This window comes from Pseudomonas cremoricolorata DSM 17059 = NBRC 16634 (assembly GCF_000425745.1).
Classification (GTDB): Bacteria; Pseudomonadota; Gammaproteobacteria; order Pseudomonadales; family Pseudomonadaceae; genus Aquipseudomonas; species Aquipseudomonas cremoricolorata.
In genome coordinates this window covers 225,248-282,682 of sequence record NZ_AUEA01000003.1, presented here as the reverse complement: position 1 = coordinate 282,682, position 57,435 = coordinate 225,248, and the positions used below count along the sequence as shown (strand labels likewise).

Below are 57,435 nucleotides of genomic sequence, written 5' to 3'. Positions count from 1 at the left end.
CCACGGCTACCTGCCGATTGCCTTGTACCTGCGCGGGGTGATCGAGGCCGGGGTCGCCGGCGAAGCGGCGCTGGCGCCGTTTCACTCGGCCCAGGGCAAAGTGCGCAAGAACGGCCTGCAGGCGCACATCGCCGTGCGTCACGCCAATGGTCTGGCGGCCATCGAGCCGGACGATCGCATTACCACCATCAGCCTGTGCGGCATGGGCGGCGAGACCATCCGCGACATTCTCGAAGCCGGGCGCGAGCGTTTGCGCGGTGATGAACTGCTGGTGCTGCAACCGAATGTGCGCGAGTGGGTGACTCGCGCCTGGCTGGCGGCCAACGGTTATCGAATCCTCCACGAAGAGCTGCTGGAGGAAAATCAGTTCACCTACGAAATCATCGTCGCCAGGCGCGAAGAGGGCGTGAGCTACAGCGCTGAACAGCTGTACTTCGGCCCCTTGCTGATGGCCGAGCGCAGCCCGCTGTTCCTCGCCAAGTGGCAACTGAACCGCCAGCGCAAAGAGCGTGTGGTGGCGCGTTTCGAGCGTGCCCGGGAGGTGCCCGAGGCCAAGCGCGAGGAAGTCGGCGAGCAGCTGCGCATGATCTGCGAGCTGCTCGGCTGATCTCAGCTCCGGGCGCGGGCGTCGCGCTGCTGGCGCATGGACTTGGCGCGCTTTTCCAGTACCAGGTAGGTGAGCACCGCAGCCACCAGGGGGATCAGGTAGTACAGCGTGCGATAGCCCAGCAGCGCCGCCACCAGGCTGCCCTGGCTGAGCTGGCCGCTGAGCAGGGCCAGGAACACCGTTTCGAGTACGCCGAGCCCTGCCGGAATGTGCGCAACGACCCCGGCCACGCAGCTGATCATCAGCACGCCGAACACCGACGGGTAGAACACATCCCCAGGCATCAGCCACCAGATCAACGCCGCCATCAACAGCCAGTTGCTGCCGCCGAGCGCCACCTGGCACAGCGCCAGGCGCAGCGATGGCAGGGTCAGCTCATGGCCACGCAGTGACCACGTGCGCCGGGTCGCCAGGCCGCAGGCCAGCAAATACCCCGCGACCACCACCAGCATCAGCACGCCGATCAACTGCAGCCCGCTTTCGCCCACCGCCCAATCATTGGGCAGCTTGACCTGACGCAACGCGAACACGCTGCCTGCCACCAGCAGGTAGCCCATCCAGTTGGTCAGTAGGCCTAGGGTCAGGATGCGCGTGATGGTGCCGTTGTCCAGGCCCAGCCGGCCGTATAGCCGGTAACGCAGCGCCACACCGCCAACCCAGGTAGTGAAGTTGAGGTTGAAGGCGTAGCAGACGAAAGCAATCGGCAGTACCTGCCGCGCCGGCAACGTATGCCCGGTGTAAGCGCGGGCAAGCAGGTCGTAGCTGGCGAACACCGCGTAGCTGCACGCGGCGATACCCAGGCCTATCAGTAGCGTACTGAGCTTGTAGGCCTGCAACGACTCGCGCACCTCGTTCCAGTCCAGGTTGCGCGCCAGCGAATACAGCAGCGCCGGAATCAGCACGATGAACAACACGGTCAGCAGGCGCTTGCCCCATTTCATCCAGTTTTGCTTGGCTGGCATCAGGCTTGCCCCTCATGGATATCGGCCGTGGCGGGAACGTCGGGTTGCAGCGATTGCAGGCGCTGGCGGTGCGCCGGCAACCAGCCGGCGACGCGGGGGAACAAGCGGGTGATGTGAAAGCCCAGGAAGATCAGCGGCGCACGCCACCAGTAGCCGCGGATCATGCGCTCCAGGGTAACGGACTTGCAGTGCTGTTCGGCCAGGCCGATGAGGTGCTCGTAAAGCTGTTGATTGAACGCTCGATCACGGATCAGCAGGTTGGCTTCCAGGTTCAGCGACAGGCTCAGCGGGTCGAGGTTGCTCGAACCCACGGTCGACCACAGGTCGTCGATCAGCGCCACCTTGCCGTGCAGAGGCCGCTGGCAATATTCGTAGATGCGCACGTTGTCGCGCAGCAGGTAGTTGTACAGCAGCCGCGAAACGGCGCGGACCCAGCGCATGTCGGGCTGGCCTTGCAGAATCAGCGTCACCTCGACGCCGCGGCGGGCGGCATTGCGCAGTTCGCGCAGCAGTCGATAGCCGGGGAAGAAATAGGCGTTGGCCACCACGATACGCTCGCGGGCCATGCGAAAACCTTCCAGGTAGTAGGCCTCGATGTCGGTGCTGTGGCGGCCGTTGTCGCGCTCGGCCAGCAGCGCAGTGATGCTGCCGGTCGGCTCGCTCGGCGGACGTACCTGGCTGGCAGGTTCGAGCACGCCGCTCATCAGCCGTTTGCTCGAGGCATGCAGCTGCGCCACCACGGGCCCGGTGACCTCCACGGCGTAATCCTGCTTGGCCATCGGGCCGAAATCGCCCAGGTGATCGGCGCTGTAGTTGATGCCGCCGATGAACGCGCGCTCACCATCGACTACCACGATCTTGCGGTGCAGGCGGCGGAACAAATTTGTACGCATGCCCGCCAGGCGCGGCTGCGGGTCGAACACATGAAAGCCCACGCCAACCTGGGTCATCGAGGAGACGAACTCATCGCTCAGTGATGCGGTGCCGTAGCCATCCACCGCCACCTCGACCCGCACGCCGCGGCTGGCGGCCTCGATCAGCACCTGGCGCAGTTGCTGGCCGACCTTATCGTCGAAAATGATGAAGGTTTCCAGCAGCACTTCTTCGCGGGCCTGGGCGATGGCCTCGAACACCCGCGGGTAATATTCCTCGCCATTGATCAGCAACTCGACTTGGTTGCCTTCAACCCACGGGCGCTTCACAGGCTCACCTGCGCTACCAGCGGCGCGTGATCGGACAGGTGCGACCACGGGTACTTGGACAACACCTGGGCGCCGCTGGGCATGGCGTTGCGCAGGTAGATGCGGTCGAGGCGCAGCAGCGGCAGGCGCGCCGGGAAGCTGCGCGCCGGTGTGCCGAAACGCTCGCCGAAGGCTTCCACCAGGTGCTGCGAGAGCACTGCATCGGCCTTGAGCCGCCAGTCGTTGAAGTCGCCGGCGATGATCACCGGCGCCTTGGGCGGCAGGCGCTCGAGCAGGTCCAGCAGCAACCGCACCTGGCTCTGCCGGTGCGCTTCCTTGAGCCCAAGGTGCACGCAGATCGCATGCACTTCTGCATGCCCGGGCACCTCCAGGCGGCAGTGCAGCAGGCCGCGCTGCTCGTTGCCTTCGACGCTGACATCGAGGTTGTTGTACTCGGCGATGGCGAATTTCGACAGCAAGGCGTTGCCATGATCGCCATGGGGGTAGACCGCGTTGCGGCCGTAGGCGAACTGCGGCCACATGCTGTCGGCGAGAAATTCGTACTGCGAGGTCTCGGGCCACAGCGGATGGCGCTCGGCGTGCTCGCGGTGGCTGCCGTGCACTTCTTGCAGGAACACCAGATCCGCTCCGGTGGCGCGCACCGCATCACGCAGCTCGGGCAGGATGAAACGCCGGTTCAGCGCAGTGAAGCCTTTATGCACGTTGAGCGTCAGCACATTGAGGCGCCCGACCTGCACGGCGCTGCTGGTGACGACACTGGGCTGGGCGAAGATCGACGTCATGCGCGCTCCCCAGCGCCCAGCACAGGCAGCGATGGCAAGGCTGGCAGGGCGCAAGGCCGGCCGGTCGGGTCGAGGCAGGTAGGGCTCACGCGCGAAGTCTCCGAAAGTCGTTATGGAATCGACCTGCGCGGGCCTGACGAGGTTCACCAGCCCGGCGCAATCAATGCGCCATGCCCGCCTACCGCCGCAGCGGCGGTGCCGGGAACTTTGCCCGCCAGCGCGTCTCCACCGAAGAACCTGCACCTGCCCCTGACGGAGGACACATGGCCAGGCACATCATTCATTACACCGGGCCGATCAACTCATCGACCTGCGGCAACCTCATCAATACCTGCGCCAAGGCCATCAACCAGGGGGCCAGCGCGTTGCAGCTGAATGTCGCGACCATGGGCGGGGAGTGCAGCTACGGCTTCACCCTGTACAACTTCCTGCGCGCGTTGCCGGTACCGCTGCACACTCACAACCTCGGCACTGTCGAATCCATGGGCAACGTGCTGTTTCTGGCCGGCGAGCAACGCACGGCGTGTCGCTACAGCAAGTTTCTGTTCCATCCGTTTCACTGGACCCTGCACGGCTCGGTCGACCACGCGCGCATGGCCGAGTACGCCATGAGCCTTGACTACGACCTCAAGCTGTACGCGCAGATCGTCGCCGAACGCACCGCAGGCGCCGCCGAGGTGCTCGACGTGCCGCGTTACCTGATGGCCTACCCAAGGATTCTCGGCCCGCAAGAGGCACTGGACTGCGGCCTGATCACCGCCATCGACGAGTGCCCCATCGACACCGAGGCCGTGCAGTGGAGCGTGCATGCCTGAGCCGCGGGCATGCAGCGCCCGCACGTCTCAGCAGGGCTGCCTCAGTAGGGTTGCCTCAGCAAGGTTGGGTGCCGCTCAACGCCTCGATCGCATCGATCAGGTCGTCGTAGCCAACCGGCTTGTTCAAATGGCGATCGAAGCCCGACTGCCTGGACTTGTGCTGATCGGCGCTGGCGCCGTAGCCGGTCAGGGCGATGGCCGGCGTATATCGCAGGTGCTCGAGGCCGCGCAGGGCCTTGATCAACTCGTGGCCATCCATGCCGGGCATGCCGATGTCGGAAAGAATCACGTCATAACGGCCTTCGCCGGCCGCAGCCAGTGCCCGCCGCGGGTCGCTGAAGGCGGTCACCTCGGCGCTCTCCATCTCCAGCAGTTGCTGCATGACATCCAGCACATCGGGTGAGTCGTCCACCAGCAGCACGTGAATCCCGGCAAGACGCCCTTGCACGCCGAACTCGGCCCCTTCGGAGGCCATCGGCTGGCCACCGTCGCAGCGCGGCAGGCGCACGGTGAAGGTGCAACCCTGACCCAGCCCAGGCGAACTGGCACGTACGCTGCCGCCATGGGCTTCGACCAGCTGGCGTACCAGCGACAGGCCGATGCCCAGGCCTTCGCGGTTCGGTGACGCCTGGGTCGGCGCGGCCTGGCTGAACAGCTCGAAGATGTTCTCCAGGCTCTCTGCGTCCAGTCCCACGCCCTGGTCGATGACCTGCAATTGCGCCCAGCCATCCTCGCTGCTCAGTTCCAGGCGAATCTCGCTGTCGGCCGGGCTGAATTTCAATGCGTTGTTCAGCAGGTTCCAGACGATCTGCTCGAGCCGGGTGCTGTCGCCCTCGATGTACAGCGCCGCCTCGTCCTGCGGCAGGTTCAGGCTCACCGTACAGCCGCGTTGCTCGCTGACCACCACGTTGTGAATACCGCGCAGGGCGGCCGCCAGATCCACCGGCTGGGTCTTGAGCTTGAGCTTGCCGGTGCGGATGCGCGCCACATCGAGCAGGTCGTCGATGATCCGCGCCTGGCTGCCCACCGCATCACAGATGATGCTCACCGCCTTGTTCGCCGCGCTGCTGCCCTTGACCAGCGGCGAGCGGCGCAGCATCTCGGCGTTGAGCTGAATCAGGTTGAGCGGGTGCTTGAGCTCGTGGGACATGATGGCGAAGAACTCGTCCTTCATGTGGCTGGTGCTCTGCGATTCGGCCAGTTGCTTGGTCTGCTCATCGTGCAGGCGCTTGTGCCCGGTGAGGTCACGGGCAATCTTGACGAAGCCGCGCAGGCTACCGGCCAGACGGGTGACTTCGCCACTGCAATAGAAGCGGCTGCCGTCCTTGCGCACGTGCCAGCGCTCGTCCAGGCCTCGACCATGCAACTGGGCGTCGTGCAGTTCCTGTTCCGGCACCCCCGCGCGGCGGTCGTCCTGGGTGAAGATCAGCCCGTAATGGCGGCCGATCACTTCCTCCTTCGCATGGCCGAAAATCAGCCCGGCGCCAGTGTTCCAGTCGGTGATGGTGCCGTTTTCATCGAGCAGGATGATGGCGAAATCATGGGTGCTCTCGGCCACCAGGCGCATGCGTTCTTCGCCCAGGCGCAGGCTTTCTTCGGCAGCGCGGCTCTGGCTGATGTCGATGAAGGTGAGCACGGTGCCGTCGATGTGCTGCTCGCTGGAGCGGTACGGCAGCAGCCGCGCCAGGTACCAGCGCTGATTGCGTCCGCCGACCTCGCGCTCGATGGTGGCTTCGCGCTCGACCACGGCGCGGGCGTCGTCGGCAAGCTCGGGGTAGTCGAGGCGGTGGGTGATGTCCAGCAGCGAGCGGCCGGTGTCGACCGGCAGCATGCTGAAGATGTCGGTGGCGCGGGGGGTGAACCAGCGGATGTGCAGATTGCGATCGACGAACACCGTGGCGATGTCGGTCGAGGCGATCAGGTTGCTCAGGTAGTCGTTGACCTTGTCGGTTTCCTCGACCTTGGTCTTGAGCTCGTAGTTGACCGTGAGCAGCTCTTCGTTGATCGACTGCAGCTCTTCCTTGCTGGTTTCCAGCTCTTCACTGGCCGAGCGCAGCTCCTCGTTGATGGCCTGCATTTCCTCGTTGGAGGCGGTGAGCTCTTCGCTGGAGATTTCCGACTGCTCGATGGTTTCCTGCAATTGCAGGCGGGTGCGTTGCAGCTCGCTTTCCAGGTTGGCGAGGATCATGTCATCGGTTTGCTGGATGCCGGTGGCCACCGGCACCGGGCGATCCGGTTCGCGCTCCTCGAACACCACCAGCAGGCATTCGCTGCCACTGGGCTCGTCGAGGTGCGGCTGGGCGAGGATGTCGATCTGGCTGCTGCCCAGGGTCACCGAACGCGAGGTGATCGCCTGGCCGCTGTGCTGGGCATGCAGCAAGGTGCTACGCAGTGCCGGGCGCAGCGGCGGCAGGACCAGGTTGAGCAGGTTGCGGCTCAGTTCGCCGCCCATGTGCCGCAGGAAGCGCCCGACACCCTCGCTCATGTGCAGGATGTTGCCGTCGACGTCGACGATCAGGCTCGGCGGGGTGCGGCGGGCGAGGGCGCGGTGGTGGATTTCCGCGTACGACAGTTTGCGCCCCGGGCGAGCCTTGGCCTTGGCCGGCTCTGCCGTGGGCAGGTTATCGCTGGGGCTTTGCAGTTGGCTGGAACGCCGACCGCGGCTTTCCACCTGCAAGGCGCGGAAAATCCGGTTGCGTTTGTCGACCGGGGTGAACAGCTCGCTGGCGACGTCGGCCGACTCGGAGCTGCCGAGAAACAGATAGCCGCCAGGCCGCAAGGCGAAGTGGAACATGCGCAGGATCTCGCGCTGCACGTCGCGGTCGAGGTAGATCAGCAGGTTGCGGCACACCACCAGATCGAGCTGCGAGAACGGCGGGTCGGAGAGCAGGTTGTGGCGGGCGAACAGCACCTTCTCGCGCACCTCCTTGCGCACCCGCAGGTGCTGGTCTTCCTTGACGAAGAACTGCCGCACCCGCGCCGGGGCCACGTCGGTGACGATCGCCTCCTGGTACAGGCCGGCGCGGCCCATGGCGATGGCGCGTTCGTCCAGGTCGGTGGCGAACACTTGCAGCTTGGCACTGCGCTGCTCCAGGGCCAGTTGCTCGATCATCAGCATGGCCAGGCTGTAGGCTTCCTCGCCCGATGAACAGCCCGCCGACCAGATGCGCACCTCACGCTGGGTGCGCTCGTCACCGGTATCGTTGACCAGCGCCGGCAGCACATGGCGTTCCAGCGCCTCGAAGGCGTCGCGGTCACGGAAGAAGTTGGTCACACCGATGAGCATGTCGGCCAGCAGTGCCTGGGATTCCTCCGGGTGGCTCTCCAGGTAGCCCAGGTAGGCGCTCAGGTCGATCTGCCCGGTGACGTGCAGGCGCCGCTCGAGGCGGCGCAATACCGTGGCGCGCTTGTAATGCTGGAAGTCGTGGCCGGTGCTGTTGTGCAACTGCGCCAGAATCGCGTCGAGCTTCGGCTCGGCGCGTTCCGGGTCGCCCGCTTCGTGGCCCAGCGGCGGCGGGCGCAGGTCGTCGTCGATTTCCGGCAGGCGTACCTTGCGTGCGGTGTCCCAGATCTGTACCAGGCGCGCCGGCAACTGCGCCACCGGCAGCACGGCATCGACCATGCCGGTTTCAAGTGCTGCGCGGGGCATGGCGTCGTACTGGGCATCGTCCGGGGCCTGCACGAAGGTCACACCGCCTTGCTCCTTGACCCGGGTCAGGCCGACTGCACCATCGCCGCCGGTGCCCGACAGCACCACGCAGAAGGCGTGCTCCTGGTGTACATCGGCCAACTCGCGGAAGAACAGGTCGATGGCCACCCGCTCGCCATTGCGCCGCTGGGCAGGGCGCACGCGCAGGTAGCCATCGTTGGTCGACAGGCGGTTGGCCGGTGAAATGACATAGACGTGGTTGGCCTGGATCGGCACCGACTCGCTGACCTGCAGCACCTTCATCGAGGTGTGCGCCTGGATCAGTCGGTCCGCCTCGCTTTCATGGGTGGGCGAGAGGTGCAGGACGACGACGAAGGCCATGCCGGTGTTGTCGGGCATGTGCTTGAAGAACGTGCTCAACGCTTCCAGGCCACCGGCCGAGGCGCCAATGCCGACCACGGGGAAATCCAGGTGACTGGGGCTCAGGTGAGGGTTCTTGGGGCCCGCGACAGCCGGTTTCGAAGTGGATGTCATGTACTGCGCCTTGTGCAAACCAGAGTGGCCCTTGGAAACGTTGCCGGGCGATGGGATCGAGATTATAGGCCTGTGCAGCTTCAGCGACGAGGGGTAGCGACAGGTGTCGACAACTATTGTTCAGTTGCATATGACGCCAACCCGTTGGTCGGTTCAGCGCAGGCTGCAGGGAATCGCGCGGCACATGCCGTGCTCAGACCTTATGCAGGGCAGCGCTCAGCCCTCGACCTTTCACACTTACCAGGCAAGGAGACTGCACATGGCACGTGATCCAGAACAGGTCAGCCAGCGTGGCGGCAGCAAGGCCAACAACGCCGGCAACTTCGCCAACGACCCGCAGCGCGCTGCGCGGGCCGGACAGAAGGGTGGTCAGGCCTCGGGCGGCAATTTCGCCAACGACCCCGCGCGCGCCTCCGAAGCCGGGCGCAAAGGGGGCCTGAACAGCCACCGCCGCGAACCCGAACAGTAGCCACCCACGCAATGCCCAGGCCTTTGCTAGGCTGGGTTCAGGCCCCGTGAGCAATCAGCTGGCAAGGGGTCTTTTCTTTTTCGCCTGAAGGAGAAGCACCATGCTTGCATTGACGTATCAGGGGGCTGGAGAGGTCAAAGTGCTGTCGGTGCCCGACCCGGTCATCGAGCACGACGATGACGTGCTGGTGCGGGTCAGCCTCAGTGGCATCTGCGGCTCGGATCTACACCTGTACCACGACAAGATTCCCAGCGTGCGCAAGGGCGACATTCTCGGTCACGAGTTCATGGGCACGGTGGTCAAGGTCGGCAGCGCGGTGACGGCGGTGGCCGAGGGCGACCGCGTGGTGGTGCCGTTCATCATCGCCTGCGGCGAATGCTATTTCTGTCAGCAGCAGCAATACGCCGCCTGCGAAACCACCAACCCCAACTCCACGGTGATCTCCGGCGAACACGCCACCCACAGCGGCGCTGCGCTGTTCGGCTACGGCCACCTGTACGGCGGCGTGCCAGGCGGGCAGGCCGAGTACGTGCGCGTTCCCAAGGGCAATATCAATGCCTTCAAGGTGCCCGATGGCATCAGCGATGAAGCAGCGCTGCTGCTCTCCGACACCTTGCCCACCGCCTGGCAGGCGATCAGCAACGCCAAGGTGGGCGAGGGCAGTTCCGTGGCGATCTTCGGTGCCGGCCCGGTAGGCCTGCTGGCTGCGGAGATGGCGCGCATGCTTGGCGCAGAACAGATCTTCCTGGTCGATGAATACAGCTATCGCCTGAAGTTTGCCGCCGACACCTACGGGGTGATTCCGGTCAACTTCTACCATGACCACGACCCGGCGCGGACCATCGTCAACGCGACCCGCGGCCAGCGTGGCGTGGACGCGGTGATCGACGCCGTCGGCTTCGAAGCCAGCGGCACCACGGTCGAAGCGGTGATGAACATGTTCGGCTTCGAAGGCAGCAGCGGCAAAGCCCTGCGCCAGTGCATCGAGGCGGTGCGCCGCGGCGGTGTGGTCAGCGTGGCAGGCATGTACTCAGGCCTGATGCACAGCCTGCAACTGGGCGCAGCGTTCGACAAAGGCTTGTCGTTCCACATGGGCAAGACCCACGTGCACGCCTACCTGGCCGAGCTGTGTGAGCACTTGCAGGCAGGGCGGTTGCGTCCGGAACGGCTGATCACCCATCGGCTACCGCTGAGCGATGCCGTGCTCGGCTATGAGATGTACGACGAAAAACGCCCCGGCTGCTGCAAGGTCATCCTCAAGCTCGACGCCTGACGGCTTGCGCCTGCGACTCGCCAGCGTGCCTTGCCAGCGGCCGACGAGCCGCTCGGCCAGGCAGGGCGATAATGTTTTGAATTTTCCCGAACCCGATCAATCAACCCTAAGTCATCCATGGAGAAGAGGAGGGCCGTTCGATGCCAGCTCCACAGCTTTACATCATCGATTACCGCCTGCACGACCAACTGCGCAGCTTCATCATCCGTCTTGAACGCATGGACAATGCCGAAGCCTGGCATTGGGCCAGTTGCGATGCCGGCATCGGCATCATCCCCAAGTTCGGACGCGAGAAGATCAGGAAGGTCAGTCGGCCCATGGCCGAGCGCTACGGCATCACCGATGTACGCTGGCGGCTATCTGGCACCCGGGAAAACCCAGCCGCCCCGACAGGGCAGGCCCAGCACGGACGCAGCGGTGGTGAAGACGTGTCGAATGCCGGTGAAACAGCGGTGATCGCCTGAGCCTGAAGCCTGCGCAACAACCCGTAGCAGCACCCCGATTCAGATGATCTGCCAGCAACCCCTAAGTTAACTCGACTAAATATTCATTTAGTCGAGTTAACTTATTGTTTTAATTGAGGTTTTAGAAGTAGGGCGCTGAAGTCCCGATTCTGACCAGACCTCTATCACGAATCAACCTGCTGACTTGTCGCCGATAGAACCGTTCGGCCACTATGGGCACCTCACTCAGCGCAAGGAACCTCCCCATGCCCATCTACCTGGCCGCCGAAAGTGAATGGCTCCCCGGCACCGAACTGGTCAGCGAAGGCCCCGCAGCCCAAGGCCCGTACGCAGCCGTATTCGAAGATGACGGTGAAACCGGCTACTTCTACGCCTTGGACAGCAGCAAAGACGACAACCCCATTCAGGACGCCTTGCACATCTATAACGTGCAAGACATCTCCGACCGCGAAAAACCCTCGACGGTACGCATCGGCTGGTCCCAGGACCACCTCAAAGCCGTCCTGCTGATCAACGACTATCCCCACGCCGTATTCGATTTCCACAGCAAACGCGGCTACTGCCGCAGCGGCTTCCCGCCGGCGACCGGCAATGGGTGGTCTGAAGACGGCCATGACTGGAACGACGACGCCCTGCAATTGTTCGCCTGAACCCCCGTCAAACAGCGCCGGGCGTCACCAGCCCAACGCCCGGCGCACTGATTTCAAGGCAATCCACGTATGGATACGGACATCAAACGCCAGCTCCTGAACCTGGAGCGCCAACTGCTTCAACCACAAACCCGCCGCGACCCCCGCAAACTCAACCAACTCCTGGCCGACACCTTCATCGAGTTCACCGCCAGCGGATCGACCTGCAACAAACCCCAAGCCATCGCCGCGCTACACAGCGAAACCCCCAACGAACGCATTCTCGAAAACTTCCACCTGCAAGTGCTTACGTCTGACGTTGCCGTGGCGACGTACCGCTGTGTACAACGCGATGAGCACGGCGCGATGGTGACGTCGCTGCGCAGTTCGGTTTGGCGGTTGGGGGTGGTTGGGTGGCAGATGGTGTTTCATCAGGGGACGCGGGTTGAGGGGTGATGGTTTGTTTGAGTGGGAGGTGGAGACTCGCTGGTTGGGGTTATGGATTGGGGGTGTTTCGGTGGTTGGGGAGATTGGGTGTGTTGGGTTTATGCGAAAGTTCGCATAATGTGTATTATGTTAAATGCAGTGCATGTGGCAGCCTCTTAGGTTCTGTCGGTAACCGACTTCTGCCATGCACATAATGATTTCATCAGATCGGTCTGATGAACCGATCTGCGTACAAGCTACACCAAAGTCCTATTTCACCCACTTGAGGCAGGCAAATCCAGTTTCGATTCGCAGCGGCTGAACAGGCTCAACGCTTTCCTGATCGCCAACTTTTTTGATGACATTCACGCCACAAAAGTACTGGTCTGGACTGATCGCGGAGAGAAAGCCTTTCCGGTCCTCGCTCCAAGAGCCGTTAACGACGGTATACGTAGCCCCTTTCTCAGGCGTGAAAGAGAACGGAACCTTGCATTCCATACCTCCGACTGCGCTCTGATACGTCATGATCAGTTCTTTATCAACAGCCACTGGAGACTCGACAAAACCACCGCTACCCAGCAGCGTGGTGTAACCCGCGTAGCACCCCTTGTCATTGAAAGTCATGATATCCAGCCTAGCGTCGCGGTCGTACTTCATACGCACGGTCGCTGAAGGCTCACCCGGCTGAGGAACAGCGTATTGCTTGCCGTACAGGATCGAATTGCAGCCAGTCATGGCAACGATGCCTGCCAGCGCTACGCACCAACCATACCTTTGGAACTTGTACATTGATCACTCCCTGATTTCCTGGCGGCCCTTGGGTTCGAGGGACTGCCGAACGGCTATCTGATGCCTTTGTGCGGGGTGAAGTTCCGACATGGCATGTCTGCATTGAAGCTCTGAAGCAATGCGGCAGACAGCCCGAGATCTTGTAAGGTATCCGGGGTTAGTAGACAACTACACTTGGGTTGAACTGTACCCACTTCATACCACTGCGCGAATCTTATGTATCAACTGCCAGAACCAGAAGAGGCTGCAAAGAAGACAATTCGCCGGCTGCTGACGGCGGGCTCGATTTACCCTGTGATGAACAACACCAAGTGGGCTGAGCTGATCCAGGCAATGCTTGATGCCCCGCACATGAACCCTGCGTTCAGATTGCGGGGTATCTTGGCTCCGAGGGATCACTGCACTGGCTGGGATCGAGAATGGCATTACCACATTCACCCAGTAGCAGAAATTGAGTGGCTCGAAATTCAGGCGGGATCACTCGATTGGCTGCTTTCAACGCTACGAAAACACCACATTCCTTTCTCGTTAGAGGCCGGGATACCACGCGTTTGGGGCTATACCAAACCTGGCATGCAGCCTCTTTGGCAGTAAGCTCCTGAACACTTACATCGCCCACTAGCATAGTTCGCGACAATCCTTTCAGGTCGTCCGTGAACGGATAATGTTCCCGGGCGTGCACGCCTTCGCCCAAGCGCCCTTCCCCAATCTGCAACCCTTCATCCTCACCAGCACGACGCGCTCGGCCAAACTTCATCCAGGGGCGATCAACGATCAAGCCTCACTCCCCCGCTCCACCCACCAAACCAGCGGCAACGTCACCAATAAAACCCCCGCCAACCCCACCACCGCCCAAGCAACCCCAAGAACATCCCCAAGTTCACCAAACACCACCGGCGCCAACGCCCCGCCGCCAATGGTGCCTGTGTAGAACAGCGCAAAAGCTCGCTCGCGCTTGCCCGTCCCGGCGAGGTCGGGCACGGCGCCGTAGAGCACCGACGAGGTGCCGTTCAGCACCAGTCCCAGAAGGGGCAGCATCAGCATCAATCCTGCATAGGGTAGGAACACTGCCAGCACGATCAGGCTGGCGGTGGTGAGTTCGGTGATCCAGACAGTTTTCATCATGCCGATGCGGGCGCCGGCGGTCATGACCTTCAGGCCACCGATGGCCTGGCCGTTGCCCGGCGCGTGGCTGAGGATCTGCTCGATCGGCTCACCGGCAAGCTCGGTGGAGGTCACCTGCTCGGGCGCCAGCTTGCTCAGCAGGCCCTTCTGACGCGCGTCGGCCTTGGCCTCGACGCGGGTGGCGAAGGGCTTGCCCAAGGCTTGGGTCAGGTCGTTGTAGGCCTGGCTCGGAGTGCGGCCGGTGCGCGCGGTCATCTCGGCCGCGAGCAGCGCCGGAATCAGCCCGTCCTTGTCGGTGGCCCACACCGAACCGTCCCGGCGCAGGAACGACGCCCCGGCGCTTTCTTCGCCGCCAAAACCGAGGCTGCCGTCGAACAGCCCCTGGGCGAAGTACTTGAAGCCCACCGGCACCTCGTACAGCTCGCGACCCAGGCGCGCGGTGACGCGGTCGATCAGGCCGCTGGACACCACGGTCTTGCCAACTGCGGCGTCCTGGCGCCATTCAGGGCGGTGGCGGTACAGGTAATCGATGGCCACGGCCAGGTAGTTGTTCGGCGCCAACAGGCCCTCGGCGGTGACAATGCCGTGGCGGTCGTGGTCCGGGTCGCAGGCGAACGCCACGTCAAAGCGCTCGCGCAGGCCGATCAGGCCCTGCATGGCGTAGGGCGAGGACGGGTCCATGCGAATCTGCCCGTCCCAGTCGACGGTCATGAAGCGGAAGGTCGGGTCGACCTCGCTGTTCACCACCTCCAGATCGAGCTGATAGCGCTCGGCGATGGCCGCCCAGTAGCGCACCCCTGCCCCGCCCAGCGGATCGACGCCCAGGCGCAGCTTGGCGTTGCGGATCACCTCGAAGTCGATGACGTTTTCCAGATCGGCCACATAGCTGCTGACGTAGTCATGGCGCTGGGTAGTGGCGGCCTGCAAGGCGTCGGCATGGGCCAGGCGCTTGACCCCGGCAAGGCCGGCGGCGAGCAGTTCGTTGGCCTTGGCTTCGATCCACTTGGTGACGTCGCTGTCGGCGGGGCCGCCGTTGGGCGGGTTGTACTTGAAGCCACCGCTTTGCGGCGGGTTGTGCGAGGGGGTGATGACGATGCCGTCGGCCAGGCCGCTGGCACGTCCACGGTTGTAGCAGAGGATGGCGTGCGACACCGCCGGCGTCGGGGTGTATTCGTCGTCCTTGGACAGCATGACCTGCACGCCATTAGCGGCAAGCACCTGCAGCGCACTGGCGGCGGCCGGCGCCGACAGCGCGTGGGTGTCGGCGCCGATGAACAGTGGGCCATCGATGCCATTGGCGGCGCGGTACAGGCAGATGGCCTGGGTGATCGCCAGCACGTGGTCTTCGTTGAAGCTCAGCTCCAGCGAGGTGCCACGGTGGCCCGAGGTGCCGAAGGCGACGCGCTGCCCGGCGATGGCAGGATCAGGGCGGCCGGTGTAGTAAGCAGTCAGCAGGCGCGGGATATCGACCAGCACGCTGGCCGGAGCCGGTTTGCCTGCCAAAGGACTGAGCGTCATGCAAGAACCTCGAGTTCAACGAATGTAGGGGGTAAGAGCGCACAGTGTACGAAGAGTTGCAGTGCGGCGCGATGGCCGGCCGTGATTATTGCGCCGCGTGCCGCCACCAGCCGGGAAACATCTGCTGCACCCGGGGCTCGGCGAAGCGCTCGTCGATCAGCAGCAGCACGCCGCGGTCATCATCGCCGCGAATCACCCGTCCGGCCGCCTGGATCACCTTGCGCACGCCAGGGTAGAGATAGGCGTAGTCGAACCCGGCCCCGTACTGGCGGCCCAGGCGCTGCTTGAACTGCTCATTGACCGGGTTGACCTGGGGCAAGCCGAGGGTGGCGACGAACGCGCCGATCAGCCGCGTGCCGGGCAAATCCACGCCTTCGGCGAAGGCGCCGCCGAGCACCGCGAAGCCCACCCCACAGCCGTCGGCGACAAAACGCGCCAGAAAGGCCTCACGCGCCCCTTCATCCATGCCGGCGGCCTGCGACCAACTGGGAATCTGCCCATGGCAACGGCCGAGTTCGGCGGCCACCTGTTGCAGGTATTCGAAGCTGCTGAAGAACGCCAAATAGTTGCCCGGCTGGCGTTGATACTGCTCGGCGATCAGCGCCACGATCGGCGCCACCGACGCCTGGCGCTGGTGATAGCGGGTGGATACATCGCTGACGATACGCACCTGCAACTGCTCGGCCCGAAACGGCGCCTGCACTTCCAGCCATGCGGTGTCGCTGGGCATGCCCAGCAGGTCGCGGTAGAACTGCTGCGGGCCCAGGGTCGCGGAAAACAGCGTGACACTGCGCGCCGCCTGCATGCGCGGCCCGAGCAGGCGCGCCGGCACCACGTTGCGCAGGCACAGCGTGGCCAGGCGGCGCTTGCGCGGGCCTTGGCGCTGGGTGATGTCGAACAGGTAGTGCTCGTCGAACAGCTCGGCCACGCGGCTGAACTGCAGGGCCTGGAAGTAGAACTGCAGCAGTGGCCCATCCACCTGGGCCGGGCTTTGCTCGAGGCGCTCCTGCATTTGGCCGATGAACTGCTGCACCGCGCCGACGAACGCCTCCGGCACCCGGTCGCTGGCCTGATACGGTGCCACCTGCGCCTTGTACAGCGCGTTCCACTGCCGGTTGAGGCGATCGAGCACGCTGCCCAGGCCTTCGAGCTTGCGCTGACGCAGGGCCTGCAACTGACCCTGATCGAAGCTTGCGCTGTACATCTGCCGGCCACGCTCGACCAGGTTGTGCGCTTCGTCCACCAGCACTGCTACCCGCCACTGATTGACCTGGGCCAGGCCGAACAACAGCGCGTGGGCGTCGAAGTAGTAGTTGTAGTCGGCCACCACCACATCGACCCAACGGGCCATTTCCTGGCCCAGGTAATACGGGCACACCTGGTGCGCCAGCGCCACCTCGCGCAACCCGGCCTGGTCGAGCGACTGACGTTGCCCGGCGGCCTGGCGCGCGGCGGGCAGGCGATCGTAGAAGCCCTTGGCCAGCGGGCAGGATTCGCCGTGGCAGGCGCTGTCTGGGTGTTCGCAGGCCTTGTCGCGGGCGATCAGCTCGAGGGTACGCAGCGCCGGCTGGGCACTACCCTGCTCGATCTGGCGCAAGGCGTCGAGGGCCAGCTTGCGTCCTGGGGTCTTGGCGGTAAGGAAGAACACTTTGTCTAGGCGCTGCGGGACCATCGCCTTGAGCAGCGGAAATAGCGTGCCGAGGGTCTTGCCGATGCCGGTGCTGGCCTGGGCAAGAAGACAGCGGCCGGTGCTGACTGCCTTGTACAAGGTTTCGGCCAACTGGCGTTGACCCTGGCGAAACGCTGGGTAGGGAAAGCTCAGCGCCTGCAATCCTTCATCGCGTGCGGCCAGGCGCTGTTCCTGGGCCTGTGCCCAGGCGAGGAAGCGCTGGCATTGCAGCTCGAAGAAGCCCTGCAAGGCATCAGCCGAGTACGGCTCGCTGATCAGCGTCTCGCGCTGGCTGTCGATGTCCAAGTAGACCAGCGTCACCTCGATGCTGGACAACCCGCGGCTCTGGCACAGCAGCCAGGCATAGACCTTGGCCTGCGCCCAGTGCAGTTGTCGGTGGTTGTCTGGCTGACGGGCAAGATCGCCGCGGTGGGTCTTGATCTCTTCCAGGCGATTGCGCGCCGGGTCATAACCATCGGCACGGCCACGCACCTTGAGCCCCTGGTACTCTCCCGACAGCGTCACCTCGGCCTCATAGCCTGCGGCGCGCCCGGAAACCACCCGGCGATGGCCTTCGATGCCTTGCTCGGCGGTGGGCGATGGGGTGAAGCGCAGGTCGAGATCACCGACCTTGGCGCTGAACTCGCACAGCGCCCGCACGGCCACGCTGTAGCTCATGCCGCCTCGCGCCAGCGCACGTGACACACCTGCACCGGCAGGCCGTGTTGCTCGCAGAAGGCCAGCCAGCGCAGTTGGTTGTCCTGCAGGCGGTCGCCGGGGCCTTTGACTTCGATCATGCGGTAGCCACCCTGCTGCGGCCAGAACTGGATCAGGTCGGGCATGCCGGTGCGGTTGTTGCGGATGTCCTGCAACAGGCGCAGGAAACACGCCTGCAGGTGCGCCGGCGGCAGGCAGTGCAGCGCCTGTTCGAGCAAGGCCGGCGTCAGCACCTGCCAGATTACGAAGGGCGACTGCAGGCCGAATTTGCTCTGGAAGCGCTCGTTGATCACCTGGCGATAACTGCCATCGGCCAGTTGCGCCAGACAGCGATCGAACTGCGCTTGGCGACGGCTCATGAAATCGACATCGTGCAGATCTTGCGGCGCACTCTGGAACGGGTGGAAGAACGCCCCTGGAATCGGCGCGAACACCGCCTCCCAGCACAACAGGCCGAACAGGCTGTTGAGCAGGGTGTTTTCCACGTAATGCACCTCGCCGCCCTCTTGCAGCAGGTGCTCACGCACGGCGCGCTCGACCCCAAGGCTGGCCAGCTCACGGGGCAATTCAAGTTCCAGGGTTTGCACCGCACGGGCGCGTCGGCGTGCTTGCGGCGGCCCGCCCAGCTTGCGCGCAAGGCGCGGCAGCATGCGCTCGCAAGCCTGCACTTCCAAAGCATTGCGCGGCGCCGCGGCGATCTGCTGGGCCAGTGTATGGGCCGCCTGCCACTGCTCGCTGCGTTCGTGCACGCGCACCTGGCGAATACGCGCCTCGGCGTGGGCGCAATCCTGGTAGACGGCCAGCGCCAGCGCCCAGTCAGCCTGCCGTTCGCACTGCTGACCAACCTGGTACAGCAGCCGCGAACGGCGTCGTTCCAGCCAGGGGTTGTCGGCATGCAGGCCGTCGAGGGTGGCAAGAATCTCCGCAGGCGGCTGGCCCTGCTCGAGCTGCTCGGCGCACTGATGCAAGGCCATCGCCAACGCCACTTCGCTACGCTGACGCAATGCCCGCGATTCAGCGCAGAACGCCACCTGTTCGAAACGCAGCAGGCCGAGGTCGGCGAGGACGAATTCAGACCAGTCCTGGTACAGATTGCCGAAGAACAGCAAACGCAAGCGGTCGCACAAGGGTTGCAGACGCCAGTGCACGATGCTGATCGGACACTGCGGCCACCACTGCGCCAACGGCCGCGGCGCCAGCTGCAACTCGCTCAATTGCGCGAGCAGCTGCGACTTGGCCAGCCTGGGCTGGCGCAGCATGGCTCGAAAGCCTTCGGCCAACTCTTCCTTGCGCAGCACCGCCGCCACCTGCTCGATGCTCAGGCTCGCCTGCTCGCACACCCAGCCTTGCTCGAGCAAAGGCGCCAGGGCGCTGCGGGTGTCGCCGATTTCGGCGTAGTCGAGGCGGTCGCTGCGAAACAGCTCACCTTTGCGCATGACCATGCGCACCAGCAGCGCCTGGGCCGGCTGGGCGAGGTCGTTGAAGTCGTGGATGAAGCGCTGCTCTTGCTCATCGAGCAGGTCGGCATAGCGCGACCCCACCCAAGCGAGCACCTGGCGGAAGTTGTGCAGGTAGTAGAGCGGGTCTTGAACAGAATGGGCGATCACGATGCAAGGCCGGGCAAAACGGAAACGGGCACTGTTTATACATACAGATCAGCCGTTGCCGCAAGGGCCGTAGGTCGGTTCGCCGCGAGCGCCCCAGGCGTCGCGATGACGCCTGGGGCCAAGGCGCGATTACTTGGCTTCGGGCTCGGCCGCTTTCTTTTCGGGGAACACCAGGCTTGCGAGAATGCCGATCACCAACGTGACCATGACCACCAGCAGGCTGGTGTTCGGCTCAATCACGTAGCCGTGCTGGAACAGGTGATCGGTGGCGCTGAGCGCAAGCTTCACGGCAATGAAGAACAGCAGCGCGATCACGGCTTTCTCAAGGTGAATCAGGTAGCGCTTGAGCGCCTCGAGCACGAAGTACATGGTGCGCAGGCCGAGGATGGCGAACAGCATGGCCGAGTAGACGATCAGCGGCTCGCGGCTGACGGCGATCACCGCCGGTACCGAGTCGAAGGCGAAGAGGATGTCCGACACCTCGGCCACCACCAGGCACAGAAACAGCGGCGTGGCGAACAGGCCACCCTTGGCCGCCAGGGTCATGCCGTGGTTTTCCGGCTTGAGCAACTCGGCCTCGAGGATCTTGCGCCGCACGAAGAAGTGATTGCCGTGCAGCTTGGGCCACACGGGGAAGAGTTTTTTCGCGAAGCGGTAGGCCATGTGTTTGGAGTAATCGACCTCTTCTTCGTCGTCACCGCCTGAGCGCAGCATCATGATCGCCGTCCAGGCCACGATCACCGCGAACGCCACCTCGACCCACGGGCCGAACGCCAGCAGCCCGGTACCGATCGCCACGAAGATGCCGCGAAACACGATGGCGCCCATGATGCCCCAGTACAGCACCCGATGGCGCAGGCCCTCGGGCACCTTGAACCAGGCAAAGATCGCCATGAACACGAACAGGTTGTCGACGCTCAGCACTTTTTCCAGGGCATAGCCGGTGACGAACAGGCTCGCTGCCTGCGGGCCGTGCTGGTAGTACAGAAAACCGGCGAAGCCCAGCGAGATGGCGATCCAGAACACCGACCACAGCGACGCCTTGAGCAAGGTCACCGGCTTGTCGCCGCGGTGGGTGGCGATGTCCAGCAGCAAGGCGCCCACGGCGATGCCGACGAACACCGCCATGGTCAGCGGGGGGAATCCGATGTGGGTTGCTTGCATAGGGGTACCTTCAAGTCCGGGAGCTGGCCTGGTGCTGCGGCCGGTGCACGCTAGTGCCTGGGCTGCTGGTCGTGCGGGCCCTTGCTGCGCAGCGTGCCTGTCACCGGATTGGACAGTGACTCACCTTCGCGCAGACGCGCGACGATACGCTCGACCTTCAGCCGCCCGCGCTTCCAGCGTGGATGGAAATGCCGCCAGTGCGGCTCGTGCGCTGCAGCCAGCAATTCGTGATCACCGCGGGTGTCACCCCAGGCCCGCAGCCGGTACTGATCCAGCGAGCCATACACAGCTTCCAGTCGCAGCACCTTATTTTCGCAGCGGCAGTTGCTGCCACTGATGGCGCCGGTCAGGCGGCCATCGACCACTTCCAGTTCGGTGGCGATGAGCTTGATGCCCAGCTTGTCGGCGAACGGCGTGAGCACCAGCCGCGGCGAGGCCGAGCAGATCGTGACATGGGCGCCGCTTTCGACCTCGGCGGCCACCGAGCGTACCCCCGCCGGGCGCATCAGACGTTTCCAGAACGCGCGCTGAAACTCTGCTGCCTTGCGCTGCACCCACTGCTCTTCGACGCCGGTGAGGAAGGTGGCGATCAGCGCCGCCTTGAGCTCATCGCGGGTCAGGCCCTTGCCGACGTAACGCACGCAATCGGGCAGCATGCGCAGCACGCGCACGGCGAAGGCACGTTTGCCGAAGGCGAACAGTAAAAAGGGCACAAAGCTGTCGCGGTGGGTCAAGGTGCCATCGAAGTCGAACACTGACAGAACTTCTGCATCTGCAGGGCCCGCCTCCATCATTTCCTGGGTCATCAAGCGACCTCCGCTATTCGTACACATTCTGCGATCCCGCGCTGCGCGGGCCTCACTCCATGCCCTGGGGCGTTTTCCGCTCGTTGCTTGTCCTGCCGGCGGGTGGCACGGCTCGTACCTGCCGAGCCGCACCCTCGAATACGGGTGACAGCACCTCACCAGGCGAGTTCGCTCCAGCGTTGCCAGCGCGGTGGCCCAGCCTGTTCCAGGCGGCGGCAGTATGGACCGCGTCAGCACGGCGTGCAGCCTCTACCGCCACAGCCTGCGCAAGCCATGTATTGCCTGGTGTGACCGCCGGCGCCGCGGCACCTTAGACGTTTTGCGCCCATCGTGCAGCCCCTTTTTGCCCGCGCCTGCTGCGGGGGCTGCCCGCGGCGGTCTCAACCGCAGGCATCGCTGACCCGCATACGCAACCCGGCATCACGTCGCGCCAGGTGCCGCGACAAGCGCAGAGTCCGTTCATCCAGGCGCAGGCCGTACAGCCCGCGCAGGGTGCTCAGCGACAGCCCGCTGACACCGACCAGCCAGCGCACCACCGGGGCTGGACACGGCTGGCCCTGCAATGCGCCGTGCAGGTACGGCAGCGCCACCGCCATGTTCGGGTGACAACGCTGGATGAAGCGTTCCAGTCGCCGGCCACGGTCGATGAACGGGCTGAACAGCAGGCAGGCCATCTGCTGAGCGTCAACACCATAACCCCGCTCCAGCCGTTGCTCGGCCTCATCGCGCAGGGCCTGCGGGCTCAGCCTGAACAGCTGCCCGCGGCTCAGCTGACAGGCCTCCAGCACTGAGCGCACAGTCTGCAAGTAACTGCCCGCGGCCAGGTGCTGCACCTGCAGACCGCGCACATGGCCCTGCAACTGCGGGTCGTAAAACCCGTGCAGGCCAGGCAGGGCCGCCGGGGTGTCGCCCTTGAAACCGAGCACAGGGTCGAGGTGATCCTGGCGGCCCAGGTGCTGGAGCAGTTCGTCCAGGTCGAGCAACTGCAGTGGGTGTGCGCAGGCATGGTTGATCGAGGCAGCGCTGGCCCGCGCGCTCGGCTCGGGCAAGCGAGCCAGATGGCTGTGCAGCCGCGCCACGCCCTCGACCCAAGCCGCGATGCACGGTGGCAGCGGGGGCTGCTCGGGGTCGGCAAGGCGCAGGCAGCGCCGCCCCCACGCCAGCAGTCGCCGCCGCTGGCTGGCCGGCATGGCCATCACCAGCGCGCAGTCCTGCTCTTCACAGCGCAGCAGCGGCGCGCAGGCGTGGGCCAGTTGCAGCCATGAGCGACTGCCGAGCAGGTTGTGCAACGGGTCGCCGGGCAGATGCCCAGACAATAGCCAGGCCTTTCGCCCGAGCGCATCGACCGGTTCGTTGAGCAACCCTTGCACGTCGAACGGCTGGGCACGTTCAGGTCGCGCCACCAGCAGCTCGACACGCGCATCGCTGTGCAACAGCAACGCATTGAAGCAGCGCTCGTGCCTGGCCAGTTCCACCGCGCGGGTGCCCGGCAGCGCCAGCACCACCACACGCAGGCTGAAGGTCTGCGCCGAGCGCTGGGCAATGCTCAGTTGCGCTGCGCGCAGGCACGCCAGCAGGTGCGCACTGGCGCGGTCCGGGCCGTGCAACACCACCAGGCGGAAACGTCCGATCGACTGCGCGCCGCCGGCCGCGACCAGCAAGCGCTGGATCAACAACTGCAGCGAGGCCCGCTGCGCCTGGGCCATCCGCTCGAGCAAACGCTCCAGCACCTGGCGAAAGATCGCCTGCATGGCTTGATCGTGAATATCACTCATCGCCTTCTCCCTCTTCCCTGAGTACCTCAGGCTTCCGACACAGCCTCCCTGCCCCTGAGCATGGCAGGCATGGGAAGCATTTCCTCAGCGACAACGGTAGTCAGTCACCGGCGCAGTTGGCGATGAGGCTTTATTCCTCCAACCTGTAAGGGATTTTGTGTTGATCTGTAGGAAGTTTCAGAGGGAGGCGTTTTCAAACCGCAGTCGCCACAACGCCCGCTGTAAGGCGGGCGCTGTGTCAGGGAAAAGAGGTCGGGGTTCAGCTCGGCTCGACTGCGCCCATGTCCAGCACTACCCGGCCACCACAGGGGCAGGCATCCATGTGCCGGTGCGCGTCGACCACCTGCTCGAACGGGTAGACCTTGATGATCTGCGGGGTCAGCTTGCGCTCGGCGGTGAACCGGTTGATATCGTCCAGCGCCCGGCGCAGAGCGTCTTCGTCCTGGGCGATGCCCAGCTCGGGCTTGCCGGTGAAGTTGCTCACGCAGTGCAGGTGGAACTGAATGTTCTTCTTGAACGCCGCACAGGCCGGGAATGGGGTCTGGTTGCCGCCTTGCAGGCCGTACAGCACCAGGCTGCCGCGCGGCGCCAGGACATCGCCGAGCATCGACATCTGCGGCCCGCCCATGCCATCGAGCACCATGTCCACGCCACGTCCGCCGGTGTACTTGCCGATCTGCAGGAGCAAGTCCTGCTCTTCGGTGACGATCACTTTGTCGGCGCCCAGTTGCAACAGGTAGTCGCGTTGCTCCGGCTCCTTGGTGGCGGCGAACACCTGCAGGCCCAGCGCCTTGCCAAGCTGCACGAAGGCGGGCCCCGCGCAGTGGCTGGCATCGGTGACCAGCGCGCTTTGCCCAGGTTTGGCCCGGGCCAAGTCGATGTAGGCGAAGTAGGCGATCAGCAGCGGCGTGTAGTGCACGCTGGCCTCGACCGGGCTGAGCACCTCGGGGTAACGGGTGAGCGCACTGCGCGGCAGCACGATGACGTCGCCGTAGACCGGGTGGTCGTTGGGGCTGGTGGCCGGAAAGCTGGCGACCCGATCACCGATCGCCAGATCCTCGACGCCCTCGCCCAGGGCGGTGACCACACCGGCCATTTCATGGCCGATACCAGAGGGCAGGCGCACCTGCGAAGGGGCCAGGTCTTGCCGCCAGAGCACGTCGTACCAACTGATGCCGATCGCCTCGACCCGGACCTGCACCTCGCCACTGGCCGGGCTCGGCTCGGGCCGTTCCTCGCAGCGCAGCACGTCGGCGGCGCCGAACTTGTGGAAACGGATGATGCGCGACATCGCCTACCTCACCTTTGTGAATCTCGTATGACCACGGACTTTATCCGGGCTTAAGCCTTGCGGCCATCAGTGGCCATTAATAGTCGACATGCCTGTCATCGATTGATTCGCCTGGCATTGTCGGTGCCCGGGCTGGAAAACGGTGCAGGGTAACAGCCTTTGCCCTTAAGATTCACCCTGCCCCAGCCCCAGGCAATAGGCCCTTTTCGATGAACCGCAACGACCTGCGCCGTGTAGACCTCAACCTGCTGATCGTGTTCGAAACCCTGATGCATGAACGCAGCGTCACCCGTGCCGCGGAAAAACTGTTTCTCGGCCAGCCGGCCATCAGCGCCGCGCTGGCGCGCTTGCGCAACCTGTTCGACGACCCGCTGTTCGTGCGCACCGGGCGCAGCATGGAACCCTCGACCCGTGCCCAGGAAATCTTCGCCCTGCTCTCGCCGGCGCTGGATTCGATTTCCACCGCCGTCAGCCGCGCCGCCGAGTTCGACCCGGCCACCAGCACCGCAGTGTTTCGCATCGGCCTGTCGGACGACGCCGAATTCGCCCTGCTGCCGCAACTGCTCAAGCGCATCCGCGCCGAAGCACCGGGCATCGTGCTGGTGGTGCGCAGGGTCAACTACCTGCTGATGCCAACGCTGCTGTCGTCCGGCGAGATCTCCGTGGGCGTGAGCTATACCAGCGACCTGCCAGCCAACGCCAAGCGCAAACTGCTCCGGCGCAGCACCGCCAAACTGCTGCGCGCCGACAGCATCCCCGGCGCCATCAGCCTCGACGACTTCTGCAAACGCCCCCACGCCCTGGTGTCGTTCGCCGGCGACCTCTCAGGCTTCATCGACGACGCCCTCGCCGAACTCGGGCGCACCCGCCACGTGGTGCTCGCCGTTCCCCAGTTCAACGGCCTGGGCAGCCTGCTGTCGGGCACCGACATCATCGCCACCGTCCCCGACTACACCGCCGAAGCCCTCACCGCCGCCGGCGGCCTGCGCGCCGAAGACCCACCCCTGCCCCTGCAAAGCTTCGAACTGCACATGGCCTGGCGCGGGGCGCAGGACAACGACCCGGGGGAGCGTTGGTTGCGATCGCGGATTCAGATGTTTTTTGGGGATCCGGATAGCCTCTGATCGTGCTAACCGTTAAGTCGTCGAACAGACGACACCAGTTATTCCAACGCCCCAGGCCACAACACCCCCAGCGCCCGGCTTTTGCGTTCTACGGGAAGCTGACTCTGCTATCGTGGCGCCCTCTGGCCACAATGAAAGCAACCCACGATGAATCCATGGAAGATGCTGGCGATCACTGCAATGGTGCTGGCTGGCACCCCTGTAATTGCCAATGAAAATGCCAAGCCCTCCGATAAGTTGACGCTGTACACCACATTCGGGCCGTTTCTGTCCTCGGCATGGTCCACGGGTATGACGGACGACTGGCAACAGCAACTCAGAACAGCCAAGCCAGATGCCTTGGCGTTCATCGGCTCGGACGGTGAGATACGTGGCGCGCAGTTCGAACAGGCTTCTCGGCGCTATCGTTCGAGCTATAAACCACCTTTGATGAACGACATGCAGCTTGCCCAGGCGATCGCTTCATCCTTCTGATTCCTGGATGTCCTGGGCAACACGTACCCTTTTCGCCGGTTCGGATAGCCTTTCGCTTGCCCGAGGAAACTGGCCAGCCCCGCCCCAACGGAGCCCCTCATGCTTTTCATCATCATGCTCGGCGGCCGCCATCCGCGCGCCAGTATCGAAGTTCACGACGTGCTGTTCGCCCAGGCCGATTCGCTGGAACACACCTACCCGCAACTGCGTGCCGGCTGGTTCGGCAGTGCCAAGGGCTTGCACATCGATTCATGGCTGGAAGTGTCGGGCGTCGAGGGCTATCGGATCGAGTTCAGTGACGCCTGCCCGGCCCCAGGTGCGCCGCGGCTGTTCTTTCTCAACCTGGGCGGCTATGAGCGTGGGGTGTTTGGCGAGGCGCATCGCTATCTGCTGGTGGTCGCGGCAGACAAGGCCGAGGCCAAGCGTATCGGGCGTCAACGCATGGTTCGTGGCTGGCTCAAGCCACATACCGATGCGGTCATCGATGTCGATGATTGCCTGCCGGTCGATCGCATCGACGGGCGCTATGTGCACCTACTCGAGGGCGAGCATGGCGGCATCGTGCAGCGCAGCGACTACCTGCTGATCTGATCGCGGCCGATTGCCGTCCGTCGCCTAAGTGGCGCATCCACTCCAACACTCGCTGGCGAGGCTCTTCGAACAGGTATCAACGCATCCAAACTGCAGGAGCCAGACCATGCGCGAGTACCCGAAACCGCCCTTCCCGTCGCAACCGCAGAGCGTGCCAGGCTCGCAGCGCAAGATGGAGCCCTACCCTGACTGCGGCGAGCAGTCCTATACCGGCCATGGCCGTCTGCAAGGCAAGATTGCCCTGATTACCGGTGCAGACAGCGGCATCGGCCGTGCCGTGGCGATCGCCTACGCCCGTGAGGGCGCCGATGTGGCCATCGCCTACCTCGATGAACATGAGGATGCCCAGGAAACCGCGCGCTGGGTCGAGGCTGCCGGGCGTCAGTGCCTGCTGCTGCCGGGTGACCTGGCGCACAAGCAGCACTGCTACGACATCGTCGACAAGACCGTCGCCGAATTCGGCCGTATCGACATCCTGGTCAACAACGCCGCGTTCCAGATGGCGCACCAGAACTTCGATGAGATCAGCGACGATGAGTGGCTGATGACCTTCGACGTCAACATCACTGCGATCTTCCGTATCTGCCAACGCGCCCTGCCGTCGATGCCCAAAGGCAGCTCGATCATCAATACCAGCTCGGTCAACTCCGACGATCCTTCGCCGCAGTTGCTCGCGTATGCCACCACCAAAGGGGCGATTGCCAACTTCACCGCAGGTCTTGCCCAGTTGCTGGGCGACAAAGGCATCCGCGTCAACAGCGTCGCTCCCGGCCCGATCTGGACCCCGTTGATTCCCGCGACCATGCCCGATGAAGCGGTGAAGAACTTCGGTTCCGCCTACCCCATGGGCCGGCCCGGCCAGCCGGTGGAAGTGGCGCCGATCTATGTGCTGTTGGGCTCGGATGAGGCCAGTTATATCTCCGGCTCACGGTACGCGGTGACTGGGGGTAAGCCGATTTTGTAAAGGATTGAACAGCTCAACGTGCGCTGGCGGCGCTCAAGTCGCCAGCACATTGACCTGACAAGTTCGCACATGCCGAACAGGCATCTTTCAATCACGCCCCAACTGCTGATTCGCTAACCCTTGATAGGCGGTGTCTGCACCCTCTGGTACTGTCCTCCAGCGCAACTCATCAATGGAGGATTGAAATGCCGCGCCCCACCCGTGACATCGACTTGGTAATCACCCGTCTCAGCGAAGTCCACCTTGAGGCAGTCAATGCGCTGTATCAGGAGCCTGCCGTGTGCCGGCAAGTGCTGCAGATGCCTTATCAATCCGTGGAGGTGTGGCGCAAGCGCCTGGAGATGAGTTCCGAGCGTCGCTTGCCGCTGGTGGCGGTGCATGAGGGCCAAGTGGTTGGCGCTATTACTCTGGAACAAAGCTCGCGCATTCGTCAGTCGCATGTCGGCAGTATTGGCATGGGGGTGGGTTCGAGTTGGCACGGGCGCGGCATCGGGACTCGCCTGATGCAGGCGGCACTGGCGGTTGCCGATGACTGGATGAATCTACGTCGGGTGGAACTGACGGTGTTCGCCGATAACGCAGCGGCTATCGCGCTGTATCGAAAGTTCGATTTCGAAGTGGAAGGTCAGTTGCGTGACTACGCCATTCGTGATGGTGCGTATACCGATGCGCTGACGATGGCGCGCGTTCGTCGATGAGCAAGGGCATGCGCCAGCACAGAGCGCGTGCCCTCACCCCTCCACCTGCTGCGCCGACAACGGCACGTCGAAAACCTTGTCGAAAGCCCACTGAAACACGAAGGCATAGACGAAGAAGAAGACGAACAGTGCCAGGTTCGTCAGCAGGGCCTGCCACAGGCTGATGCTCAGCCAATAGGCCACCAGCGGCAGCAGCAACAGCACCAGGCCGCCTTCGAAACCCAGGGCGTGGAGAAAGCGCCGCCAGAGCGTGCGGCGGCGTTGCTGGCGGCTGGACTCCCAGCGTTCGAAGGCCCAGTTGAAGGCCATGTTCCAGCTCAGGGCCACGCCGGACATGATCAAGGAGAGTGCCGTGGATTGGGCCATGCCGGCATCGAACAGCCAGGCCAGCGCCGGAGCGACGCAGGCGACGGCGATCGCCTCGTAGAGAATGGCCTGGACGATCTTGCGCGGTGTGCCTTGCATGGCAGGCTCCAGAGTGGGTGGGAAATGCGCATCAGCGCTGCAGGGTACGGCTTCTCGGCGCACGCCGCCATGCCGCCTGCGGGCGCGGCTAGCGCCGAGGGCTGAGTGCGTCGAGGTGCCAGTACTGGGCATGCAGTTGCTCGGCGAGCTGCTGGGCGCGACCCAGGCGTACCGGGGTGCGCTCCATGTCCACCAGTACGCTGGCACAAGGCAGCGGTGCCAGGGCCTGCCAGCGTTGCAGGCGACCGTCGGTGAATACGAGGCAACGTTGCAATTCGTGCGGATGCTGTTTGGCGCGGCGCAGCAGCCATTGCCGCGCCTCGGCGAGTGCAGCCAGCAACGGCGTGCCGCCGCCCGCACCCAACTGCTGCAACCAAGGTTGCAACGCCGTCGAGGCTTTCAGGCCGTGACGCTGCCATTGCGGGGTACGCCCGCTGGCGGTGAGCAGCGCCAGACGCGCGCGACGTCGATAGGCCTGGTCGAACAACTCGGCCAGCACGCCTTTGCAGTTTGCCAGCGCGCCGTGACGGCGGGTCGAGGCGGACGCATCGACGATCACCAGCCACAGCTCCGGCGCCTGCCCGCGGCGCTGTTGCCAGCACACATCGCCGCGCACGCGCGGGCGGCCCTTGAGCAGCGTCGGCAACCATGCCACGCGTCCGCTGGCGCTGGACTGGGCGCGGCCACGGCTGGCGCCAGGGCGTCGTCCATCACCGGGCCTGGCATCCACCACCGAAGCTGCCGGCTGGGGGATGCTCAGGGCTTTTTTGCCCAGTTCGGCACCTCGCGCCGCTCGCCACTGGTTACCGCCTGTGGCGGCAGGGCGCCCCAGTCGCCGGCTGCACGTTGCTGGTTGTCGGGGCGTTGCGCACCGCCCTGCGGTGGTGTGGGCGGCGCAGGCTCCTGTGCAGGCTCACGGCGACGATGGCGCAAGGCGAACTCGGCCACCGCATCGATATCTTCCAACTCGATGTGCCGCGCACCGCGCCAGGCGGCGTGGGCACGGGCGGCGCGCAGCCAGACCAGGTCTGCGCGCATGCCGTCGACCCCAGCAGCGAAGCACTGCGCGGTAATGCTCTCCAGCGCTGCGTCATCCAGAGGTATCGTGCCCAGCGCCGCGCGCGCCGCCTGGCAGCGCTCGCGCAGGGCCAGCTGGGCCGGCTGCCACTGGCCGATGAAGCCCTGCGGATCGGCATCGAAGGCCAGTCGCCGGCGGATGATCTGCTGACGCGCCTCGGGGGCAGGCAGGCCATCGAGCAGCACGTTCAGGCCAAAGCGGTCGAGCAATTGCGGGCGCAGCTCGCCTTCCTCCGGGTTCATGGTGCCGATCAGCACGAAGCGCGCCGCGTGCTGATGGGAGATACCGTCACGTTCCACGCGGTTCACCCCGCTGGCGGCGACATCCAGCAGCAAGTCCACCAAAGCGTCAGGCAGCAGGTTGACCTCATCGACATACAGCACGCCGCCATCGGCCTGGGCCAACACGCCGGGCGAGAACTGCGCCCTGCCCTCGCCCAACGCTGCGTCCAGATCCAGCGTGCCGACCAGACGCTCTTCAGTGGCGCCCAGCGGCAGGGTGACGAACGGGGCGTCGTCGAGCAACGCGGTCAGGCCACGGGCCAGGGTGCTCTTGGCCATGCCGCGCGGGCCTTCGATGAGCACGCCGCCGATCTGCGGGTCGATGGCGGTGAGGCACAGCGCCAGCTTCAGGTAATCGGCGCCGACCACGGCGGCCAGGGGAAATTGCACAGGTTGGGTCATGTCAGGCGTCTTCCTCGCCGTCGAGCAAATGGGATTCGAGGGCTTCGCGGTAGGCGCCCGGCTCGCCCCACAGGCCGCGCTGCTGGGCTTCGAGCAGGCGTTCGGTGAGGTCGCGCAGGGCGTCTGGGTTGTGCTCGCGCATGAAGTCGCGGGTGGCCGGGTCGAGCACGTAGGCATCGGCCAGGCCCTGGTAGTGGTGATCGTCGATCAAGTGGGTGGTGGCGTCGAAGGCGAAAAGGTTGTCGACGGTTGCCGCCAGCTCGAACGCGCCCTTGTAGCCGTGGCGCTTCACGCCATCGATCCACTTGGGGTTGAGCGCGCGGGCACGGATCACCCGGTTCAGCTCTTCTTTAAGGGTGCGGATGCGCGGTCGGTCGGCCTGGCTGTGGTCACCGTGGTAGCTGGCGCGGGTTGCGTCGGCCAAGGTTTCCGCAGCAGCCAGCATGCCGCCCTGGAACTGGTAGTAGTCGTTGGAATCAAGCAGGTCGTGCTCGTGATTGTCCTGGTTCTGCAGCACCGCCTGCACCTGGCTCAGGCGCTGGGCGAACTCGGCTCGCGCCGGGGTGCCTTCGTCACCTGCGCCGTAGGCATAACCGCCGTGGTTGAGGTAGACCTCGGCGAGGTCTGCGCGGTCCTGCCACAGGCGGCCGTCGATGGCGTTCTGCACCCCCGCGCCATAACTGCCAGGTTTCGCCCCGAACACGCGCCAACCCGCCTGGCGCGCGGCCTGCTCGGCCTCGACACCCTGCGCCTGCAAGGCACTGCGCTCGGCGCGCACCCGCGCTGCCAGCGGGTTGATGTCGTCTGGCTCATCGAGCGCGGCCACCGCCTGCACCGCGGCATCGAACAAGCGAATCAGCCCGCCGAAGGCATCACGGAAAAAGCCCGACACGCGCAAGGTCACATCCACCCGCGGCCGATCGAGCACGCTCACCGGCAAGATCTCGAAATCATCGACCCGCTGCGAGCCACTGGCCCACACCGGGCGCACGCCCATCAGCGCCATGGCCTGGGCGATGTCGTCGCCGCCGGTGCGCATGGTCGCTGTGCCCCACACCGACAGGCCCAACTGGCGCAGGTGATCGCCATGGTCTTGCAGGTGACGCTCCAGAATCAGGCTGGCCGAAGCAAAACCCAGGCGCCAGGCGGTCGGCGTCGGCAAGTTGCGCACATCGACGGTGTAGAAGTTGCGCCCGGTGGGCAGCACGTCGAGGCGCCCGCGGCTGGGTGCGCCGCTCGGCCCGGCGGGCACGAAACGCCCGCTCAAGGCCGTCAGCAAACCGTTCAACTCGGCATCGCCGCAGCGGTCAAGGTCAGGCGCGACGTGTTCGACCAGGCCGCGCAACACCGCGGCCAGGGGCTGCCAGGCGGCTTCATCGGGCAATTGCAAACTGCCCGTCAGCGCCTGTTCGATCAACGCCAGCGCGTACTGCTCCAGACGCTCGCGGGTGTCGCCACAGGTGCGCCAGGCCCCCTCCCCGTATAAACCCAGGCACTCAGGGCGCGGGCCCTGCCACGGCGCGCCTAGGTCACAATCGAGCGGGTCGAAGCCCAGCGCCAGGGCCTTGCCCAGCGCGCGCACCACGCTGGCATTGGCGCCTTTGCCATCACCGCGCTCGACCCGCAGCAGCGCCAGCAGGGTGTCGCGGCGCAGACGCCCTTGCGGCGACTCACCGAACACATGCAGGCCGTCGCGGATCTGCGATTCCTTCAGGTCGCACAGGTAGGTGTCCAGACGCGGCAACCACAGTGCGGCGTCATCGAGCTGGCCTTCGAGCTGCAATTCCCGGTCGATGTGGTTGGCCTTGACCAGCTCGAGAATGTCCCGTTGCAGCTCACGTGCCCGGCGTGGGTCGAGCAGTTGCGCGTCGTAGTATTCGTCGGCCAGTTGTTCCAGGTGACGCAGCGGGCCGTAGGTTTCGGCGCGGGTCAGCGGCGGCATCAGGTGGTCGATGATCACCGCCTGGGTACGGCGCTTGGCCTGGGCGCCCTCGCCCGGGTCGTTGACGATGAATGGGTAGACATTGGGCAGCGGCCCGAGCAATGCATCCGGCCAGCACTGCGCCGACAGCCCCACGCCTTTGCCAGGCAGCCACTCCAGGTTGCCGTGCTTGCCCACATGCACCAGCGCGTCGGCGCCGTAGGCATGGCGCAACCAGAAATAGAACGCCAGGTAGCCATGCGGCGGCACCAGGTCGGGGTCGTGGTACACCGCGCTGGCATCGAGTTGATAGCCGCGTGCCGGCTGGATGCCGACGAAGGTCAGGCCAAAGCGCAGCCCGGCGATCATCATCCGTCCACTGCGGAACATCGGGTCGTGCTCGGGCGCGCCCCAGCGTTGCAGCACGGCCTGGCGGTTGCTTTCAGGCAACTGGGCGAAGGCGCGCTGGTAGTCATCGAGGCTCAGGCTCTGCGCGCAGGGGCGCTGGTCGAGCTGCTCAAGGTCGTTGGTGACGCCGCCCAGCAACTGCTGGATCAACGCGGTGCCGCTCTCGGGCAGCGCGTCAAGCGGATAGCCCTGCTGCTGCAGGGCACGAAGAATGTTCAGCGCCGCGCCCGGAGTATCCAGCCCCACGCCATTGCCGATGCGCCCGTCGCGGGTCGGGTAGTTGGCCAGCACCAGGGCCACGCGTTTCTGCCCGTTGGGCAGGCGCGCCAGGTTGACCCAGCGCCGCGCCAGCTCGGCGACGAAATCCATGCGCTCGGGGTGCGCGCGGTAGCAGACCACATCGGCCTGGCTACGCTCGCTGCGCCAGGCCAGGTCCTTGAAGCTGATCGGCCGGCTGATGATGCGCCCGTCCAGTTCCGGCAGCACGATGTGCATGGCCAGGTCGCGGGCACCGAGGCCCTGCTCGCTCTGCTCCCAGGCCGGCTGGTTATCCTGCGCGCAGATGGCCTGCAACACCGGCACGTCACGGCGCAGTGGGCGCAGGTTGGGGCGTTCCGGGCTCGACAGGGCAAAGCCTGTGGTGTTGACCACCACCTCGGCCTCGACCTCGTCCATCCAGGCTTGCACCTGCTCAAGGCACGCGGCTTCCTTCAGGCTGGCGACGGCGATCGGCAGCGGGTTGAGCCCGGCGGCCTGCAGCCGCGCGCAGAACTGGTCGATGAAGCCGGTATTGGCCGCTTGCAGGTGCGAGCGGTAGAACAGCAGCGGCGCCACCGGCAAGTCGACCTGCCAGTCGGCGTACCAGTCGGACAGGCCGGCATTGGCGATGCGCGGGTGATAGACGCTGGTGCGCGGCAAGGGTTCGGGCTCTTGCCACGGGTAGTCGCGGCCCAGCCAGGTGCTGGCGATGCAGTTGAACAGGTTCAGCGCATTGGCCTTGCCGCCCTGGCGCAGGTAGTGCCAGAGCCGCTCGGCACGGGCGTCGCGCACGCTGCCCAGGTCGGTCAGCTCGGGGTCGGGACGGTCATCGCCGGGCACCAGAATCAGCTGCACCCCGCGCGCGGCCAGCTCGACCAGTTGCTCGACTCCATAGCGCCAGTAGCCAACACCGCCGTGCAACGACAGCAGAATGACTTTGGCGTGACGCAGCACCTCATCGACGTACAGGTCGACCGAGGCGTGGTTCTGCACCTGCATCGGGTTGGCCAGGCGCACGCTGGGAAAATCCGCCGGCAGCTGCTCGGCGGTTTCGGCCAGCAGCGCCAGGTGCGAATCACCGCTGCACAGAATCACCAGCTCGGCCGGGGTCTGGCCGAGGTCGGCGATGCTGTCGTCGGGTACGAAGCCGCCGGGCTGGGTGCGCAGCAGGTGCATCGATCAGGCGCCCAGGGCCTGGCGCAGGCGCGCTTCGAGCACCGCAGCGTCGAGGTCCTGGCCGATCAGCACCAGGCGGGTGATGCGCGCTTCATCGCTGCGCCATGGGCGGTCGAAGTGCTTGTCGAAGCGGCTGCCAACGCCCTGGATGAGCAGGCGCATGGGTTTGCCCGGCACTGCCGCGAAGCCCTTGGCACGCAGGATGCCGAACTCGGCCACCAGTTGGCCCAGCGCGTCGAGCAGCAGACGCTCGTCCGCTTCGGGCAGGTCGAGGGAAATCGAATCGAAGGCGTCGTGGTCGTGGTCGTCGTGCTCGCCGTCTTCGTCGTGGTGCGAATCATGGTGGGTGCGGCGGCCATCGATGTGCACCTCAGACTCGGCGCCGACACCCAGCAGCACCTCCAGCGGCAGACGACCGCTGCTGGCTTCGATCACTTTCACCGCAGGCGACAGCTCTTCCTGCACCTCGGCGCGGACCTTGGCCAGGCCCTCGGCGTCGATCAGGTCAGCCTTGTTCAGCACCACCAGGTCAGCGCTGGCGAGTTGGTCGGCGAACAGCTCGTGCAGCGGCGATTCGTGGTCCAGGTTGGGGTCGAGCTTGCGCTGGGCATCGACCTGGTCGGGGTAGGCGGCGAAAGTGCCGGCTGCGACCGCCGGGCTGTCGACCACGGTAATCACCGCATCGACCGTGCAGGCATTGCGGATTTCCGGCCACTGGAACGCTTGCACCAGGGGCTTGGGCAGAGCCAGGCCGCTGGTTTCGATGAGGATGTGGTCCAGATCGCCCCGGCGCGCCACCAGCTCGCGCATCACCGGGAAGAACTCTTCCTGCACGGTGCAGCACAGGCAGCCGTTGGCCAGCTCGTAGACCCGGCCGCTGGCTTCTTCTTCGCTGCAGCCGATGCTGCACTGCTTGAGGATGTCACCGTCGATGCCCAGCTCGCCGAATTCGTTGACGATCACCGCGATACGCCGGCCTTGGGCGTTGTCGAGCATGTGCCGCAACAGCGTGGTTTTCCCTGAGCCGAGGAAGCCGGTGACGATGGTAACGGGGAGCTTGGCCAGTGTTTTCATGGATCGGTGCCCTTGGCAGGATGGCGCGGGCATGCGGGACGATCGCCTGCGGCCAGGCCGGGCGTGCTCGCCACCGGATCACCCCGCCCGGTTGATAGTCGAAAGCCGTTCGAGGCAGGTCTCCTGGCTTGCACCGGGCCCGTCAAGGGCTTGGACATCGACGCCTTCCCGCAGCTGCGCAGTGGCCGTGTCGATGTGGCTTCGGTGCTTACAGTTGCGGGGGCAGCCGCGGCCTTTACCGCGTTCCCGTCTTAGCTCGAATGGGGAAAGATTGCCACCCGAGAACCTCGAAGCGGCAAGGCTACGCAGTGCCCGCCAGACGGTCAACCGCTGGCGGTGATTGACGGGAAATACGCCCCGTGATTTGCTAGCGCACTTGCGTTCAGGTGCCCCATTTGTGGGGTGAAACGGGAAACCGGTGCGTCGCGGTCTGCTCCAGCAGGTCGGGCAATGCCGGTGCTGCCCCCGCAACGGTAAGCGAGCCAGGCATCTAGACCACTGGGCCGATACATGGGCCTGGGAAGGTGCTGCCCTGGGAGCCCTGCTCCCGCTCGCCAGCCCGGAGACCGGCCTGATGCGTCGATCTACACCCCGCGGTGGGCGGGCGCTGTCGTCTGCCTCAGCTCCGTTCGGTGCTGGGGCGTTCGCGCGTGGCCTGCCTAATGAAAAGTCTGTCTTTCAGTCAGCAGAGGAACGCGTCATGCCCATCACCAGCGCCAAACCTACCCTGGTCACCCCCACCACCCTCAGCCAACGTCTGGCCGTTGCCATCGGCGCCAGCCTGCTGGGCCTGAGCCTGGTGTACTTCGCCGGCTTCTCGCACATCGAAGCGGTGCACAACGCCGCCCACGATACCCGCCACAGCGCCGCCTTCCCCTGCCACTGAGACCGCCGCCATGATCACTCGCATCGCCCGCACCGCCGGGTTCAGCGGCCTGCTCGCCGCCTTGCTGCTGACTGCGCTGCAAAGCCTGTGGATCAGCCCGCTGATTCTCCAGGCAGAGACCTTCGAGGTCGCCGAACCTGTGGCCGCGCAGCACGAGCACGCCGATGCCGGCGCCGCCCACGAGCACAGCGCCGAAGCCTGGGCCCCGGAAGATGGCTGGCAGCGCGTGCTGTCGACCACCGGCGGCAACCTGGTGGTCGCCGTGGGTTTCGCTCTGCTGCTGGCAGCGCTGTATAGCCTGCGCGAGCCGAACAGGGTCGCCACCGGTGCGCTATGGGGCCTGGCCGGCTTTGCCGTATTCTGCCTCGCGCCGACCTTGGGCCTGCCACCGGAGCTGCCGGGCACCGCTGCGGCTGATCTTGCCCAGCGACAAGGCTGGTGGATCGCCACCGCAGCGGCGACCGCAGCCGGCCTGGGCCTGATGGTGTTCGCCCGCTTGTGGCTGTTCAAGCTGCTCGGCGCGGCTTTGCTGGTGGCCCCGCATGTGATCGGCGCGCCACAGCCGGAGATGCATGCAAGCCTTGCCCCCGAGGCGCTGGAGACGCAGTTCAAACTCGCCTCGTGGCTGACCAACGCCGCCTTCTGGCTGGCCCTGGGGCTGCTCAGCGCCTGGTTGTTCCGGCGCGGCGCGCGTGCCTGAGGCGTCGCTCCAGCCTGCGCTGTATGCAGGCTTTGGTTGCCAAAGAGGCTGTTCGCTGCAGGCGCTGTCGACCCTCTTGCAGCACACCTTGGCTCAACACGGCCTGGCGGCGAGCTCGCTCCAGGCCATCGCCAGCATCGACCTCAAGGCCGATGAACCGGGCCTCGTGGCGCTGGCCGCGCAGCTGGGTATCCCGCTGCTGACCTTCGATGCCGCAACCTTGAACGGCGTCGTCGCCCAGCTCAGCCAACGCTCGGCCACCGCCTTCGCCCACAGCGGCTGCTGGGGCGTGGCCGAGAGCGCAGCGCTGGTGGCCGCCACGCGCGGCGAAGGCTCGGCGCGCCTGTGGGTCGAGCGACAAGTTGCAGGCAACGCTACCCTTGCGCTGGCCGGACGCGGATAATCGCGGCCTTTCGACCCGCAGCAAGGATCTTTCATGACGGTCTATTTCATCGGCGCCGGGCCTGGCGACCCCGAGTTGATCACGGTCAAGGGCCAGCGCCTGATCCGTCAGTGCCCGGTGATCATCTACGCAGGCTCGCTGGTGCCGGCGGCGGTGCTCGAAGGGCACCAGGCGCACAGCGTGCTCAACAGCGCCGAAATGCACCTCGAGCAAATCATCGCTGCCATGCACGAAGCCCATCAGCAAGGCCTTGACGTGGCCCGTGTACACAGTGGCGACCCAGGCCTGTATGGCGCCATCGGCGAGCAGATCGCCAGGCTGCGCCAGCTCGGCATCGCTTATCAGATCATCCCCGGCGTCACCGCCACCGCTGCCAGCGCCGCGCTGCTCGGCTGCGAGCTGACCCTGCCTGGGGTGGCGCAAACGGTCATCCTCACCCGCTATGGCGACAGCTCGCCGATGCCCGCGGGGGAACAATTGGCTGATCTGGCCCGGCACGGCTGCACCCTGGCGATTCACCTTGGGGTCAAGCATCTGCCGCAGATCGTCGCGCAGTTGCTGCCCCATTACGGCGCCCGGTGCCCGGTGGCGGTGGTGCACCGCGCCACCTGGCCAGATCAGGACTTCGTGCTTGGCACCCTCGATGACATCGTCAGCCTCACCAGCGCCAAGGGTTTTCGGCGCACTGCGCTGATTCTGGTCGGTCCGGTGCTGGGCGATGCGCCGTTCGCCGAGTCAGCGCTGTACCGCGCCAGTCACGCGCACCTGTACCGTCCCTGAGCCGCAGCGCTCGCGACCACCACCTGCCCGCGCAGACGCCGCGACGCCTTCTATCGTTTATGCGGCGTAGGAAGCGAGGCGTCGCCTAGACTGCAGTCATCACCTCTTCTTGTAGGAATTTTCGTCAGATCATCAGGGCTTTTTCAACACTTCCCTACCCGCCATTACTTAGCCGTCAGATTCGACGTATGGTGCGCGTCCTCTGCTGAGGCAGCGGCGTGTTCCTGGGTGATTTCAGGAAACGGACCACCTTTCCGACAGGAGTTTTCCCATGACAAGCGTACTGGTAGTCGATGACCACGCTGCCATTCGATTTGCCGTAAGCATGTTGCTCGAGAACCAGCATTTCGACCTGGTCGGCACGGCCAGCGACGGCATCCAGGCGGTCGAGATGGCCCGCAAGCTGCACCCGGACGTCGTCATTCTCGATATCGGCCTGCCTCGCCTGGATGGCATGGAAGTGATCAAGCGCCTGCAACTGCTCGAACCCGCGCCCAAGATCATGGTGCTCACCGGCCAGCCTTCCGACCTTTATGTGCGCCGCTGCCTGGACGCCGGCATTTCCGCCTTCGTCAACAAGGACGAAGACCTCGACTCGCTGATCTTCGCCCTCAAGGCCCTGATCAAGGGCTATTCCACTTTCCCGCAGATGGCCGTCAACAGCAGCTCGCTGGAAAGCGAGTCGGCGCGCCTGGCCAGCCTGTCGAACCGTGAAGTCGAAGTGCTGCGTCGCCTCACCCGCGGCGAAAGCAACAAGTTCATCGGGGAAAAGATGAACCTCAGTGCCAAGACCATCAGCACCTATCGCGGACGCATCATGGACAAGCTCAAGACCGAGTCGCTGGTGGAGATGGTCGACCTGGCCAAGCGCAATCAAGTGAACTGAGCGCCGATGAAGCGGATGCTGTCAGCCCTGCTGCTGACCGGGCTGATCGCCCTTCCCGTACAGGCCGAAGTCGACAGCCAGACGCGCCAGTTGCTGGCGCGTTCGCAGAGCGCGGCGCAACCCATGACGCTGAGCGATGTCGACCGTGCCTGGCTGCAGCAGCACGGCCCCCTGATTCTGGGCAGTTCGCAACCCGACTACCCCCCTTTCGAAATCAACACCAGCCTCAATGACTACGAAGGCCTGAGCGCCGATTATGCGGGGCTGCTGGCCGAACAGTTGGGCGTGCGGATCGAGGTGCGGCGGTTCGCGACGCGCCAGCACGCCATCGATGCGCTGCACGCTGGGCAGATCGACCTGCTGGGCAGCTCCAATGCCTTCGAAGCCGCCGACGCCGACCTGACCCTGAGCAGCGCCTACGCCGACGACTTGCCGGTGATCGTCGCAAGGCCCGGGCGCAGCCTGCGCAAGGACGATGACCTGTCCGGCCTGCGCCTGGCCACCGTCGACCACTACCTGCCCACGGCCATGGTGCGGCGCATGTACCCCAAGGCGCAGCTGACCCTGTACCGCTCGACACTGGCAGGCCTGGCGGCGGTAGCGCTGGGCCAGGCCGATGTCTACCTGGGCGATGCCATCAGCACCGACTACCTGATCGGCATGAGTTACCCCGGGCAACTGAAAACCGATCATTTCGTCAACGCGCCGGTCGGCGCCTTCGCCTTCGCCCTGCGCCGTGACGATCAGCGCCTGCGCAGCCTGGTCAACCAGGCGCTGGCGCGGGTGTTCAACAGCGAGCGGCTGAACATCCTGCGGCGCTGGACCAGTGGCAACACCAGCATTCTGCTGGAACGCCACCTCAGCGCCCTGACCGCCGAAGAACAGCGCTGGATCGACCAGCACCCCACCGTACGCGTGCTGGTGACCGACACCCTGGCGCCGTTGACCTTCAGCGATGCCAATCAGCAGCCGCGCGGCGCGACCCTGGATCTGCTGGAACAGATCGGCCTGCGCACCGGACTGCGCTTTCAGATCGTCCAGCGTGATTCAGTACAAGGCATGGTCGAGCAACTGGTACAAGGCGATGCCGAGATCATCGGCGCACTGGGCTATGGCAGCCAGCGCGCAGCGCGGTTGCGCTATACAAGGCCGTACCTGGTCAGCCCGCGGGTGCTGATCACCCGCACCGATGAACCGACCCCTGACCTGAACCAGATGCAACACCTGCGGGTTGCCTTGCTCACCGGTTCGCCGCTGCGCGAAACCTTGCAGCAGCGCTATGGCGCGATCGAGGTGGTGGAGGTACCCAACCCCTTGCGCATGATGGAAGCGGTGGCAAACGGCCAGGCCGATGTGGCGTTCAGTTCGCAGGTCAACGCCACCTACTACATCACCCACGTGTTCAAGAACGTGCTGAAGATCGCCTCGGTCATCGACGAGGAACCGGCAGTAGCGGCATTCGGCGTCGCCCCGCAATTGCCACTGCTGCAACACATCCTCGACAAGGCGCTGATGAGCATCCCTCCCGATGAACTGGAGCAGTTGATCAACCGTTGGCGCACCAATGCCGTGGTCAGTGACAGCCCATGGCGCAACTACCGCAGCCTGGTGCTGCAAGTGCTGGTGTTTTCCGCACTGCTGCTGGCCGGGGTAGTGTTCTGGAACACCTACCTGCGCAAGCTGATCAACCAGCGCACCGAGGCGCAGCAGGCCTTGCAGGCACAATTGACGCTAAGCCGCAGCCTGCTCGAGCAGTTGCGCCAGGCGAAGAACGATGCCGAGCAGGCCAGCCAGGCTAAAAGCACCTTCCTGGCGACCATGAGCCATGAAATCCGCACGCCTATGAACGCGGTCATCGGGCTGCTGGAGCTGGCCCTGGAAGACAGCCGCCGCGGCCACTGCGACAGCGTCTCACTCAAGACCGCCCACGACTCGGCGATCGGCCTGCTGGAGCTGATCGGCGACATTCTCGACATTTCCCGAGTCGAAGCCGGACACCTGACCTTGCACCCGGTGCCAACGGAGCTGTGCGAACTGGTCAGCGCCACCGCCCGGGTTTTCGAGGGCAACGCACGGGTCAAGGGTCTGTCGCTGCACGTGCAGCTGCCTCAGGCGCCGGTGTGGGTCATGGTCGATGCGCTGCGCTTGCGCCAAGTGCTGTCGAACCTGCTGAGCAACGCCATCAAGTTCACCGAGCAGGGCAAGGTCGCGGTATCGCTCGAGCTCAAGCCCTTGGACAGTCGACTGCTGGCGTACCTGCAGGTGCAGGACAGCGGTGAGGGCATCAGCGCCGCCGACCAGTCACGCTTGTTCAGCGCCTTCGGCCAGCTCGACAGCGCCAGGGTCAGGCAGGGTGCAGGCCTGGGGCTGATCATCAGCCGCACTCTGAGCGAGCTGATGGGTGGCAGCCTTGAACTGCAAAGCGTCAGGGGCGTTGGGACCCGGGTGCTTGTGCAGTTGCCTCTGGAGGCCGCGCAGCCGGTGGCCGTGGTCGCCGCGCCAACTGGCGAGGAATCGCTCGATGCGGCTGAGCTGCGCATTCTGGTGGTCGATGATTACCCGGCCAACCTGCTGCTGCTCGACAAGCAACTGACTACACTCGGCCACCGCGTGGTGCTGGCCGAGAACGGCCAGGCGGCGCTGGCGCTATGGCAACCTGGGGCGTTCGACGTGGTGCTCACCGATTGCAGCATGCCGCTGCTCGATGGCCATGCACTGACCCGAGAGATCCGCCAGCGCGAACGCCAGAGCGACGGCCCGCCGTGCCGGATCATCGGCATCACCGCCAACGCCCAGATCGAGGAGCGCGAACGCTGCCTGCACAGCGGCATGGACGATTGCCTGTTCAAGCCGGTGGGCCTGCAGACGCTCAAGGCGCACCTGCCTGGCAGCACCCTGCCCGCCGCCCCCCAAGCGGCCAGCGGCTTCGATCTGAACAACCTGCTGCACCTGACCCAGGGCGATGAAAAACTGGTCCGGCGCCTGCTCGAGCAACTGGCCCAGAGCAATGCCGAAGACCTGCAAGCACTGCACGCCCTGGGCGATGAGCCGAGCCTGACCGGGCTGCGCGAACTGGCCCATCGCATCAAGGGCGGGGCCAAGATGCTCAAGGTGCCGCAAGTGGTGGCCAACTGCGAGGCGCTGGAGCTGGCCTGCGCGCAAGACCTGCCCACCGCCCCGCCCCTGCGCGCCCTTGAAGCCAGCCTGCGCACCCTGGCCTGTGAACTGCAGTCGGGGCTCAGTGCAGCTGCAACGTCGAGCTGATCTGGCTGATGGCATCCACTACGTGGCGCGAGCCCTGCTGAATTTCCTGAATCACCGTGCCGGCCTGGTTGGCCAGGGCCACGCCCCGCCCGGTGCGGCTCAGGCTCGACTGCATGCTGGCAACCGCAGTCAATGACAGATCATGGTTCTGCCTGACCACATCGACGATTTCCAGCGTGGCCTTGCTGGTACGTGCGGCCAGGTTGCGTACCTCCTCGGCGACCACGGCAAATCCTCGCCCATGCTCACCGGCCCGCGCCGCCTCGATGGCGGCATTGAGCGCCAGCAGGTTGGTCTGGTCGGCGATGCTGCGGATGGTCAGGACGATCTGCCCGATCAGCTCCGACTGCCGATTCACCGCATCCAGGCTGCGTGCGGCCTGGTTGAGCTCGGTAGAAATCTCTTCGATGACCGCCACCGTCTGCTGCACCACCTCGGTGCCCTTGCGCGCGCTGGCGTCGGTCTGCACCGAACTGGCGTGGGCGGCGTCGGCGGCGGTCTGCTGGGTGCTGACCTGCGCGGTGATATCGCTGGCCACCTTGACCACTTTGCACAGGCGGCCCTGGCTGTCGAAGATCGGGTTGTACGACGCCTCCAGGTAGACGACACGTCCGCGCTTGTCGACTCGTTCGAAGCGGTGGGAATGGTATTCACCGCGATTGAGCGACGCCCAGAACTCGCGGTACTGCGGCGACTCACGCTCTTCGCGGCGGCAGAACATGCCGTGGTGCTGGCCGACGATTTCGTCGAGCTCATAGCCCATGGTGCGCAGGAAATTGTCGTTGGCGGTCAGCACGTGCCCGTGCGGAGTGAACTCGATCACCGCCATGGCCCGGCCGATGGCCTGCAGCAGGTAGTGCTGCTCGTGGGTCTGCAGGACCCGTTCGGTCACGTCGCTGGCGATCTGGATGACCCGCGTGACCCGCTGCTGCTCATCGCGCACCGGCAAGTAGCTGGCCTCCAGCCAGCGTTCCCGGCCCGCCTGATCGTGGTGGATGAAGGTGCCGCAGCGCGGCGTGCCCTGGGCCAGGTCATGCCAGAGCTGCCGGTAGTCGAGGCTGTCGGCATAGGCCTGGCTGCACAGTAGCCGATGATGCTGACCACGCAGCGTGTCGGCGGCATAACCCAACATGGCGCAAAAACCGTCGTTGGCTTCAAGGATGGTGCCGTCGGCTGTCAGTTCGAGCATTGCCAGCGACTGGCTGATCGCCGCAAGTTTCGCCTCACTCCCTGCCAGCGCGTCACGGCACCGCTGGATTTCCATCAGATCGGACTTGCGACGGTAATCGAACATGACCCCGGCCTCCCTTATGCGCGGTGTGCTGAGCATAGATGCCCGCTTGGGCCTTACAAGCACCTGGCCAGTACGCTCGTCGGATCTCAGGAGCTCTCGCGCACCATCAGTTCGAAACCCAGGTCCTGCTGACTGACGGCCACCCGTTTGCCGTCCAGTTGCGTCAGCAAGGCCTGCGCCGCGGCGCGCCCGACGGCGGCGCGGGGGGTGCGAATCGAGGTCAGCCGCGGCACCATGTGCGCCGAGCCGGGCAGGTCGTTGAAACCGACCATCGCCACCCGTTCAGGCACCGCGATACCCTGGCGCAGCGCTTGCAGCACCGCACCCTGGGCCAGGTCGTCATTGCAGAAGAAGATGCCGTCGACGTCATCGGCCTGCGCCAGCAGTTGGCTGAATAATGCGCCGCCCAGGGCGATGGAGGACGGTTCAGGCGCCAGCAGTTCGAGTTCCGGGGCACTCAGGCCGGCCTCGGCCAGGCCCTGGCGAAAGCCTTCGGCGCGCTGCATGACGCGGCGGTCGAGCTGAGCGGCGATGAACGCCAGGCGACGGCGACCGCGGCCGAGCAGATGCCTGGCGGCGGCGCGGCCTGCCTCGAACTGCGAGAAGCCCACCGACAGGGCATCGGCCGACCCACCCAGTTCCATCATGTGCACGCACGGTACGCCGCTGGCGGCGAGCATCTGCAACGAGGCCTCGCTGCGCTCGAAGCCGGTCAGCAGCATGCCGCAGGGCTGATAGGCCAGGTAATTGCGGATCAGGTTCTCTTCTTCGGCGGCATCGTAGTGGTAATTGCCGATCAGCACTTCCAGCCCGCGCGGGCGCATCACCTCATGGATCGCTTCCAGGGTGTCGATGAACAGGTGGTTGGACAACGAGGGAATCAACACCACCACCGAGTGACTGCGCGCCGAGGCCAGCGCGCGTGCCGCGGGGTTAGCGATATAGCCCAGGGTGGCGGCTGCCGCGCGGACCTTCTCGACCAGCTCCGGCGCCACGGTGCTGACGCCGCGCAGCGCCCGCGAAGCAGTGATCGGTGAAACCCCGGAAAGCTTGGCCACTTCGGCCAGGGTGGGACGACCGGTAGTGCGAGAACCTGTGCGAGTCATGGCGTTGTAATTTTACTACTTGCATGGATGGGGAACGGCCACTAAGGTAGCGCTGTCTCAGGGCCTAGGCAATGCATCCTCGCTGGTCGGCATTGCTCGAGCGCCCCACTGCGTTCACCACAAGACCAATAAAACCCGGGAAGTAGCGCCAGCCTGCCTTGTATCTGGATCAAGACAGCGCTATCTCGCCCCGCAGGAGGTACTGATGAATCCTTCCCTGTCCGCCATCGTGGTCATGGGCGTCGCTGGTTGCGGCAAAAGCTGCATCGGCTCGGCCATCGCCGGGAAAAGCGGCGGCCGCCTGATCGAAGGCGATGCCTTTCACCCTGCCGAAAACATCCGCAAGATGAGCGCTGGCATCGCCCTGGACGATGCCGACCGAGCCGGCTGGCTGGTGCGCCTGGGCGAGGAGCTGCAAGCGGCCATCGCCGCCGGCGAGCGGCCGATCCTCACCTGCTCGGCGCTCAAGCGCCGCTATCGCGAAACCCTGCGCCAGGCCGTGCCGGGCCTGACCTTCGTGTTCCTCCAGCTGACCCCCGCCGAAGCCGAGCGGCGTGTGCTGGCGCGGCCCGGACACTTCATGCCGGCCAGCCTGATCGCCAGCCAGTTCGCCGCGCTCGAGTCGCCAGAGGGCGAAGCCCTGACCCTGACCCTCGATGCCACCCGGCCAATCGCCACGCTGGCCGAGCAGGTCGATGCCTGGTTAAAGCGCCCAGGTGAGTCGGGACTGGCCCGAAGCGCCTGAAGGGCGCTGCCCCGGCTCACCCAAGACAGCGCTGTCTTAGGCAGCGCGGGTACGCGTCCTGGCCTGGCCACGACGCATCGCTCAACACAGAACAACGATAATACCGAGGCATACTTCCATGTTCGGACTGGCTACTGACACCTTCCTGCTGCTCGACGCTCTGGTCACCATCATCGGCCTGATCGTGCTGATCACCCATTTCAAGGTCCACCCCTTCGTCGCCCTGACCCTGGCCGCCGGTTTTCTCGGCCTGACCTCGGGCATGCCCGTGGCCAAGGTGATGAAGTCGTTCCAGGACGGCTTCGGCGGCGTGCTGGGCTTTGTCGGCATCGTCCTGGCGCTGGGCACCATGCTCGGCAAGCTGATGGCCGATTCCGGCGGTGCCGATCAGATCGCGCAGACGCTGATCCGCGCCTTCGGCAAGCGCAACGTGCACTGGGCGATGATGTTCTCTGCCTTCCTGGTGGGCATTCCGCTGTTCTTCGAAATCGGCTTCGTGCTGCTGATTCCCCTGGTATTCATCGTCGCCCGGCGCACCGGCGTGTCGCTGGTGAAGATCGGCATCCCGCTGCTGGCCGGGCTGTCGGTGGTGCACGGCCTGGTGCCGCCGCATCCGGGGCCGCTGCTGGCGATCGGAATCTTCAACGCCGACATTGGCCGCACCATCTTCTACGGCCTGTTGGTAGCGCTGCCCACCGCGGTGATCGCAGGGCCGCTGTTCGGCACCTTCATCGCCCGCTACATCCCCGGCACGCCATCGCAAGAACTGATGGACCAGATCGCCCGCGAGTCGCAGACCCGCGAGCTACCCAGCTTCGGCATCACCCTGCTGACCGTGCTGCTGCCGGTGGCGCTGATGCTGCTCAAGACTTTCGCTGACGTGGTGCTGCCGGCCGAACACATCGTGCGCCAGTGGCTGGACCTGATCGGCCACCCGATCACTGCCCTGCTCGCTGCCCTGCTGCTGGCCTTCTACACCTTTGGCTCGGCGCGCGGCTTCAGCCGCCAGCAGATCATGAAGATGCTCGACCAGAGCCTGGCGCCCACCGCAGCCATCGTGCTGATCGTCGGTGCCGGCGGCGGCTTCAAGCAGATGCTGGTCGACACCGGTGTGGGTAACGTCATCGGCCAGATGGCGGTGCAGGCCGAGATTTCGCCCATTCTGCTGGCCTGGCTGGTGGCCGCGGTGATTCGTATCGCCACCGGTTCAGCGACCGTCGCCACCATCACCGGCGCCGGCATCGTGGCCCCAGTGGTTGAACTGGTGCCGGGCATCAACCGTGAACTGCTGGTGCTGGCCACCGGCGCTGGTTCGCTGATTCTGTCTCACGTCAACGACGCAGGGTTCTGGCTGGTCAAGCAGTATTTCAACATGACCGTGGCTGAAACCCTGAAAACCTGGACGCTGATGGAAACCCTGCTGTCGGTGGTGGGCATCATCTTCATCATGGCGCTGTCGCTGGTGGTGTGACCGTTGATCGGCAAGGCCGCACCTTTGCCCCAGGCCGTTGGCCCAAGGCAGTAGAGGCGGCCGGGCCCCGTTCAGCAGATCCGTCCACATCCGGCGCTGCTGAACGGGGCTCGGTCGTCTCCTACCCTTCGCAAAGGAGCCTGCCCGATGAAACGTTCACTGCTGTTAGCCGCCCTGCTCGTCTCGCCGCTGGCCCTGGCCGCCGGCACCGGAACCACCTTTCCAGACGATCCACACAACCCGGCGCCTGCCCCAGGCGTGGACAGCACCCTCAACCCCATCGAAAAGCCCATGCCGCGCGATACCGATCCGCGCTTGCCAGGCGACGATCAGCGCCTGCCGGGGGAAACCCAGCGTACGCCGGCCAACCCGGGCGATGATCCGAGCCTGCCGGGTTCCGGCAGCACGGCGCCGATGACCCCGGCAACCCCCTCGACCACCAAGCCCTGAGCGGCTCGCGGCGCAGGTCAGTAGTCGAAACGCTCGACTGCCCTGCGCCGTTCGTTGTCGTCGCGTCGATCGTAGCTGGCGGTGGTCTGAATGTTGGCGTGATGCGCCAGCTTCTGCGCGATGGACAAGTCGTGTTCTTCGATCACCCGGGTAATGAACGCGCGGCGAAAATCATGCGGCATGATCTTCACCCCAACCTGAGTGCCGCGCTGGCGAGCAATGTAGTAGATCGCATGCTTGGTGATGCGCGCCCGGGTGATGTGGTTGCCACGGCGGATGCGGTTGAACAGGAACTCATCGTCAGCCTCACCCACCGGTAGCTGGTCGCGGCGCAGATCGAGCCAGGCCTGAAGCTTCTCGAACGCCCAGGGCGGCGCGTATTTGAGCAGTTGGCGATTGCCCTTGCCACGCACCTGTAGGCTGCGCTCGGCGAAACTCACCTGCGACAGATCGATATCCACCGATTCGGACTTGCGCATGCCGGTGCCATACAGCAGCGCGATGATCGCCGCGTCGCGTACGCCCTGCGGTCGCGGGTCGGCGGCACACACTTCCATCAGCTCACGAATCAGACTGCGGCGCAGGTTGCGCCCAGGCGGCAGGCGAGTGCCGTTGTCGGCCTTGACCTCACGGATGCGTAGAAGATGCTCATGGTCGATCAGGCCCTGGCGCCAGGCTTCGTTCATCACCCCACGAATGGCGTTGACGTACAGCGATGAGGAGTTGGGCGCGTAGCCGTCGCTACGCAGGGCTGCGACCAGGCCGATCAGGTGGCCTGGTTGCAGGTGGTGCCAGGGCACGTCGGTGATGGCGTGGTCGTCGAAGCCAAGGCGGTCGGCAGCATCCTGCAGCACGTAGCGCATGGTCTGCTGGCTGGACGGCGCCAGCCGCGCCAGGTACTGCAGCAGAGGGTTATGCAGGAGGTCGGTCACGGTGTACATCCTGTTGCGGGGCCCTGTGCCGACAGTGCGGCAGGGGCCGTGGAGCGAAGCGCTGAAGCAGGCGCTGCGGCGCAGCACGAAAGCGGGTAGCGCCGGATGGTAACCGATTTGCACGGCAGCTTCGAACGCCGCGGACTTTGCGCGATGGGCCGTGGTCTAGAGTCAGGTATCGATGGAGACCCGCGCAATGGCCCTGTACCGCCTCACTCACTCCCATCCGCGCCTGAGCCTGGCGACCTTGGTCGGCCTGGTAGGCGCCTGGCTGATTCCGGCGGACGACGCCGTGCAACGGGTGCTGGCCGGCTGGAACCTGGGGGTCTGGTTGTACCTGGCGCTGGTGCTGTGGCTGACCTGCCGCTCAGGGCCGGACACCGTGCGCAAGGTCGCCCGCATCGAGGACGAAAACGCAGCGCTGGTGTTGTTCACGGTCAGCGTGGCGGCCATCGCCAGCCTGGCGGCGGTGACTTTGCAGTTGATCTCGAGCAAGGGCCTGCACGGTTCGGCACTGCTGCTGCACTACCTGTACACCGGCCTCACGGTAGCCGGCTCGTGGCTGTTGATCGGCACCATCTTCAGCCTGCACTACGCCCGGCTGTTCTATACCCACCACGGCAAGGACTTGCCGCTGCGCTTCGCCGACGGCGAGCGCTGCCCGGACTACTGGGACTTCCACTACTTCTCTTTCACCATCAGCGTGGCGGTGCAGACCTCCGACATCGGCGTGGCCGGGCGGCCCATGCGCCGGGTGGTGCTGGGCCACTCGCTGGTGGGTTTCGTATTCAACACGGCGATTCTGGGCTTCACCATCAACATCGCCGCTGGTCTGTTGAACTGACCGTTGGTCTGATAACAGCCTTGGGCGCAGGGCTCGCCTTCGCTGCGCCTGAGGCTCTGGCATCCGCCTCTGCGGCGCGCTCTGGGCCACTGCACAAGTGTGAACGAGGTCACGCCGTCATGATGCCGTCATCAGCCTGCGGGAACCTCTTGCCATTCGACTGCTATGGTAATGATTCCCACCACCGGGCGGGTTGCCCATGACCTTGTTCAGGATGAACACGGAGGCTGGCATGAACACGATGACGTTTCCCAATGCGTGTCAGGTAATGCGCTGGCATTTCCACCCTTTAGGTTTCGAAGCCAGCATGGATGCTCCGCGCAGCATGATCGCGCGCCTGTTCGACCGCGCCAGCGGCGAGACCGTCATGGCGATCGCCGGCATTCCCTGCGCCGCGATCATGGCGCCGGCGCAGGTCGAGCGCATCATCGAAGCGGTGGAGGCGGAAATGGACGCCTTCGTCCCCTTCTGCGCACTGCGCTACGCCGGCTGAGCCAGGCCTACCTCAACGCGGCTCCAGCGCCTGGCGGTCGGCATCGGCCTGGGTCTGATCCCAGCCGCCGCCCAGCGCTGCGATCAACTGCACACTGGCAATCAACCGCCCTTGCAGCAGGTTGAGCACACTGCGCTCGTTGCTGAGCGCCGTGGCCTGCACGTTGACCACATCCAGGTAACCGATAAGGCCCGCCTTGTACTGGTTTTCCGTCAGGCGCAGCGATTGTCTGGCGGCATCCAGGGCCTGCTGGCGAACTACGGCTTCGTCGCCGTACACCCGTAACTGAACCAGGTAGTTTTCCACCTCGCGAAAGCCATCGAGCACGGTTTGCCGGTATTGCGCGGCGGTCTGGTCGTACACCGCCTCCGTGCGGTCGACCTCGGCGCTGCGCCGTCCGGCGTCGAACAGGGTCATGGCCAGCGACGGGCCGACCGACCAGAAACGGTTGGGCAGCTCGATCCAGCGGCTGTAGCTGCTGCTGGAATAGCCACCGCTCATGCTCAGGCTCAGATCCGGGAAGTACGCCGCGCGGGCCACGCCGATGTTGGCGTTGGCGGCCATGACCCGGCGTTCGGCGGCGGCGATGTCGGGGCGCCGCTCAAGCAGCTGCGAGGGCAACTGCATGGGCACGCTCGGCAGCGCCGGAATTGCCGTGCTGGGCGCCAGGGCGAAGTCCGCCGGCGCACGGCCCAACAGCACGGCAATGGCATTTTCATACTGCGCACGCTGCCAGGCCAGGTCGATCAGGTCGGCTTCGGTGCTGTGCAACTGCGTGCGCGCCTGGGCCACTGCATCGGGCCCGGAAATACCGGCGCGGTACTGGTTTTCGGTCATGCGCAACGAGCGCTGGTAGGCCGCCACCGTGGCCTCGAGCAGGCGCTTCTGCGCATCGATGACGCGCAGTTGCAGGTAGTTCTGCACCAGCTCCGATTGCAGGCTCAGGCGAATCGAGGCCAGCTCGGCGATGCTCGCCTCGGCGCTGGCCTGGTTGGCGTTGAGGGTCTCGCGCAGCTTGCCCCACAGGTCGAGCTCCCAGCTCACGCCCAGCTGTGCGTTGTAGGTGTTGCGGATGCCGCTGCTGTTGTTCGACAGGCTCGAGCTGCTGCTGCCGGTGCCCTGGGATGAGCGGGTCTTGCCGACGCTCAGATCCAGGCTCGGAAACAGCGCGCCGCGGCTGCTGCGCACCAGTGCCGTGGCCTGACGGTACTGCGCTTCGTACTGGGCCACGGTCTGGTTGCTGCGGTTGAGGGTGTCGACCAGCTGGTTGAGCTGGGCGTCGTCGTACAGCTCCCACCAGTGCCCGCGCTGAACGTGGTCGGCCGGACGCGCCTGGGTCCAGCCTTCGGCGTGCTTGAACTGCAGCGGCGTGGCCAGCACCGGGCGCTGGTAGTCGGGGCTCAGGCTACAGGCGCTGAGCAGGACCACGCACAGCCCGGCGCCGAGCACGCGCGAGCCGCGGCCGTCACCCAGGCGCTTGAGCAGGCGATGAAGTGGAGTGGTGGCGAAGGTCATAGCGGGGTTTCCAGAGCAGCGTCGGTGCGCACACCGCGCCAACGGTTGAATCGATGGCGCAGGCGGTCGAGGGCGAGGTACACCACCGGCGTCGTGTACAGGGTCAGGACCTGGCTGAAGACCAGGCCGCCGATGATGGTCAGGCCTAGCGGCTGGCGCATTTCCGCGCCCTCGGCGGTGCTCAGCAGCAACGGCAAGGCGCCGAGCATCGCCGCCAGGGTGGTCATCAGGATCGGCCGCAGGCGCAGCAGGCAGGCACGGCGGATCGACTCTTCCGGCGACAACCCTTCGTGGCGCTCGAATTGCAGCGCCAGGTCGATCATCAGGATGGCGTTCTTCTTCACCACGCCGATCAGCAGGAACAGCCCCAGCAACGAGATCAGGCTGAATTCGCCGCCGGTCAGGTACAGCGCCAGCAACGCGCCGACCCCTGCCGACGGCAAGGTCGAGAGGATGGTCAGCGGATGAATGTAGCTCTCGTAGAGCACGCCCAGCACCAGGTACACCAGCAGCAGCGCGCCGAGAATCATGAACGGCTGGCCTTCCTGGGTCTTGGCGAAGGCATCGGCGGTGCCGCCGAGCTTGGCGATCACCGACTCGGGCAGGCCCAGCTTGGCCACCGCCCGCTCCACCGCCGCCAGGGCCTGGTCGGGGCTGTAGCCTTCGGCGACATCGAAGGCGATGTCTTCTGAGGCGAACTGGTCTTCGTGGCTGACGCGGTCGTTGGCCAGGGTGTTCTCGTAGTGGGCGATGGTCGACAGCGGCACCCGCGCGCCCTCGGCGGTGATCACCTGCACCTGCTCGAGGGTGCTGGGGTCCCAGGCGTAGCGTGGGTTGATCTCCAGCACCACCTGGTACTGGTTGAGGGCGTCATAGATGGTCGAGATCTGCCGCTGGCTGTAGGCGTTGTTGAGCACCGTGGTGATCATGTCCATGTCGATGCCCAGGCGCTTGGCCTGGTCGCGGTCGACCACCAGTGTCACCTGCTGGGTGCCGGCGCCGTCACGGGCGTCGATGGCGGTCAGCTCGGGCAGCGCACGCAGCGCCGCGGTGACTTTCGGGAACCACTCGCGCAGCGCTACGAGGTCGCCGCTTTGCAGGGTGTAGAGGTATTGCGACGAGCTCTGGTCGCGCCCGCCACCGCCCAGTTGCAGGTCCTGGTCGGCCATCAGGTACAGGCGCCCGCCGGGCACCTTGGGCAGCTCTTTGCGCAAGCGTTCGATGACCTTCTGCGCATCGACCTTGCGCTCGGCGATCGGTTTCAAGCGCACCAGCACCATGGCGTTGTTGGTGCCGCTGTTACCGCCTATGAAGCCGGCCACGCTCTGCACTGCAGGGTCGGCCAGCAACGCTCGGCGATAGGCTTCCATCTTCGGCTGCATGACCGTGAACGACAGCCCGTCGTCCCCGCGAATGAAGCCCATCAACTGGCCAGTGTCCTGCTGCGGCATCAGTGTTTTTGGCACGATCACGTACAAACCGACGTTGAGCACGATGGTCGCCAGCAGGCTGAGCAGGGTCAGTTTCGGATGGCGCAGCACCCAGCCCAGGCTACGGTCGTAGCCGGCGACCATGCGCGCATGCTGGCGGTCGCTCCAGCGTTGCAGGCGGTTGCGCTGCGCCTCGTGGGGCTTGAGCCAGCGTGCGCAGAGCATCGGCGTGAGGGTCAGCGATACCAGCAGCGAGACCAGAATGGCTGCGGCCAAGGTGACCGAGAACTCCATGAACAGCCCACGCACGATACCGCCCATGAACAGGATCGAGACGAACACCGCCACCAGCGAGACGTTCATCGAGAGCAAGGTGAAGCCGACCTCCTTGGCCCCTAGGAAGGCCGCCTGCAACGGCTTTTCGCCGTTCTCGATGTGGCGGGAAATGTTCTCCAGCACCACGATGGCGTCATCCACCACCAGCCCGGTGGCCAGGATCAGCGCCATCAGCGACAGGTTGTTCAGCGAAAAACCGCACAGGTACATCACTGCGAAAGTACCGACCAGTGACACCGGCACTGCCAGGCTTGGAATCAACGAAGCGCGCAGGTTGCCGAGGAACAGGTAGACCACCAGAATCACCAGCGCCACGGCGATCAGCAAGGTGTGCTCGGCTTCCTGCAAGGTGGCCTTGATCACCGGCGAGCGGTCCATGGCAACGTTCAGTTGCACACTGGCCGGCAACAGCGATTGCAATGCCGGCAATTGCTGCTTGATCTGCTCGACGGTCTCGATGATGTTGGCGCCGGTCTGCCGGTTGACCACCAGCAGCACCGCCGCACGGTCGTTGAAGAAGCCACTGTTGTAGCGGTTCTCGACCCCGTCGCTGACCGTGGCGACATCGGACAGGCGCAGAATCGCCCCGTCCTTCTGGCGAATCACCAGCGATTCATAATCCTTGGCCATGCCCAACTGGTCGTTGGCCCGCACCTGCCAGTTGCGCTCGGCATCCTCGACAAAACCCATGGGCCGGCGCTGGTTGGCGTTGGATACCGCAGTGCGTACCTCATCCAGCGCCAGGCCGTACTGGTTGAGCAATTGCGGCTCAAGGGTGATGCGCACCGCCGGCAGCGAGCTGCCGCCGATCTGCACTTCGCCAACGCCGCTGACCTGGGCCAGGCTCTGCGACAGGATGGTGTCGGCCAAGTCGTACAACTGGCCCTTCTGCAACACGTCTGACGTCAGCGACAGCACCATGATCGGCGCCTGCGACGGGTTGATCTTCTTGTAGGTGGGCATGCTGCGCATACCGCTGGGCAGCAGGTTGCGCGCCGCGTTGATGGCCGCCTGCACCTCGCGGGCGGCGGCGTTGATGTCGCGGCCCTGGTCGAAACCGATGATCACCCGGGTCGAGCCCTGGTTGGAGTTGCTGGTGAGCGTATCGACCCCGGCGATGCTCCCCAGCTTGCGCTCCAGCGGCGTGGCGACGGTGGCGGCCATCACCTCGGGGCTGGCCCCGGGCAGGTTGGCCTGCACCACGATCACCGGAAAATCCAACTGCGGCAGCGGCGAAACCGGCAACAGGCCGAAGCTGACGCCGCCCAGCAGCATGATCGCCAGGCTCAGCAGCAGCGTCGCCACCGGGCGACGAATGAACGGCGCCGACAGGTTCATGCCTGCGCCTGCTGCGCCGCCGCGCGTCGCCGCCAGCGCTGCGCCAGGCGGTCGAAGTACAGGTAGATCACCGGCGTGGTGAACAGCGTCAGCACCTGGCTGACCAGCAGCCCGCCGACCATCACCAGGCCCAGCGGTTGGCGCAGCTCGGCGCCCGAGCCACTGGCGAGCATCAGCGGTATGGCACCGAACAGCGCCGCCAGGGTGGTCATCAGAATCGGCCGAAAGCGCAGAAGCGCGGCCTGGTAGATCGCCTCACGCGGGGCCATGCCTTGATTGCGTTCGGCCTCCAGGGCGAAGTCGATCATCATGATCGCGTTCTTCTTGACGATGCCGATCAGCAGAATGATGCCGATGATGGCGATCATACCCAGATCATTGCCACTGATCAGCAGCGCGAGCAAGGCGCCCACCGCAGCCGATGGCAGGGTCGAGAGAATCGTCACCGGGTGGATGTAGCTCTCGTAGAGCACGCCCAGCACGATGTACATGGTCACCAGGGCGGCCAGAATCAGCAGCAAGGTGCTCGACAGCGAGGCCTGGAACGCCTCGGCGGCGCCCTGGAAGCGGGTCTGCACCCCAATCGGCAGGCCGATTTGCTGCTCGACTTCGCCGATCACCTTGACCGCCTCGCCCAGCGACACGCCGTCGGCGAGGTTGAACGACATCATCACCGCCGGGAATTGGCCGATGTGGGAAATCGCCAGCGCCGCCTGGCGCTGCTCGACCTGGGCCAGCGCGGAAAGGCGCACTTGCCCGCCATCGGCCGCCTTGACGTGAATCGAGTCGAGCGCCTGCAGGCCGCCGCTGCTGGCATTCTGGGCCTGCAACACCACGCGGTACTGGCTGGCCTGGGTGTAGATGGTGGAAATCTGCCGCTGACCGAAGGCGTCATACAGCGCGCTGGTGATCTGCGCGGCGGTGATGCCCAGGCGGCTGGCCTTGTCGCGGTCGATGTTGAGGTACACCTGCAAGCCCTGGTCTTGCAGGTCGCTGGCGACGTCGGTGAGTTCGGCGCGCTGTTGCAGGGCCTGGACCAGCTTGCCGCTCCACTGCGCGAGCATCTCGGCATCGGGTGACGACAGACTGAACTGGTACTGGGTGCGGCTGACCCGGTCCTCGATGGACAGGTCTTGCACCGGCTGCATGTACAGGCGAATGCCCACCAGTTTGTCGAGCTGCGGTTGCAGGCGGTTGATGACCTCCACCGCCGTTTCGTCGCGCGCGGCATGGGGCTTGAGGTTGATCAGCAGGCGGCCGCTGTTGAGCGTGGCGTTGTCGCCGTCCACGCCAATGTAGGACGACAGGCTCTGTACCGCCGGGTCTTTCAGGATCAGCCGGCTCAGCGCCTGCTGGCGTTCGCTCATGGCGGCGAACGAGGTGGCCTGGGGCGCTTCGGAGATGCCCTGGATGACCCCGGTGTCCTGCACCGGGAAGAAGCCCTTGGGCACCATCAGGTACAGCACCACGGTGAGCACCAGGCTGCCGATGGCCACCAGCAGGGTCAGCGGCTGGTGACGCAGCACCCAGGTCAGGGCGCTGGAGTAGCGTGCGATCAGCCAGTCGATCCACGCCCCGCTGGCGCGGTAGAAGCGCCCCTGCTCGTGCTCCTTGGGCTCGGGCTTGAGCAGCCGCGCGCACATCATCGGCGTCAAGGTCAGCGACACCACCAGGGAAATCAGAATCGCCACCGCCAGGGTAATGGCGAACTCACGGAACAGACGCCCGACCACATCGGCCATGAACAGCAGCGGAATCAATACGGCGATCAGCGACAGGGTCAGCGAAATCAGAGTGAAGCCGATCTGCCGAGCGCCCTTGAGCGCTGCCTGCAGCGGCGTCTCGCCCTCCTCCAGATGCCGCGAGATGTTTTCCAGCATGACGATGGCGTCGTCGACCACAAAGCCTGTGGCGATGGTCAGCGCCATCAGCGTGAGGTTGTTGATCGAGAAACCGGCCAGGTACATCACGCCGAAGGTGCCGATCAGCGACAGCGGCACGGCAATCGAGGGGATGATCGTGGCGCTGACCCGGCGCAGGAACACGAAGGTGACCATCACCACCAGCACGATGGCGATCAACAGCTCGTGCTGCACATCGGTGACCGCCGCGCGGATGGTCTGGGTGCGGTCGGTGAGTACGCTGACATCCAGCCCGGCCGGCAGGTTGTCGGTGATCGACGGCAGCATCGCCTTGATACGGTCGACCACCTCGATGACGTTGGCCCCTGGCTGGCGCTGGATGTTCAGCAGCACTGCCTGATTCTCGTTGGCCCAGGCGGCGAGACGTTCGTTTTCCGCGCCGTCGACGATTTCGGCGACGTCCTTCAGGCGCAGCGGCGCGCCGTTCTTGTAGGTGAGGATGAGGTTGGCGTATTCCTCGGGCGAGCGCAGCTGGTCGTTGGCATCGAGCATCGACACCCGGGTCGGGCCGTCGAAGTTGCCCTTGGGCTGGTTGACGTTGGAGGCACCGACCAGGGTGCGTACATCTTCAAGATTCAGCCCGGCCGCGGCCAGGGCTTCGACATTGACCTTGATGCGCACCGCCTGGCGCTGGCCGCCGGCGATGCTGACCATGCCCACACCGCTGATCTGGGCGATTTTCTGCGCCACGCGGGTGTCGACCAGGTCGTTGAGTTTGGGCAGTGGCAGGGTCTTGGAGGAAATCGCCAGGGTCAGCACCGGGGTGTCGGCCGGGTTGACCTTGTTGTACACCGGCGGCGCCGGCAGGTCGCTGGGCAACAGGTTGCTGGCGGCGTTGATGGCGGCCTGCACCTGCTGCTCTGCGACGTCCATGTTGACGTCGAGGCTAAAGCGCAGGGTCAGCACCGAGGCCCCGCCCGAGCTGGTCGAGGCCATCTGGGTGAGGCCCGGCATCTGCCCGAACTGACGCTCCAGGGGCGCGGTGACGGCGCTGGTCATGACCTGCGGGCTGGCCCCGGGGTACAGGGTCATGACGCGGATGGTCGGGTAATCGACCTGCGGCAGGGCCGACACCGGCAACAGCTTGTAGGCGATCAACCCGGCGAGGACGATCGCCAGCATGCTCAGCGTGGTGGCGACCGGCCGCAGGATGAACAGGCGCGAGAGGTTCATGCACCCGCCTTCGCTGCATCGGCCGGCTGCGCCGCGCTGTCGCTGTCCTTGCCTTGCAGTTGCTGGCCTGGACCTGCAGGCACTTGCGAGCTGTCTTCGACCACTTCGACCACGGTGCCTTCACGCAGGCGGTCGGTGCCTTCGAGCACCAGGCGGTCGCCTGCCGCCAGGCCGTCTAGGATCACGCTCTGCTCGCCATCGCTGGGGCCGACCTTGAGCGGGCGCACGCTGATCTTGCTGTCGGCATTGACCACGTAGGCGAAGGTGCCGTCGGTGCCGA

The 57,435-nt window shown here is 65.1% G+C and carries 46 protein-coding genes, 3 pseudogenes and 2 riboswitches (2 of these 51 only partly in view); of the genes and pseudogenes, 24 read left to right on the top strand and 25 right to left on the bottom strand.

Going from position 1 to position 57,435, the window contains the following annotated elements; translation table 11 throughout:
* A protein-coding gene (locus H618_RS0105795; protein WP_028694177.1) for a tRNA (adenine(22)-N(1))-methyltransferase crosses the window boundary here: on the top strand, positions 1-607 show its 3' portion. The gene continues 86 nt to the left of window position 1, outside the view; the window shows 607 of its 693 coding nt (coding positions 87-693); the start codon falls outside the window, past its left edge; its stop codon occupies positions 605-607.
* 2 nt (positions 608-609) lie between these two features.
* On the opposite strand, the gene H618_RS0105790 is transcribed toward H618_RS0105795, so the two are convergent.
* Genes H618_RS0105790 through H618_RS0105780 form a run of 3 tightly spaced genes read right to left on the bottom strand, consistent with a single transcriptional unit; the run spans position 610 to position 3,553 of the window.
* The gene (locus tag H618_RS0105790) at positions 610-1,569 is read right to left on the bottom strand and encodes a putative bifunctional lysylphosphatidylglycerol flippase/synthetase (RefSeq protein WP_028694176.1); all 960 of its coding nucleotides are present in this window, start codon (positions 1,567-1,569) and stop codon (positions 610-612) included.
* Positions 1,569-2,771 carry a cardiolipin synthase ClsB gene (gene clsB / locus H618_RS0105785; protein WP_028694175.1) on the bottom strand — a complete coding sequence of 401 codons (1,203 nt, stop codon included), beginning with the start codon at positions 2,769-2,771 and terminating at the stop codon, positions 1,569-1,571. The genes H618_RS0105790 and clsB overlap by 1 nt, the downstream gene beginning before the upstream one ends.
* Positions 2,768-3,553, bottom strand: coding sequence for an endonuclease/exonuclease/phosphatase family protein (locus H618_RS0105780; protein WP_050577219.1), 786 nt, complete (start codon positions 3,551-3,553; stop codon positions 2,768-2,770). The genes clsB and H618_RS0105780 overlap by 4 nt, the downstream gene beginning before the upstream one ends.
* A 263-nt stretch (positions 3,554-3,816) precedes the next feature.
* Between H618_RS0105780 and H618_RS0105775 the strand changes: the two genes are divergently transcribed.
* The gene (locus H618_RS0105775) at positions 3,817-4,368 is read left to right on the top strand and encodes an ATP-dependent Clp protease proteolytic subunit (RefSeq protein ID WP_028694173.1); all 552 of its coding nucleotides are present in this window, start codon (positions 3,817-3,819) and stop codon (positions 4,366-4,368) included.
* A 55-nt stretch (positions 4,369-4,423) separates the two neighbouring features.
* Here H618_RS0105775 and H618_RS0105770 read toward each other — a convergent pair whose 3' ends face one another.
* Positions 4,424-8,551, bottom strand: coding sequence for a CheR family methyltransferase (locus H618_RS0105770; protein ID WP_028694172.1), 4,128 nt, complete (start codon positions 8,549-8,551; stop codon positions 4,424-4,426).
* A 259-nt stretch (positions 8,552-8,810) separates the two neighbouring features.
* Here H618_RS0105770 and H618_RS0105765 point away from each other — a divergent pair, with 259 nt between their 5' ends.
* The 5 genes from H618_RS0105765 to H618_RS0105745 all read left to right on the top strand — a co-directional run bounded on the left by H618_RS0105765 (position 8,811) and on the right by H618_RS0105745 (position 11,842).
* Positions 8,811-9,020, top strand: a complete 210-nt coding sequence (locus H618_RS0105765) for a con-10 family general stress protein (protein ID WP_028694171.1) — start codon at positions 8,811-8,813, stop codon at positions 9,018-9,020.
* Between the two features lie 100 nt (positions 9,021-9,120).
* Positions 9,121-10,293, top strand: a complete 1,173-nt coding sequence (locus H618_RS0105760; RefSeq protein WP_028694170.1) for a zinc-dependent alcohol dehydrogenase — start codon at positions 9,121-9,123, stop codon at positions 10,291-10,293.
* 140 nt (positions 10,294-10,433) lie between these two features.
* Positions 10,434-10,757 (top strand): DUF6555 family protein, encoded by a 324-nt coding sequence (locus H618_RS21300; RefSeq protein ID WP_245586754.1) that lies wholly within the window; start codon positions 10,434-10,436, stop codon positions 10,755-10,757.
* Between the two features lie 245 nt (positions 10,758-11,002).
* Entirely contained in the window at positions 11,003-11,407 is a 405-nt protein-coding gene (locus tag H618_RS0105750) for a DUF2251 domain-containing protein (RefSeq protein WP_028694169.1), read from the top strand.
* A gap of 69 nt (positions 11,408-11,476) precedes the next feature.
* Positions 11,477-11,842 (top strand): nuclear transport factor 2 family protein, encoded by a 366-nt coding sequence (locus H618_RS0105745; protein ID WP_028694168.1) that lies wholly within the window; start codon positions 11,477-11,479, stop codon positions 11,840-11,842.
* A 240-nt stretch (positions 11,843-12,082) separates the two neighbouring features.
* Here H618_RS0105745 and H618_RS0105740 read toward each other — a convergent pair whose 3' ends face one another.
* Entirely contained in the window at positions 12,083-12,601 is a 519-nt protein-coding gene (locus tag H618_RS0105740) for a hypothetical protein (protein WP_028694167.1), read from the bottom strand.
* 216 nt (positions 12,602-12,817) lie between these two features.
* Here H618_RS0105740 and H618_RS22730 point away from each other — a divergent pair, with 216 nt between their 5' ends.
* The gene (locus H618_RS22730) at positions 12,818-13,195 is read left to right on the top strand and encodes a DUF6678 family protein (RefSeq protein ID WP_154660621.1); all 378 of its coding nucleotides are present in this window, start codon (positions 12,818-12,820) and stop codon (positions 13,193-13,195) included.
* A gap of 546 nt (positions 13,196-13,741) precedes the next feature.
* Here the strand turns inward: H618_RS22730 and pgm are convergent.
* The 7 genes and pseudogenes from pgm to H618_RS0105705 all read right to left on the bottom strand — a co-directional run.
* A pseudogene (gene pgm / locus H618_RS21295) lies at positions 13,742-15,244 on the bottom strand (phosphoglucomutase (alpha-D-glucose-1,6-bisphosphate-dependent)); the annotation flags it as partial.
* 85 nt (positions 15,245-15,329) lie between these two features.
* Positions 15,330-17,591: an ATP-dependent DNA helicase gene (locus H618_RS0105730; RefSeq protein ID WP_028694166.1), complete on the bottom strand. Its 2,262-nt coding sequence runs from the start codon at positions 17,589-17,591 to the stop codon at positions 15,330-15,332.
* The gene (locus H618_RS0105725) at positions 17,588-19,237 is read right to left on the bottom strand and encodes a VRR-NUC domain-containing protein (RefSeq protein WP_028694165.1); all 1,650 of its coding nucleotides are present in this window, start codon (positions 19,235-19,237) and stop codon (positions 17,588-17,590) included. The genes H618_RS0105730 and H618_RS0105725 overlap by 4 nt, the downstream gene beginning before the upstream one ends.
* A gap of 129 nt (positions 19,238-19,366) precedes the next feature.
* Positions 19,367-20,401 carry a TerC/Alx family metal homeostasis membrane protein gene (locus H618_RS0105720; RefSeq protein WP_028694164.1) on the bottom strand — a complete coding sequence of 345 codons (1,035 nt, stop codon included), beginning with the start codon at positions 20,399-20,401 and terminating at the stop codon, positions 19,367-19,369.
* Between the two features lie 50 nt (positions 20,402-20,451).
* Complete coding sequence (locus H618_RS21290; RefSeq protein ID WP_050577217.1) at positions 20,452-21,207, bottom strand: HAD family hydrolase; 756 nt, start codon at positions 21,205-21,207, stop codon at positions 20,452-20,454.
* Positions 21,208-21,587: 380 nt separating this feature from the next.
* Positions 21,588-22,982 carry a hypothetical protein gene (locus tag H618_RS0105710; protein ID WP_028694163.1) on the bottom strand — a complete coding sequence of 465 codons (1,395 nt, stop codon included), beginning with the start codon at positions 22,980-22,982 and terminating at the stop codon, positions 21,588-21,590.
* 259 nt (positions 22,983-23,241) lie between these two features.
* Positions 23,242-24,273: a zinc-dependent alcohol dehydrogenase family protein gene (locus H618_RS0105705; RefSeq protein WP_028694162.1), complete on the bottom strand. Its 1,032-nt coding sequence runs from the start codon at positions 24,271-24,273 to the stop codon at positions 23,242-23,244.
* Positions 24,274-24,482: 209 nt separating this feature from the next.
* Between H618_RS0105705 and H618_RS0105700 the strand changes: the two genes are divergently transcribed.
* From H618_RS0105700 to H618_RS0105680, 5 genes are all read left to right on the top strand, one after another.
* A complete protein-coding gene (locus tag H618_RS0105700; RefSeq protein WP_028694161.1) occupies positions 24,483-25,397 on the top strand; it encodes a LysR family transcriptional regulator in 915 nt (304 codons plus the stop codon).
* A 147-nt stretch (positions 25,398-25,544) separates the two neighbouring features.
* Positions 25,545-25,871 (top strand): DUF2388 domain-containing protein, encoded by a 327-nt coding sequence (locus H618_RS0105695; protein WP_028694160.1) that lies wholly within the window; start codon positions 25,545-25,547, stop codon positions 25,869-25,871.
* Between the two features lie 99 nt (positions 25,872-25,970).
* Positions 25,971-26,462 (top strand): DUF1543 domain-containing protein, encoded by a 492-nt coding sequence (locus H618_RS0105690; protein WP_028694159.1) that lies wholly within the window; start codon positions 25,971-25,973, stop codon positions 26,460-26,462.
* A gap of 106 nt (positions 26,463-26,568) precedes the next feature.
* Positions 26,569-27,426, top strand: a complete 858-nt coding sequence (locus H618_RS0105685; protein WP_028694158.1) for an SDR family oxidoreductase — start codon at positions 26,569-26,571, stop codon at positions 27,424-27,426.
* Positions 27,427-27,611: 185 nt separating this feature from the next.
* Positions 27,612-28,124 (top strand): GNAT family N-acetyltransferase, encoded by a 513-nt coding sequence (locus H618_RS0105680; RefSeq protein ID WP_028694157.1) that lies wholly within the window; start codon positions 27,612-27,614, stop codon positions 28,122-28,124.
* Positions 28,125-28,157: 33 nt separating this feature from the next.
* On the opposite strand, the gene H618_RS0105675 is transcribed toward H618_RS0105680, so the two are convergent.
* From H618_RS0105675 to cobW, 5 genes are all read right to left on the bottom strand, one after another.
* Positions 28,158-28,589 (bottom strand): PACE efflux transporter, encoded by a 432-nt coding sequence (locus H618_RS0105675; RefSeq protein ID WP_028694156.1) that lies wholly within the window; start codon positions 28,587-28,589, stop codon positions 28,158-28,160.
* 88 nt (positions 28,590-28,677) lie between these two features.
* A complete protein-coding gene (locus tag H618_RS0105670) occupies positions 28,678-29,322 on the bottom strand; it encodes a vWA domain-containing protein (protein ID WP_245586753.1) in 645 nt (214 codons plus the stop codon).
* Positions 29,323-29,345: 23 nt separating this feature from the next.
* The gene (locus H618_RS0105665; protein WP_028694154.1) at positions 29,346-30,350 is read right to left on the bottom strand and encodes a magnesium chelatase ATPase subunit I; all 1,005 of its coding nucleotides are present in this window, start codon (positions 30,348-30,350) and stop codon (positions 29,346-29,348) included.
* A 1-nt stretch (position 30,351) separates the two neighbouring features.
* Positions 30,352-34,113: a cobaltochelatase subunit CobN gene (gene cobN, locus H618_RS0105660; RefSeq protein WP_028694153.1), complete on the bottom strand. Its 3,762-nt coding sequence runs from the start codon at positions 34,111-34,113 to the stop codon at positions 30,352-30,354.
* Positions 34,114-34,116: 3 nt separating this feature from the next.
* On the bottom strand, positions 34,117-35,187 hold the full coding sequence (cobW, locus tag H618_RS0105655) for a cobalamin biosynthesis protein CobW (RefSeq protein ID WP_028694152.1): 1,071 nt from the start codon (positions 35,185-35,187) through the stop codon (positions 34,117-34,119).
* 96 nt (positions 35,188-35,283) lie between these two features.
* Positions 35,284-35,492, bottom strand: a riboswitch (cobalamin riboswitch).
* Positions 35,493-35,554: 62 nt separating this feature from the next.
* A riboswitch (cobalamin riboswitch) is annotated at positions 35,555-35,776 on the top strand.
* A 111-nt stretch (positions 35,777-35,887) separates the two neighbouring features.
* Here cobW and H618_RS0105650 point away from each other — a divergent pair.
* The 6 genes from H618_RS0105650 (at position 35,888) to H618_RS0105625 (ending at position 42,106) form a co-directional block, all read left to right on the top strand.
* A complete protein-coding gene (locus H618_RS0105650) occupies positions 35,888-36,073 on the top strand; it encodes a CbtB domain-containing protein (protein ID WP_028694151.1) in 186 nt (61 codons plus the stop codon).
* A gap of 10 nt (positions 36,074-36,083) precedes the next feature.
* Positions 36,084-36,773 (top strand): CbtA family protein, encoded by a 690-nt coding sequence (locus H618_RS0105645; RefSeq protein WP_028694150.1) that lies wholly within the window; start codon positions 36,084-36,086, stop codon positions 36,771-36,773.
* A complete protein-coding gene (locus H618_RS0105640) occupies positions 36,766-37,176 on the top strand; it encodes a cobalamin biosynthesis protein (protein WP_028694149.1) in 411 nt (136 codons plus the stop codon). The genes H618_RS0105645 and H618_RS0105640 overlap by 8 nt, the downstream gene beginning before the upstream one ends.
* Before the next feature lie 33 nt (positions 37,177-37,209).
* A complete protein-coding gene (gene cobM, locus H618_RS0105635) occupies positions 37,210-37,956 on the top strand; it encodes a precorrin-4 C(11)-methyltransferase (protein ID WP_028694148.1) in 747 nt (248 codons plus the stop codon).
* A 271-nt stretch (positions 37,957-38,227) separates the two neighbouring features.
* The gene (locus tag H618_RS0105630; RefSeq protein WP_028694147.1) at positions 38,228-38,842 is read left to right on the top strand and encodes a response regulator transcription factor; all 615 of its coding nucleotides are present in this window, start codon (positions 38,228-38,230) and stop codon (positions 38,840-38,842) included.
* Positions 38,843-38,848: 6 nt separating this feature from the next.
* Positions 38,849-42,106, top strand: coding sequence for a transporter substrate-binding domain-containing protein (locus tag H618_RS0105625; RefSeq protein WP_028694146.1), 3,258 nt, complete (start codon positions 38,849-38,851; stop codon positions 42,104-42,106).
* Here H618_RS0105625 and H618_RS23415 read toward each other — a convergent pair.
* From H618_RS23415 to gntR, 3 genes and pseudogenes are all read right to left on the bottom strand, one after another.
* Positions 42,081-42,515, bottom strand: a pseudogene (locus H618_RS23415) (methyl-accepting chemotaxis protein); the annotation flags it as partial. The gene H618_RS0105625 and the pseudogene H618_RS23415 overlap by 26 nt on opposite strands.
* 102 nt (positions 42,516-42,617) lie before the next feature.
* Positions 42,618-43,370, bottom strand: a pseudogene (locus tag H618_RS23410) (PAS domain-containing protein); the annotation flags it as partial.
* A 116-nt stretch (positions 43,371-43,486) separates the two neighbouring features.
* Entirely contained in the window at positions 43,487-44,506 is a 1,020-nt protein-coding gene (gene gntR, locus H618_RS0105615; RefSeq protein ID WP_028694144.1) for an HTH-type transcriptional regulator GntR, read from the bottom strand.
* A gap of 205 nt (positions 44,507-44,711) precedes the next feature.
* Between gntR and H618_RS0105610 the strand changes: the two genes are divergently transcribed.
* The 3 genes from H618_RS0105610 (at position 44,712) to H618_RS23110 (ending at position 47,172) form a co-directional block, all read left to right on the top strand.
* Complete coding sequence (locus H618_RS0105610; protein WP_028694143.1) at positions 44,712-45,251, top strand: gluconokinase; 540 nt, start codon at positions 44,712-44,714, stop codon at positions 45,249-45,251.
* A gap of 118 nt (positions 45,252-45,369) precedes the next feature.
* The gene (locus H618_RS0105605; protein WP_028694142.1) at positions 45,370-46,722 is read left to right on the top strand and encodes a GntP family permease; all 1,353 of its coding nucleotides are present in this window, start codon (positions 45,370-45,372) and stop codon (positions 46,720-46,722) included.
* Between the two features lie 147 nt (positions 46,723-46,869).
* Positions 46,870-47,172, top strand: a complete 303-nt coding sequence (locus H618_RS23110) for a hypothetical protein (RefSeq protein ID WP_050577216.1) — start codon at positions 46,870-46,872, stop codon at positions 47,170-47,172.
* Positions 47,173-47,189: 17 nt separating this feature from the next.
* Here the strand turns inward: H618_RS23110 and H618_RS0105595 are convergent, their stop codons facing one another.
* Entirely contained in the window at positions 47,190-48,104 is a 915-nt protein-coding gene (locus H618_RS0105595) for a site-specific integrase (RefSeq protein WP_028694141.1), read from the bottom strand.
* A gap of 196 nt (positions 48,105-48,300) precedes the next feature.
* Here H618_RS0105595 and H618_RS0105590 point away from each other — a divergent pair, with 196 nt between their 5' ends.
* Both H618_RS0105590 and H618_RS0105585 read left to right on the top strand, forming a co-directional pair.
* Complete coding sequence (locus H618_RS0105590; protein ID WP_028694140.1) at positions 48,301-48,948, top strand: DUF1345 domain-containing protein; 648 nt, start codon at positions 48,301-48,303, stop codon at positions 48,946-48,948.
* Positions 48,949-49,180: 232 nt separating this feature from the next.
* Entirely contained in the window at positions 49,181-49,441 is a 261-nt protein-coding gene (locus H618_RS0105585; protein ID WP_028694139.1) for a DUF1652 domain-containing protein, read from the top strand.
* Between the two features lie 12 nt (positions 49,442-49,453).
* On the opposite strand, the gene H618_RS0105580 is transcribed toward H618_RS0105585, so the two are convergent.
* The 4 genes in view from H618_RS0105580 to H618_RS0105565 are tightly spaced (each overlapping or abutting the next) and all read right to left on the bottom strand, a layout consistent with a single transcriptional unit that may run on beyond the window.
* Complete coding sequence (locus tag H618_RS0105580; protein ID WP_028694138.1) at positions 49,454-50,956, bottom strand: efflux transporter outer membrane subunit; 1,503 nt, start codon at positions 50,954-50,956, stop codon at positions 49,454-49,456.
* Positions 50,953-54,060 carry an efflux RND transporter permease subunit gene (locus tag H618_RS0105575; RefSeq protein ID WP_028694137.1) on the bottom strand — a complete coding sequence of 1,036 codons (3,108 nt, stop codon included), beginning with the start codon at positions 54,058-54,060 and terminating at the stop codon, positions 50,953-50,955. Before H618_RS0105575 ends, H618_RS0105580 begins: the two co-directional genes overlap by 4 nt.
* On the bottom strand, positions 54,057-57,155 hold the full coding sequence (locus H618_RS0105570) for an MdtB/MuxB family multidrug efflux RND transporter permease subunit (RefSeq protein ID WP_028694136.1): 3,099 nt from the start codon (positions 57,153-57,155) through the stop codon (positions 54,057-54,059). Before H618_RS0105570 ends, H618_RS0105575 begins: the two co-directional genes overlap by 4 nt.
* On the bottom strand, positions 57,152-57,435 hold the 3' portion of the coding sequence (locus H618_RS0105565; protein WP_028694135.1) for an MdtA/MuxA family multidrug efflux RND transporter periplasmic adaptor subunit. The gene runs 970 nt beyond the window's last position; 284 of the gene's 1,254 nt are visible here — the last part of the coding sequence; the start codon falls outside the window, past its right edge; its stop codon occupies positions 57,152-57,154. Before H618_RS0105565 ends, H618_RS0105570 begins: the two co-directional genes overlap by 4 nt.

Coding starts and splice junctions, on each gene's coding strand:
- H618_RS0105790 (WP_028694176.1), bottom strand. CDS start 1,569: ATGCCAGCCAAGCAAAACTGGATGAAATGGGGCAAGCGCCTGCTGACC.
- H618_RS0105780 (WP_050577219.1), bottom strand. CDS start 3,553: ATGACGTCGATCTTCGCCCAGCCCAGTGTCGTCACCAGCAGCGCCGTG.
- H618_RS0105775 (WP_028694173.1), top strand. CDS start 3,817: ATGGCCAGGCACATCATTCATTACACCGGGCCGATCAACTCATCGACC.
- H618_RS0105770 (WP_028694172.1), bottom strand. CDS start 8,551: ATGACATCCACTTCGAAACCGGCTGTCGCGGGCCCCAAGAACCCTCAC.
- H618_RS0105765 (WP_028694171.1), top strand. CDS start 8,811: ATGGCACGTGATCCAGAACAGGTCAGCCAGCGTGGCGGCAGCAAGGCC.
- H618_RS0105760 (WP_028694170.1), top strand. CDS start 9,121: ATGCTTGCATTGACGTATCAGGGGGCTGGAGAGGTCAAAGTGCTGTCG.
- H618_RS21300 (WP_245586754.1), top strand. CDS start 10,434: ATGCCAGCTCCACAGCTTTACATCATCGATTACCGCCTGCACGACCAA.
- H618_RS0105750 (WP_028694169.1), top strand. CDS start 11,003: ATGCCCATCTACCTGGCCGCCGAAAGTGAATGGCTCCCCGGCACCGAA.
- H618_RS0105745 (WP_028694168.1), top strand. CDS start 11,477: ATGGATACGGACATCAAACGCCAGCTCCTGAACCTGGAGCGCCAACTG.
- H618_RS0105740 (WP_028694167.1), bottom strand. CDS start 12,601: ATGTACAAGTTCCAAAGGTATGGTTGGTGCGTAGCGCTGGCAGGCATC.
- H618_RS22730 (WP_154660621.1), top strand. CDS start 12,818: ATGTATCAACTGCCAGAACCAGAAGAGGCTGCAAAGAAGACAATTCGC.
- H618_RS0105730 (WP_028694166.1), bottom strand. CDS start 17,591: ATGAGCTACAGCGTGGCCGTGCGGGCGCTGTGCGAGTTCAGCGCCAAG.
- H618_RS0105720 (WP_028694164.1), bottom strand. CDS start 20,401: ATGCAAGCAACCCACATCGGATTCCCCCCGCTGACCATGGCGGTGTTC.
- H618_RS21290 (WP_050577217.1), bottom strand. CDS start 21,207: ATGACCCAGGAAATGATGGAGGCGGGCCCTGCAGATGCAGAAGTTCTG.
- H618_RS0105710 (WP_028694163.1), bottom strand. CDS start 22,982: ATGAGTGATATTCACGATCAAGCCATGCAGGCGATCTTTCGCCAGGTG.
- H618_RS0105705 (WP_028694162.1), bottom strand. CDS start 24,273: ATGTCGCGCATCATCCGTTTCCACAAGTTCGGCGCCGCCGACGTGCTG.
- H618_RS0105700 (WP_028694161.1), top strand. CDS start 24,483: ATGAACCGCAACGACCTGCGCCGTGTAGACCTCAACCTGCTGATCGTG.
- H618_RS0105695 (WP_028694160.1), top strand. CDS start 25,545: ATGAATCCATGGAAGATGCTGGCGATCACTGCAATGGTGCTGGCTGGC.
- H618_RS0105690 (WP_028694159.1), top strand. CDS start 25,971: ATGCTTTTCATCATCATGCTCGGCGGCCGCCATCCGCGCGCCAGTATC.
- H618_RS0105685 (WP_028694158.1), top strand. CDS start 26,569: ATGCGCGAGTACCCGAAACCGCCCTTCCCGTCGCAACCGCAGAGCGTG.
- H618_RS0105680 (WP_028694157.1), top strand. CDS start 27,612: ATGCCGCGCCCCACCCGTGACATCGACTTGGTAATCACCCGTCTCAGC.
- H618_RS0105675 (WP_028694156.1), bottom strand. CDS start 28,589: ATGCAAGGCACACCGCGCAAGATCGTCCAGGCCATTCTCTACGAGGCG.
- H618_RS0105665 (WP_028694154.1), bottom strand. CDS start 30,350: ATGACCCAACCTGTGCAATTTCCCCTGGCCGCCGTGGTCGGCGCCGAT.
- cobN (WP_028694153.1), bottom strand. CDS start 34,113: ATGCACCTGCTGCGCACCCAGCCCGGCGGCTTCGTACCCGACGACAGC.
- cobW (WP_028694152.1), bottom strand. CDS start 35,187: ATGAAAACACTGGCCAAGCTCCCCGTTACCATCGTCACCGGCTTCCTC.
- H618_RS0105650 (WP_028694151.1), top strand. CDS start 35,888: ATGCCCATCACCAGCGCCAAACCTACCCTGGTCACCCCCACCACCCTC.
- H618_RS0105645 (WP_028694150.1), top strand. CDS start 36,084: ATGATCACTCGCATCGCCCGCACCGCCGGGTTCAGCGGCCTGCTCGCC.
- cobM (WP_028694148.1), top strand. CDS start 37,210: ATGACGGTCTATTTCATCGGCGCCGGGCCTGGCGACCCCGAGTTGATC.
- H618_RS0105630 (WP_028694147.1), top strand. CDS start 38,228: ATGACAAGCGTACTGGTAGTCGATGACCACGCTGCCATTCGATTTGCC.
- H618_RS0105625 (WP_028694146.1), top strand. CDS start 38,849: ATGAAGCGGATGCTGTCAGCCCTGCTGCTGACCGGGCTGATCGCCCTT.
- gntR (WP_028694144.1), bottom strand. CDS start 44,506: ATGACTCGCACAGGTTCTCGCACTACCGGTCGTCCCACCCTGGCCGAA.
- H618_RS0105610 (WP_028694143.1), top strand. CDS start 44,712: ATGAATCCTTCCCTGTCCGCCATCGTGGTCATGGGCGTCGCTGGTTGC.
- H618_RS0105605 (WP_028694142.1), top strand. CDS start 45,370: ATGTTCGGACTGGCTACTGACACCTTCCTGCTGCTCGACGCTCTGGTC.
- H618_RS23110 (WP_050577216.1), top strand. CDS start 46,870: ATGAAACGTTCACTGCTGTTAGCCGCCCTGCTCGTCTCGCCGCTGGCC.
- H618_RS0105590 (WP_028694140.1), top strand. CDS start 48,301: ATGGCCCTGTACCGCCTCACTCACTCCCATCCGCGCCTGAGCCTGGCG.
- H618_RS0105585 (WP_028694139.1), top strand. CDS start 49,181: ATGAACACGATGACGTTTCCCAATGCGTGTCAGGTAATGCGCTGGCAT.
- H618_RS0105580 (WP_028694138.1), bottom strand. CDS start 50,956: ATGACCTTCGCCACCACTCCACTTCATCGCCTGCTCAAGCGCCTGGGT.
- H618_RS0105575 (WP_028694137.1), bottom strand. CDS start 54,060: ATGAACCTGTCGGCGCCGTTCATTCGTCGCCCGGTGGCGACGCTGCTG.
- H618_RS0105570 (WP_028694136.1), bottom strand. CDS start 57,155: ATGAACCTCTCGCGCCTGTTCATCCTGCGGCCGGTCGCCACCACGCTG.